The 48,230-nt window shown below is 50.8% G+C and carries 53 protein-coding genes; all 53 read left to right on the top strand.

Features of this window, described 5'->3' with window-relative positions; all coding sequences use genetic code 11:
• Positions 1 to 659: GTP-sensing pleiotropic transcriptional regulator CodY (codY, locus tag PAT3040_RS21180; protein ID WP_108994293.1), on the top strand; the 659-nt coding region annotated here is incomplete at its 5' end.
• Positions 660 to 879: 220 nt separating this feature from the next.
• Complete coding sequence (gene flgB / locus PAT3040_RS21185) at positions 880 to 1,293, top strand: flagellar basal body rod protein FlgB (protein WP_087570987.1); 414 nt, start codon at positions 880 to 882, stop codon at positions 1,291 to 1,293.
• Positions 1,294 to 1,296: 3 nt separating this feature from the next.
• Positions 1,297 to 1,749: a flagellar basal body rod protein FlgC gene (gene flgC, locus PAT3040_RS21190; protein ID WP_087570980.1), complete on the top strand. Its 453-nt coding sequence runs from the start codon at positions 1,297 to 1,299 to the stop codon at positions 1,747 to 1,749.
• A 27-nt stretch (positions 1,750 to 1,776) separates the two neighbouring features.
• The gene (gene fliE / locus PAT3040_RS21195) at positions 1,777 to 2,085 is read left to right on the top strand and encodes a flagellar hook-basal body complex protein FliE (RefSeq protein ID WP_108994294.1); all 309 of its coding nucleotides are present in this window, start codon (positions 1,777 to 1,779) and stop codon (positions 2,083 to 2,085) included.
• A gap of 41 nt (positions 2,086 to 2,126) precedes the next feature.
• Positions 2,127 to 3,701, top strand: coding sequence for a flagellar basal-body MS-ring/collar protein FliF (fliF, locus tag PAT3040_RS21200; protein ID WP_108994295.1), 1,575 nt, complete (start codon positions 2,127 to 2,129; stop codon positions 3,699 to 3,701).
• Positions 3,702 to 3,712: 11 nt separating this feature from the next.
• On the top strand, positions 3,713 to 4,729 hold the full coding sequence (gene fliG / locus PAT3040_RS21205; protein WP_087570977.1) for a flagellar motor switch protein FliG: 1,017 nt from the start codon (positions 3,713 to 3,715) through the stop codon (positions 4,727 to 4,729).
• Entirely contained in the window at positions 4,722 to 5,561 is an 840-nt protein-coding gene (locus PAT3040_RS21210) for a FliH/SctL family protein (protein ID WP_108994296.1), read from the top strand. Before fliG ends, PAT3040_RS21210 begins: the two co-directional genes overlap by 8 nt.
• A complete protein-coding gene (gene fliI, locus PAT3040_RS21215; protein ID WP_108994297.1) occupies positions 5,548 to 6,876 on the top strand; it encodes a flagellar protein export ATPase FliI in 1,329 nt (442 codons plus the stop codon). Before PAT3040_RS21210 ends, fliI begins: the two co-directional genes overlap by 14 nt.
• An 8-nt stretch (positions 6,877 to 6,884) precedes the next feature.
• Complete coding sequence (fliJ, locus tag PAT3040_RS21220; RefSeq protein ID WP_108994298.1) at positions 6,885 to 7,331, top strand: flagellar export protein FliJ; 447 nt, start codon at positions 6,885 to 6,887, stop codon at positions 7,329 to 7,331.
• 31 nt (positions 7,332 to 7,362) lie between these two features.
• A complete protein-coding gene (locus tag PAT3040_RS21225) occupies positions 7,363 to 8,274 on the top strand; it encodes a MotE family protein (RefSeq protein ID WP_258235090.1) in 912 nt (303 codons plus the stop codon).
• Between the two features lie 42 nt (positions 8,275 to 8,316).
• Entirely contained in the window at positions 8,317 to 9,693 is a 1,377-nt protein-coding gene (locus PAT3040_RS21230) for a flagellar hook-length control protein FliK (protein ID WP_181376760.1), read from the top strand.
• A 54-nt stretch (positions 9,694 to 9,747) separates the two neighbouring features.
• Entirely contained in the window at positions 9,748 to 10,245 is a 498-nt protein-coding gene (locus PAT3040_RS21235) for a flagellar hook capping FlgD N-terminal domain-containing protein (RefSeq protein WP_373863964.1), read from the top strand.
• Positions 10,242 to 10,634 (top strand): TIGR02530 family flagellar biosynthesis protein, encoded by a 393-nt coding sequence (locus tag PAT3040_RS21240; RefSeq protein WP_087570970.1) that lies wholly within the window; start codon positions 10,242 to 10,244, stop codon positions 10,632 to 10,634. The genes PAT3040_RS21235 and PAT3040_RS21240 overlap by 4 nt, the downstream gene beginning before the upstream one ends.
• Before the next feature lie 95 nt (positions 10,635 to 10,729).
• Positions 10,730 to 11,542, top strand: a complete 813-nt coding sequence (flgG, locus tag PAT3040_RS21245) for a flagellar basal body rod protein FlgG (RefSeq protein ID WP_108994302.1) — start codon at positions 10,730 to 10,732, stop codon at positions 11,540 to 11,542.
• A 74-nt stretch (positions 11,543 to 11,616) separates the two neighbouring features.
• Positions 11,617 to 11,844 carry a flagellar FlbD family protein gene (locus PAT3040_RS21250; RefSeq protein WP_087570968.1) on the top strand — a complete coding sequence of 76 codons (228 nt, stop codon included), beginning with the start codon at positions 11,617 to 11,619 and terminating at the stop codon, positions 11,842 to 11,844.
• Positions 11,841 to 12,305: a flagellar basal body-associated FliL family protein gene (locus tag PAT3040_RS21255; RefSeq protein ID WP_087570967.1), complete on the top strand. Its 465-nt coding sequence runs from the start codon at positions 11,841 to 11,843 to the stop codon at positions 12,303 to 12,305. Before PAT3040_RS21250 ends, PAT3040_RS21255 begins: the two co-directional genes overlap by 4 nt.
• A gap of 34 nt (positions 12,306 to 12,339) precedes the next feature.
• Positions 12,340 to 13,341 (top strand): flagellar motor switch protein FliM, encoded by a 1,002-nt coding sequence (gene fliM / locus PAT3040_RS21260; RefSeq protein ID WP_108994303.1) that lies wholly within the window; start codon positions 12,340 to 12,342, stop codon positions 13,339 to 13,341.
• Positions 13,331 to 14,581 carry a flagellar motor switch phosphatase FliY gene (gene fliY / locus PAT3040_RS21265; protein ID WP_108994304.1) on the top strand — a complete coding sequence of 417 codons (1,251 nt, stop codon included), beginning with the start codon at positions 13,331 to 13,333 and terminating at the stop codon, positions 14,579 to 14,581. The genes fliM and fliY overlap by 11 nt, the downstream gene beginning before the upstream one ends.
• Positions 14,582 to 14,601: 20 nt before the next feature.
• Entirely contained in the window at positions 14,602 to 14,964 is a 363-nt protein-coding gene (locus PAT3040_RS21270; protein ID WP_087570964.1) for a response regulator, read from the top strand.
• A gap of 15 nt (positions 14,965 to 14,979) precedes the next feature.
• A complete protein-coding gene (locus tag PAT3040_RS21275; protein WP_108994305.1) occupies positions 14,980 to 15,621 on the top strand; it encodes a flagellar biosynthetic protein FliO in 642 nt (213 codons plus the stop codon).
• Complete coding sequence (gene fliP / locus PAT3040_RS21280; RefSeq protein ID WP_108994306.1) at positions 15,611 to 16,372, top strand: flagellar type III secretion system pore protein FliP; 762 nt, start codon at positions 15,611 to 15,613, stop codon at positions 16,370 to 16,372. The genes PAT3040_RS21275 and fliP overlap by 11 nt, the downstream gene beginning before the upstream one ends.
• A 21-nt stretch (positions 16,373 to 16,393) precedes the next feature.
• Positions 16,394 to 16,663, top strand: a complete 270-nt coding sequence (fliQ, locus tag PAT3040_RS21285; protein WP_087570961.1) for a flagellar biosynthesis protein FliQ — start codon at positions 16,394 to 16,396, stop codon at positions 16,661 to 16,663.
• A gap of 13 nt (positions 16,664 to 16,676) precedes the next feature.
• Complete coding sequence (fliR, locus tag PAT3040_RS21290; protein WP_087570960.1) at positions 16,677 to 17,468, top strand: flagellar biosynthetic protein FliR; 792 nt, start codon at positions 16,677 to 16,679, stop codon at positions 17,466 to 17,468.
• A 17-nt stretch (positions 17,469 to 17,485) separates the two neighbouring features.
• A complete protein-coding gene (gene flhB, locus PAT3040_RS21295) occupies positions 17,486 to 18,577 on the top strand; it encodes a flagellar biosynthesis protein FlhB (protein ID WP_087570959.1) in 1,092 nt (363 codons plus the stop codon).
• A gap of 28 nt (positions 18,578 to 18,605) precedes the next feature.
• The gene (gene flhA / locus PAT3040_RS21300) at positions 18,606 to 20,636 is read left to right on the top strand and encodes a flagellar biosynthesis protein FlhA (RefSeq protein WP_108994307.1); all 2,031 of its coding nucleotides are present in this window, start codon (positions 18,606 to 18,608) and stop codon (positions 20,634 to 20,636) included.
• Positions 20,633 to 21,961 (top strand): flagellar biosynthesis GTPase FlhF, encoded by a 1,329-nt coding sequence (gene flhF / locus PAT3040_RS21305; protein ID WP_108994308.1) that lies wholly within the window; start codon positions 20,633 to 20,635, stop codon positions 21,959 to 21,961. The genes flhA and flhF overlap by 4 nt, the downstream gene beginning before the upstream one ends.
• Complete coding sequence (locus tag PAT3040_RS21310; protein ID WP_108994309.1) at positions 21,954 to 22,817, top strand: MinD/ParA family protein; 864 nt, start codon at positions 21,954 to 21,956, stop codon at positions 22,815 to 22,817. The genes flhF and PAT3040_RS21310 overlap by 8 nt, the downstream gene beginning before the upstream one ends.
• A 26-nt stretch (positions 22,818 to 22,843) precedes the next feature.
• Positions 22,844 to 24,232, top strand: coding sequence for a protein-glutamate methylesterase/protein-glutamine glutaminase (locus PAT3040_RS21315; protein ID WP_108994310.1), 1,389 nt, complete (start codon positions 22,844 to 22,846; stop codon positions 24,230 to 24,232).
• Positions 24,233 to 24,279: 47 nt separating this feature from the next.
• Positions 24,280 to 26,364 carry a chemotaxis protein CheA gene (locus tag PAT3040_RS21320; RefSeq protein ID WP_108994311.1) on the top strand — a complete coding sequence of 695 codons (2,085 nt, stop codon included), beginning with the start codon at positions 24,280 to 24,282 and terminating at the stop codon, positions 26,362 to 26,364.
• A gap of 12 nt (positions 26,365 to 26,376) precedes the next feature.
• Positions 26,377 to 26,838 carry a chemotaxis protein CheW gene (locus PAT3040_RS21325; protein ID WP_087570953.1) on the top strand — a complete coding sequence of 154 codons (462 nt, stop codon included), beginning with the start codon at positions 26,377 to 26,379 and terminating at the stop codon, positions 26,836 to 26,838.
• 3 nt (positions 26,839 to 26,841) lie between these two features.
• Positions 26,842 to 27,465 carry a chemotaxis protein CheC gene (locus tag PAT3040_RS21330; protein WP_087570952.1) on the top strand — a complete coding sequence of 208 codons (624 nt, stop codon included), beginning with the start codon at positions 26,842 to 26,844 and terminating at the stop codon, positions 27,463 to 27,465.
• Positions 27,462 to 27,956, top strand: a complete 495-nt coding sequence (locus tag PAT3040_RS21335; protein ID WP_108994312.1) for a chemotaxis protein CheD — start codon at positions 27,462 to 27,464, stop codon at positions 27,954 to 27,956. The genes PAT3040_RS21330 and PAT3040_RS21335 overlap by 4 nt, the downstream gene beginning before the upstream one ends.
• Before the next feature lie 2 nt (positions 27,957 to 27,958).
• The gene (locus tag PAT3040_RS21340; protein ID WP_108994313.1) at positions 27,959 to 28,423 is read left to right on the top strand and encodes a hypothetical protein; all 465 of its coding nucleotides are present in this window, start codon (positions 27,959 to 27,961) and stop codon (positions 28,421 to 28,423) included.
• 4 nt (positions 28,424 to 28,427) lie between these two features.
• A complete protein-coding gene (locus PAT3040_RS21345; protein ID WP_087570949.1) occupies positions 28,428 to 29,213 on the top strand; it encodes a FliA/WhiG family RNA polymerase sigma factor in 786 nt (261 codons plus the stop codon).
• A 10-nt stretch (positions 29,214 to 29,223) separates the two neighbouring features.
• Complete coding sequence (locus PAT3040_RS21350) at positions 29,224 to 30,636, top strand: flagellar assembly protein A (protein ID WP_444980822.1); 1,413 nt, start codon at positions 29,224 to 29,226, stop codon at positions 30,634 to 30,636.
• A gap of 42 nt (positions 30,637 to 30,678) precedes the next feature.
• Positions 30,679 to 31,008 carry a hypothetical protein gene (locus PAT3040_RS21355; RefSeq protein ID WP_108994315.1) on the top strand — a complete coding sequence of 110 codons (330 nt, stop codon included), beginning with the start codon at positions 30,679 to 30,681 and terminating at the stop codon, positions 31,006 to 31,008.
• A gap of 56 nt (positions 31,009 to 31,064) precedes the next feature.
• Complete coding sequence (locus PAT3040_RS21360; protein ID WP_108994316.1) at positions 31,065 to 31,667, top strand: DUF6115 domain-containing protein; 603 nt, start codon at positions 31,065 to 31,067, stop codon at positions 31,665 to 31,667.
• Positions 31,660 to 32,223, top strand: coding sequence for a hypothetical protein (locus PAT3040_RS21365; protein ID WP_108994317.1), 564 nt, complete (start codon positions 31,660 to 31,662; stop codon positions 32,221 to 32,223). The genes PAT3040_RS21360 and PAT3040_RS21365 overlap by 8 nt, the downstream gene beginning before the upstream one ends.
• A 250-nt stretch (positions 32,224 to 32,473) precedes the next feature.
• Positions 32,474 to 33,172: a 30S ribosomal protein S2 gene (rpsB, locus tag PAT3040_RS21370; RefSeq protein WP_087570937.1), complete on the top strand. Its 699-nt coding sequence runs from the start codon at positions 32,474 to 32,476 to the stop codon at positions 33,170 to 33,172.
• A 115-nt stretch (positions 33,173 to 33,287) separates the two neighbouring features.
• Complete coding sequence (gene tsf / locus PAT3040_RS21375; protein WP_087570936.1) at positions 33,288 to 33,938, top strand: translation elongation factor Ts; 651 nt, start codon at positions 33,288 to 33,290, stop codon at positions 33,936 to 33,938.
• A gap of 115 nt (positions 33,939 to 34,053) precedes the next feature.
• Complete coding sequence (gene pyrH / locus PAT3040_RS21380; protein ID WP_087570946.1) at positions 34,054 to 34,782, top strand: UMP kinase; 729 nt, start codon at positions 34,054 to 34,056, stop codon at positions 34,780 to 34,782.
• Complete coding sequence (frr, locus tag PAT3040_RS21385) at positions 34,782 to 35,336, top strand: ribosome recycling factor (RefSeq protein ID WP_087570935.1); 555 nt, start codon at positions 34,782 to 34,784, stop codon at positions 35,334 to 35,336. Before pyrH ends, frr begins: the two co-directional genes overlap by 1 nt.
• A gap of 95 nt (positions 35,337 to 35,431) precedes the next feature.
• Positions 35,432 to 36,202 carry an undecaprenyl pyrophosphate synthase gene (uppS, locus tag PAT3040_RS21390; RefSeq protein ID WP_108994318.1) on the top strand — a complete coding sequence of 257 codons (771 nt, stop codon included), beginning with the start codon at positions 35,432 to 35,434 and terminating at the stop codon, positions 36,200 to 36,202.
• 27 nt (positions 36,203 to 36,229) lie between these two features.
• The gene (locus PAT3040_RS21395) at positions 36,230 to 37,024 is read left to right on the top strand and encodes a phosphatidate cytidylyltransferase (RefSeq protein ID WP_108994319.1); all 795 of its coding nucleotides are present in this window, start codon (positions 36,230 to 36,232) and stop codon (positions 37,022 to 37,024) included.
• A 19-nt stretch (positions 37,025 to 37,043) separates the two neighbouring features.
• A complete protein-coding gene (locus PAT3040_RS21400; protein ID WP_087570932.1) occupies positions 37,044 to 38,183 on the top strand; it encodes a 1-deoxy-D-xylulose-5-phosphate reductoisomerase in 1,140 nt (379 codons plus the stop codon).
• A 90-nt stretch (positions 38,184 to 38,273) separates the two neighbouring features.
• Positions 38,274 to 39,548, top strand: coding sequence for an RIP metalloprotease RseP (gene rseP, locus PAT3040_RS21405; protein ID WP_087570931.1), 1,275 nt, complete (start codon positions 38,274 to 38,276; stop codon positions 39,546 to 39,548).
• 10 nt (positions 39,549 to 39,558) lie between these two features.
• Positions 39,559 to 41,007: a proline--tRNA ligase gene (gene proS / locus PAT3040_RS21410; RefSeq protein ID WP_108994320.1), complete on the top strand. Its 1,449-nt coding sequence runs from the start codon at positions 39,559 to 39,561 to the stop codon at positions 41,005 to 41,007.
• Positions 41,008 to 41,052: 45 nt separating this feature from the next.
• Entirely contained in the window at positions 41,053 to 45,360 is a 4,308-nt protein-coding gene (locus tag PAT3040_RS21415; protein ID WP_108994321.1) for a PolC-type DNA polymerase III, read from the top strand.
• 208 nt (positions 45,361 to 45,568) lie between these two features.
• The gene (gene rimP / locus PAT3040_RS21420; protein WP_108994322.1) at positions 45,569 to 46,030 is read left to right on the top strand and encodes a ribosome maturation factor RimP; all 462 of its coding nucleotides are present in this window, start codon (positions 45,569 to 45,571) and stop codon (positions 46,028 to 46,030) included.
• A 186-nt stretch (positions 46,031 to 46,216) separates the two neighbouring features.
• Positions 46,217 to 47,314, top strand: a complete 1,098-nt coding sequence (gene nusA / locus PAT3040_RS21425) for a transcription termination factor NusA (protein ID WP_087570927.1) — start codon at positions 46,217 to 46,219, stop codon at positions 47,312 to 47,314.
• A 45-nt stretch (positions 47,315 to 47,359) separates the two neighbouring features.
• The gene (gene rnpM, locus PAT3040_RS21430) at positions 47,360 to 47,677 is read left to right on the top strand and encodes an RNase P modulator RnpM (RefSeq protein WP_087570926.1); all 318 of its coding nucleotides are present in this window, start codon (positions 47,360 to 47,362) and stop codon (positions 47,675 to 47,677) included.
• On the top strand, positions 47,661 to 48,011 hold the full coding sequence (locus PAT3040_RS21435; protein WP_087570925.1) for a L7Ae/L30e/S12e/Gadd45 family ribosomal protein: 351 nt from the start codon (positions 47,661 to 47,663) through the stop codon (positions 48,009 to 48,011). Before rnpM ends, PAT3040_RS21435 begins: the two co-directional genes overlap by 17 nt.
• Positions 48,012 to 48,051: 40 nt before the next feature.
• On the top strand, positions 48,052 to 48,230 hold a 179-nt coding region (locus PAT3040_RS21440), incomplete at its 3' end, for a hypothetical protein (protein WP_373863965.1).

The following is a 48,230-nucleotide window of genomic DNA, read 5'->3' on the forward strand; positions in this document are numbered from 1 at the left end:
ATGTATTCGTCGTCAGCCGCAAAGGCAAAATTTTAGGCTGCGCAGCCGTTGACGTATATGATCACGATTATATCCGTTCCTTATCGGCGGACGAGCTCCGGTTCAGCTCGGAGAGCAACCTCCGTTTCCTTGACACGGCAGAGTCTCTTACAAATGTTGAACTGTATCCCGGAATAATGGAAACGTTCTCCAAATTAACTAGTCATGAAGTCATGACAGTCGTTCCAATTACGGGAGGAGGGGACCGACTAGGTACGTTGATACTGACTCGTCAGACCGGAGCCTTCGATGATGACGATCTGGTGCTTGCCGAGTATGGTTCCACGATAGTCGGAATGGAGATCCTGCGGGAACGAGCGGACGAGATCGAGCAGGAAGTCAGAAGCCGTGCGGTTGTTGCTGTAGCCGTCGGATCGCTCTCGTTCAGCGAACTGGAAGCGGTAGAGCATATTTTCGAGGAGCTGGACGGGAAGGAAGGCTTGCTTGTCGCTTCCAAAATTGCCGATCGTGTCGGCATAACCAGATCGGTTATCGTCAACGCTCTGCGCAAGCTCGAAAGCGCAGGGGTTATCGAAACCAGGTCCTTGGGAATGAAAGGAACTTACATCCGAATCCTGAACCACCAACTTTTGCAAGAATTGAAAAAGATCAAATCGTAGTCCTAGTTCCAAAAGTACACGTAAGTCCTATCTTTCATCAAAGATAGGGCTTTTTTCTCATTGTAATAATTTAGGAAATTGAAGAAGATATTCGTGGTAGCAAAAAACGACACGAACGTCTCATTTTTTTAATATTTATTTGTCGAATGAAGAAGGAATGAGAGGCATGTTGTTGAATAGGTAAGTTATGATTTTCATAGCGAAAGTGGTGAAACGAAAAGTGAAATTGTTGAATGGTGCGGCATTTGGACGCATGGAAGCGGCTTTGTACACCGCTGAAGCTAGACAACGAGTCATATCGAATAACATTGCAAATGCAGAAACGCCACACTTCAAACGCTCCGAGATGCTGTTCGAAGAGCTGCTGGAGCAATCGATGGGGGATTCGGTCAGCAGTCTTGCCGGAAAAACAACGGATGCCAGACATATCCCGATCGGAACGAATTCTTCAAATCTTCCTGCATCGCAAGTGATAATCGATAATTCGACATCCATGAACAACAACCAGAATAATGTCGACGTGGATCGCGAAATGTCGCTGCTCGCCAAAAATCAACTACGCTATAACTTCTATATCCAACAAATTAACCACGATTTGAAAATGTTAAGAACAGGAATCGACGGGAGGGCATAGAAAGTGAAACTATCTAACGGATTCGATATTAGCGCATCCGCCTTAACCGCACAACGCATGAGAATGGACGTTATCTCTTCTAACATCGCCAATGCCGAAGTAACCAGGGGAAGCTACGTAAATGGGAAGTTCGAACCTTACAAGCGAAAGCTGGTCGTGCTGGAGCCGACGCAACAATCGTTTTCGTCCCTCCTAGCGGGGCAGATGGGCGGAAAAGAAAATGTGTCCGGTGTCCGGGTATCGCGTATTCAGGAAGATCAAACACCGAACAAGCTTGTATATAATCCTTCGCACCCAGATGCGGACGAGCAAGGGTACGTACATATGCCTAACGTCGATGTTGCTAAAGAAATGGTCGATATGATTTCCGCATCGCGCGCTTATGAGGCTAACGTAACAGCTATTAATGCGACTAAAGCCATGTTCGTCAAGGCGCTGGAGATCGGAAGAGCTTAGAGCTAACAACAACAGGGAGGGAAATTCATGATTCAATCGATGCAGCTAGGGCCTATTGCACCATCCCAAGCCATCGCTGGAGCGAAACCCGTTAAAGAAGCTACGCCTGCGGAATTAACGCAGTCCTTTGGACAATATCTGCAAACTGCTCTGGATAGCGTAAGCAATCAAGAAAAACAAGTGCATGCGTTGAATGACCAGTTCCTCGCCGGCAAGGTGGATGTGACACAGGTGCTAATTGCTTCGGAGCAAGCACAACTCGGTTTGCAATTGACCTCACAGGTCCGCAACAAAGTGGTAGAAGCTTACCAGGAAATGATGCGGATGCAACTTTAATCCTGCAATATGATCAGCATAGTATTGGGTGAGGTGACAACGTGAACGAGAGAATCGCCCACTATCGCGGCAGGCTCAGTGGTTTCTGGGGCCAGATGGGCAAAAGACAAAAAATATGGTTGGGGGCGTCGATAGGAGGATTGCTGTTAACGGTCATTCTGTTAACGATAGTGTTCACCAGGACGGAATATGAGCTCGCGTTTCAAAATATGGACGCAACTGATGCCGCAGCCGTTATGAATTATTTGGACGGAAACGGCATTCCATACGAGCTCAGCAGCAATGGCAGCAGCATTTCGGTACCGAGCGCGGTTGCATCCAGAGTTAAAGTCGATGTAGGATCGCAAGGATTGGTTCAAAACGGATCTATCGGTTTCGAAGTGTTCAGCAATAGCGCATCTCAATTCGGCAAGACGCAGAACGAATTCGATGTCATTTACCAAACGGCTCTGAACGGCGAGGTGCAGAAGCTCCTTAACGGACTTCAAGGCGTGGAGAGCTCCAAGGTGCTCATAAATCGGCCAGAGGAAAGTGTATTCTTGACAGCGGCCGACGAACCGCAGGCAACTGCCGCGATCGTCATGAAATTTACGTCGGGCTACCGTCCATCGCAGAAGGAAATTGATGGTTACTACAATCTCGTGAAATCCACCGTATCCGATCTCGCGATCGAAGATATTACGATTTCGAGTCCGCAAGGCGAATTGATCTCCTCCGTAGTCGGGGGAGCAGGCACAGGCAGCGCAGATGCGGTAGATATGCAGTTTCAGATTCAAAACAAATACGAAACTAGTCTCAAAAAAGAAATTCAGCAGTTCTTAGGACCTATCGTTGGCTCCGACAACCTCGTAGTCAGCGTCGCCAGCTCCATGAACTTCGATAAACGCAGGACGGAAGAGAACCTCGTTCGACCGCTGGCTGACAACGACAACAACGGGATCAAGGTGAGCGAACATATTGACAACTCCAGTTCAACAGGATCATCGACTCCCGCTGGCGGAGTAGCCGGTACAGGCGAGACGGACATCCCAGGATATGAAGCAGGCTCACAAGGTGCGAACTCCTCGGAAACCAATTCGCAAGTTACGAATTACGATTATGACCGTATCAAAAACAACATTGAATCGGGACCTTACGTCCTGGAGGACTTATCAATTAGTATCGGCATTGAAGCTGCACAATTAGAGGACGAAAATGCAAGGACAGACATTACCAATTATTTGACTACAGTCGTTCGCGGTCAACTTGCAGGTTCGGGTCAAGATGTTAATGATGACGTATTAATGGGTAAAAAGGTTTCATTAATCGCTCGAACTTTTGCAGAGAACCCATCAGCCGCATCGAAATCCGGTTTATCGACAGGTTGGGCAATTGGACTGGGTGCAGCCGCGCTCGCGCTTATCGGCGGACTTGTCTTCCTGTTAAACCGCAGACGCAAGCAAGCGGAGATTGAAGAAGTCGAAATGGCTCCGGTGTCGACGAAAGTGGAATATCCGACGCTTGATCTGGACAGTGTCAACAACGACAGTCAAGCTCGCAAAAATCTTGAAACACTCGCCAAACGCAAGCCTGACGAATTCGTCAATCTTCTTCGCACCTGGCTTGTAGACGAATAGAGGTGCCATAAATGTCCAAAAACATGATGCAAGGCTTATCCGGACGCCAGAAAGCAGCCATCTTGCTCATTACGCTCGGACCTGAAGTATCGGCGCAAATATTCAAGCATTTGCGAGAGGACGAGATTGAGCAGCTTACGTTGGAAATCGCCAATGTGCGCAAAGTAGACAGCGGTGATCGCGAGACGATTCTAAGCGAGTTTCACCAAATATGTCTGGCGCAAGAGTATATCTCGCAGGGCGGGATCTCTTATGCCAAAGAAATTCTCGAAAAGGCGCTCGGAGAAGCAAAGGCGCAGGACGTTATCAATCGCCTGACAGCTACGTTGCAAGTGAGACCATTCGATTTCGCAAGGAAGGCGGAACCGGCACAAATTCTCAACTTTATTCAAAACGAGAATTCGCAAACGATCGCGCTCGTCTTGTCCTACCTGCAATCGGAGCAATCGTCCCAAATTTTATCGTCGCTCCCGCAGGACAAACAAGCGGATGTCGCACGAAGAATCGCGTTGATGGACAGTACTTCGCCTGAGGTTATCTCGCAAGTAGAACGCGTGCTTGAGCAGAAGTTATCTGCTACGGTTACGCAGGATTACACGAATGCCGGCGGCATTGATTCCATCGTGCAGATTCTTAACGGAGTCGACCGTGGAACGGAACGCACCATCCTCGACGCGCTGGAGATTCAGGATCCGGAGCTGGCCGAAGAAATCAAAAAACGGATGTTCGTATTCGAAGACATCGTCAATATCGACAATCGTTCCATTCAGCGTATCATTCGCGATATCGAGAACGCGGATCTGCAGCTGGCCCTCAAAGTGGCGAGCGAAGAAGTGCGCGAGGCCATCTTCCGCAACATGTCCAAGCGGATGGCCGAATCGTTCAAGGAAGAGATGGAATTTATGGGTCCTGTCCGGCTGCGTGATGTTGAAGAAGCCCAGACTCGAATCGTCGCTACGATTCGCAGGTTAGAAGAGTCGGGTGAAATTATTATCGCGCGCGGCGGAGGAGATGATATCATTGTCTAATTTGATCAAATCCTCCAGCGTTATTTCATTGGAGCAGCTCAAACGGCTTCAGTGGTCCAATCCTTATGCGGCTGCGGCTGTCGATCCCGCTCAGCAGGGAGAAACAGATTCCTGGCAGCCGGATCAAGAGACGATAGCATTGCGGGACCAAATCTTGTCCGATGCCGAATCGTTTGCAGAAGAAAGGCTTCGCGAAACATCGCAGGAATGCGAACGGATGCTGGGCGAAGCGGAGCAACAGATCGACGTTTGGTGGCTTCAGAAACGATCCGAGGACGAGGCCGCATTCGAAGCGTCCCGGGCGGAAGGCTACGAGCTAGGGTTCGGCGAGGGATCCGCGGAGGCTGTTAAGCAGTTGCAGCAGAGCTGGGAATCCCGGTTGTCGGAAGCGGCCGAAGTGTTAAAAAGCGCTTACTCCATGCGCGAACAGATTATACAGGAAGCCGAGCCGTTTCTAGTCGAGCTCAGCGTGGCCATAGCCGAGAAGATTATTGGCCAACAGTTGGCTTCGGCTCCAGGTATGGCAGTCGACTTAATTCGAAAGTCGCTCTCCCGCAGAAGAGAGCAAGGCGTCATCACGCTCTGCGTCGCACCTTCCCAGCTGGCTTTCGTTCAGGCATCAAGGGAAGAGCTGCATACCGCGATCGATTCGCAGGCCGAGCTTCATATCCTGCCGGATTCGACGGTTAAGGACAATGGCTGCGTCATACGCTCTGCTTACGGCAGCATAGATGCGAGAATCGATACCCAGTTATCCGAGATCAAGCGCGAGCTGTTCCAGCTGGCTCACCAGCGCGGCGAAGAACGGAGTGAACCAAATGACTGGGAGTAGATCGCTTGATATTCACAAATATTTAGAGCATCTAAGACCGCTTGATCCTGTCCGCGTCAACGGCAAAGTGACTCAAGTTATCGGATTGACGGTGGAGTCGGAAGGTCCGGATGCGAGTATCGGCGACTTGTGTTATATCTATCCGTCCAAATCGGCCAAGCCGCTTAAGGCCGAGGTCGTTGGCTTCAGAAATAACAAGGTCATTCTGATGCCGCTTGGCGATCTTCATGCCATAAGCCCAGGCTGCGATGTTGTCGGAACGGGCAAACCGCTCACGGTTCAAGTTGGTTCGGAGCTGCTGGGGAAAGTGCTTGACGGATTAGGCAATCCGCTCGACGGAAGTTTCCTGCCAAGCCGTATGCAGCATTATTCCACTCACAACGAGCCAAGCAATCCGTTAAATCGTCCGCGCGTGACGGAGCCGCTCAGCATTGGTGTCAGAGCAATCGATGGTTTGCTTACCGTAGGTCAAGGACAACGCGTCGGTATATTTGCTGGTTCGGGCGTAGGCAAAAGTACATTGCTTGGAATGATTGCCCGAAATACCTCGGCCGATGTCAATGTAATCGCCCTTATCGGCGAACGCGGCAGGGAAGTGCTAGAGTTCATCGAAAAGGATCTCGGACCCGAAGGTCTCGCGCGATCTGTCGTCATAGTGGCAACATCCGATCAACCCGCTCTCATCCGAATGAAAGGCGCTTTGATTGCAACGACTATCGCCGAATATTTCCGTGACCGCGGATTAAACGTCATGCTGATGATGGACTCCGTAACGCGTTACGCCATGGCGCTGCGCGAAGTTGGTCTTGCCATTGGCGAGCCGCCTGCAACAAGAGGGTATACGCCATCTGTCTTTGCAGCGCTTCCCAAGCTTCTGGAACGTGCGGGTACGGGACCAAGCGGCTCCATTACGGCGTTTTATACCGTCCTCGTGGACGGCGATGACATGAACGAACCTATCGCGGACGCGGTAAGGGGCATTCTGGACGGTCATATCGTATTGAGCCGGCATTTGGCCCACAAGGGACATTTTCCCGCGATCGACGTCCTTGCCTCTGTCAGCCGTGTCATGAAGGAAATCGTGACGGAGCAGCAACAGGATGCCGCGAATGAACTGAAAAGACTTCTTGCTATCTATAGAGATTCGGAAGACCTGATCAATATTGGGGCGTATCAAGTTGGATCTAACAAAGAAATTGATAAAGCGATCGAAGCAATCGAAACGATTCATGCATTCGCTAAGCAGAAAACGACCGAGAAGGTAACGCTCAGCGAAGCGCAATCGCAATTGATAGAGCATTTTGACAGGAGCTGAACGCTGAAGTGGCAACCTTCCATTATTCGTTCCAAAAAGTAGTCGACCTGAAGACCAGCCAGAAGACTCAGGCCGAATGGCTGTTGTCTGACGCGCTGAGCGCATTGTCCGTTCAGGAGATGTCGCTTCGCGAGTTGGTGCTGGCGAAAGAGGAATGGGAAGAGAAGTTACAACAATCCGCGCAGCAGGTCATGCCGTTATCCGAAGTACGGATCATCGGAGAATACCTTGAACACTTGCAGACGTGCATCGACAAAAAACGTTTGGACGTGCTGCAAGCCGAACGGGTTGTTGAGCACAGCCGGTCGCGACTCGCGGACAAGGTAAAGGATGAGAAGGTGTGGCTTAAGGCGAAGGATCATGCCTGGGATCGATTCCGTCATGCTCTGCAATTGAAGGAGCAGAACGAGCTGGATGAAATGGCCACCGTCCGATTCATGATGCCAACCCCATAAGAACATGCGTTTGCGCCGGCAGAGGGAGTGAGTGGAATTGGCGGAAACAGGTACAGAAAAACAAAGCTATAACGGATTTGAACGATTTATGTTTCTGATGATACCGATCTTGTTCGTCGTGGTATTGCTAGGCGTATTATATGCGATATTCGATGTGGAATTCCGCAATAAGGCTCTGCAGGTCGGCAATTCCGTGCCGATCTTGCGCGAGGTGTTGCCGGAGCCTAAGATATCAGAAAACTCGATGGACGATGATGCCATCCGCAACAAGAAGATGAGCGAGAAGATCGAGGAGCTGGAAACGGAGCTTGCCGCAGTGAAGGCGGAGCTGGCGGCCGCTAACGCGACGGCTTCGAACCAGGAGGAAGCCGTAAAAGGTCTCGAAGACGAAAATGCGCAGCTCAAGCAGCTGACCGAACAGGAGCTGCTGGAAGCTGAGCAGTATACCGCCAAGATAGAAGAACTTGCGAGTATGTTCTCGAAGATGACCCCTAGCAAAGCAGCCCCGATCGTACAAAACATGAATATTGACGAAATCGTGTTGTTGTTCGCATCCATGCGTTCGGATGATCGCGTGAAAATTATGGAGAAGATGGATCCAAGGATTGCGGCGGAAGCTACGGTTAAATTGAAGGATAACGTTGAAGTAAAGGATCTCCAAATCGCCGCTTTGCAAGCAAGAGTGAACGAGCAGGCAGGCGAAAAAGAAACAACGGTTTCCTCCACGCTTAATCAAGAACAGCTGAGCGCAACCTTCGAAACGATGGATGCAAAAAGCGCCGGTGAAATGCTTCTGAAAATGAAGGACATCAGCCCAAGCAAAGTGATTCGTATCCTCAACTCAGTAAGCGATACGGCAAGATCAGGCATTTTAAGCGAAATGTCGAAAAAGGATGAAGCGGCCACCGCTACGATCGTGACAAAGCTGTTGCCAGGCACATAGGCGGTATGGATGGACGAGGATCGGAAAGGAGGTGAAAATACAATGGAAATGATGATTAACAGCGCTGTAGCAGCTTCAGTTCAGACAACAGCCGCCGTATCGCAAGGTGCATCTAAAGGACAGGCTGGAAACACGGCCGCCGGTTTTCAACGAACGTTGGTTCATCACATCGCTGGACAATCCGGGGGAGAAGAGGTTGCAGATCAACAATCTTCACTTGTGTCGGCAATAGCCGGACTGTCAGCTCTTGCAGAAGCCGAGAGCGAATTGCCGACGCCGACGCTGGAGGAGCTGATGGCCGCTATCGACGGATTGATCGACAGCCTGGGCGAGAACGCGCAAGACGACGAGACGCTGTCCGAGCAAGACTTGATTGAGCTGACTGGCGCAATGGAAAGCTTAAACGCCTTGCTCGCGCTCTTAGGCGCTCCGATTGTACGACTGCAGCCGCAAGCTGAGCTGCAAGCGGGGTTGGCGGAAGAAACAATCAGCATTCGGGAAGCGGCGTTAAACGTGAAGAGCAGTCTTCAGGACGCTTTGCTTGGGCTGCAAACGAAATTGCAGCAAGGACCTCTTAAACAAGTGCAGGGTCAGGATCCGCTTGCCTTCGTCGGTGAGCAGCTGCGAGCTATCGCCTCCAAGCTCGAGGGTGCTAAAACAAAGCCTTTAGAGCAAGCCTTAACCAGCGAGACGCCCGAGTGGCTGGTCACTCAGCAGTCCGGTTCTAATGAAGCGCTTGTCCACCTTCAACGAATGAGCCGTCAAACCGCGCATCCTGCATACATACAAGCAATCGCGGAACAAAAAGCCTTGTTTACCGAGACTTTGGTTCAAGCGGAAGTCGGAGCAAGCTCATCGGAACCGGCACAGCCCGTTCAGCTTCCGTTCGTGGGGCCTGATAACGTTCGGGAATTTGCATCGCTGCTAACCAAGTCCGCAGCACCGACGTCGTTCGTGCTCGCCGATGACTTCGCAGAAACGATGGAAGGCCTCATCGTGCAGAAGTTCGATATCCGGGCATTAAACGGTGTTACCGAAGCAAAGCTTATGCTGTTCCCGGAGCATCTTGGACAAGTCGACGTTAAGATTTCCATGCAGAACGGTCTGTTGACCGCGCTGTTCCAAGCCGATAATGCAATGGCCAAGGATATGCTCGAGAATCAGATGGCTCAGCTGCGAGCTGCGTTGCAGGCGCAAGGTCTTAACGTGGAGAAGCTGGAAGTCACTCAAAGCAGCTCCGCAGCTCAACTCTCCAATCAGCACTTCGGCAATGGCCAAAATGGCAGCGGACAATCCGGTGACCGTCAAGGTTTCCGCGAAGACGAGCGCGTGAGGGACAATGCTTTTGAGACGGAGATGGTGGAGCAAGCCGCTATACAGGGGTTAGGCTTTGGCAGATCGATTAACGAAAAGGCATAAATACAATACTTCATTTGCGAGTTTGCAATCTAATCTATGTTTGGAAGGATGGAGGTGAGGAAATTGTCAGATGCTGTGTCCACCCGAACGGTATGGCCCAACTACGATAAATCCAACGTGCAGGCTGCGGCGAACAAGAAGTCGACCGACACACTTGGCAAAGATCAGTTCTTGTCCATTCTCGTTACGCAATTAAGAAATCAGGATCCAATGCAGCCTATGCAAGATAAAGAGTTTATTGCGCAGATGGCGCAATTTACTTCCGTCGAGCAGCTGATGAACATGGCGGGAGAGCTCTCGTTAATGCGTCAGAGCATCGGCTCCGCTTCGAGCCTGATCGGCAAACATATAGAATGGTACGAATACAACGAACAAGGCAACGTCATCTCGATGACGGGACAAGTGGATTCCATTTTGTCCAGGGATGGCCTATTGTACGCCAAGTCTGGCGATAAAGAGGTAGCGCTGGATTATGTCGTTGCGATCTCGGATACGGAGATTGAGGCCAAGGACCCTGTGGAAGAGGATGGCGCAGGGGAGGAAACGCCATGAGCGATAGGATAAAAATCGGTCATCTGTTTCCGATCAAAACGACGCCTATTCAGCTTGAGAAGGCGGATAAAACCCATACCCATCAACAGGGAAAACCCGTATCTACGGAATTCCGCGATTTGCTGGAATCCAAAGTATTAAAGTTCAGTCATCATGCCGAGACGAGAATGGAGCAAAGAGGCATTAAGCTGCAGCCCGATTCTTTGACTCAAATCATGCAGGCCGTGGACGATGCCGCATCCAAAGGCGCCAAGGATTCTTTGATCGTCTACCGCGATATCGCCATGATCGTAAACGTTCCGAGCCGAACAGTTGTAACGGCGCTTGACGGTAATCAAATGAAAAGCAACGTATTTACACAAATCGACAGCGCGATCATTTTGAACTAAGGTTGGACCTCTTTGAGGAAGCCTGGTCGTGGACCGATTGAAGCGACTGAGGGAGCAATGATCGACATTATTTGAACCAATGGAGGAATAGAGCCATGTTAAGATCGATGTATTCCGGCGTGTCCGGCATGAGAGGGTTCCAAACGAAGCTCGACGTTATCGGCAATAACATTGCAAACGTAAATACGGTAGGCTTCAAAGCGGGCCGTGTCATGTTTCAGGACATTCTTAGCCAGACGGTAGCCGGAGTTACCGCGCCGGAAGAAGGAGAGCGTGGCGGTGTTAATGCCAGACAGATCGGACTTGGCGTATCGATCGGGTCGATTGATACGATACACACGGCTGGCAGCGCCATGACGACGAATCAACCGAATGACCTTCGTATCGACGGGGATGGATTTTTTGTAGTATCGGCCGGTGCTGATGGCGAAATGTTGTTGACGCGCGCAGGCAATTTCACTCTTGACTCGGCCAGGCAGCTGGTTACGTCCGACGGCATGTTCGTTCTGGATAGCGGCGGTGCTCCTATCGTGCTTGATGAAGAAGTTACGGCTTATTCTATCAGCCAAGACGGTATGATTATCGGCGTGACGGTTGACGGCCAAGTGGAGGTGGCTCAGCTCGGGATCGCCAAGGTCGTCAATCCAAGCGGCCTCGAGAAGCTTGGAGGCAACTTGTACCGGATGACGGTAAATGCCAATCCGGACGGCGAATTCGATCTGTTGACGGCGAATGACGCAGAGACCGGCACGGGCGCCATTATTTCCGGTCAGCTGGAGATGTCCAACGTCGATCTGACGGCGGAGTTTACAGAGATGATCGTTGCGCAGCGCGGATTCCAGGCGAACTCCAGAATTATTACGACTTCTGACGAAATTTTGCAAGAAGTCGTTAACTTGAAACGTTAAACCTTAGAATAATAGCAAGCTAATTCGGGAGGCCGTTCCTAGCGGTCTCCTCCTACATAGCAAGGGGGTAGCTGATGATTACCGTAACGCGATTGAATGGAACCAAAGTTGTTATTAATGCGCTTCTCATTGAATTGATTGAAGAGGCTGCTGATACCGTGATCACGCTCACGACAGGCAAGAAGCTGGTGGTGAAGGAAAAGTCTTCCGAGCTGCTGCTTCTGAATCAGCAGTTTCTTCAAACAATCGGCCTCGTCGCGGCGGCCCAAAAGAGTGATCAAACGGAGGGTCCTACGTCATGAAAAAAATGTTGCCTTGGTTAATAACGATCTTGTTATCTATTACGCTTATCGCCATTGTATCCATCATTTTGTTCCGTTCGCTGTTTAACGATCCAGCCAGTACAGCAGCGAACAAGGAGCCGGTCGAAATCGAAAAGCTATCGGCCGATAAGCGTGTCGAGGTGACAGCCGAACTCAATGATTTTCGCCGCAATCTGAAAGATCAAGAGAAAGTTGTGATTATCAGCTTTGCGTTCCAGCTCGACGCGAAAAAGACGAAAGAGGATTTTGACAAGCTGCTCGAAATTGAAATCAAGCCTATGATCAGCCGCACTCTCGCCGATACAACCGCAGAAGAATTAAATGGGTCGCAGGGAGAAGACGCGCTTGAATCTAAGCTTCTTAACTTGATTAATCCTGCCCTGCCGAAAGGCAAGCTGATTAAAGTCGAAATTACGGATTTCATTATTACAGAACTATAACTTATAGGCGATTTCCTCGAAGGAGGTGAGAGAATTGGTTGATGTATTATCGCAGAACGAGATCGACGCCCTGCTAGCTGCGCTGTCTTCCGGCGAGATGGACGCGGAGGATTTGAAGAAGGAAGAGGTTACGCGAAAAGTCAGCGTGTACGATTTCAAACGGGCCGTGCGGTTCTCGAAGGACCATATCCGGAGCTTGACTCGCATTCACGAAAACTTCGCGCGATATTTGACAACCTATTTCTCGGCGCAGCTTCGTACCTTTGTCCAGATCAACGTCGTGGACGTGGAGCAATTGCCTTATGACGAGTTTATTCGTTCCATTCCGAAGATGACGATTCTCAATATTTTCGAAGCGGAACCGCTCGAAGGGCGAATGGTGCTGGAGGTCCATCCGAACGTTGCTTATGCGATGTTGGACCGCATGCTGGGCGGACAGGGTATCGCTCCATCCAAAATAAACAATTTAACCGAGATTGAAACAACCGTTATGGAACGAATTTTCGCGAGAACGTTCGAAAGCCTGCAAGAGGCCTGGAAGACGATTATCGATATTTCGCCCAGGCTGGAGGCGTTGGAGACCAATCCGCAATTTATGCAGATCGTATCCCCTAACGAAACGATCGCTCTTATATCGTTCAGTACGAAGATCGGCGATACAACCGGCATGATCAACTTATGTATCCCGCATGTCGTGTTAGAACCGATTATGGCAAGACTTTCTGTGCATCATTGGTTTGTTTCTCAGAAAAAAGAACGGATTCCGGAAGAAGTGGAAATTCTGGAGCAGCGCGTGAGCAAAGCGAAGCTTCCCATCATCGCCGAGCTAGGCGAATCGTCAATTACGATACAGGAGTTCTTGTCGCTGGGCGTTGGCGATGTGCTGTCCCTTAATAAATCGGTTGAGGATGGTCTTCGAATTAAGGTAGGGGACAAGCTGAAGTTTATCGGAAGTCCAGGCTCGGTCAAAGATCGGTTAGCCGTTCAGATTGACGAAATTGTAAGCGAAGGAGCGGATGAATTACATGATGAGTAAAGATTATTTATCACAAGAGGAAATCGACGCCCTACTTCGTCAGTCCTCTAATGAACCTGAAGAGATTGCGCTTCCTTCCAATGAAGTTCAATTATCGGACTTCTTGTCTTCTTTGGAGCAGGATGCGCTTGGCGAGATCGGCAACATTACTTTCGGGAGCGCGGCAACGGCGTTGTCGACGCTGCTGGGTAAGAAAGTAGAAATTACAACACCTCAAGTTACGTTGGTCAGACGCGAGGAACTGGGCGATATTTTCCCGAAACCCCATGTAGCGGTCAGCGTGCAATATGTGGACGGATTCGAAGGAATCAACTCCCTGGTCATTCGCACGAAGGATGCTCAAGTCATTGCGGATTTGATGTTAGGCGGAGAAGGACTTGTCGAAGCCGGTGAATTAAACGAAATTCATATCAGTGCCGTTCAGGAAGCGATGAATCAGATGATGGGCTCTTCGGCAACCTCCATGTCGACCATCTTTAACCGTTTTGTTAATATTTCTCCGCCTGGCATCGACATCCTTGATGTCAATCGGGGCGACGGAATGGGACATCTGCCTCCGGTGGACGTGTTTATTAAAATCTCTTTCCACTTGACGATTGGCGATCTCATCGATTCGACAATCATGCAGCTTCTGCCCGTATCCTTCGCCAAACAAATGGTGTCGACGCTTATGGGGGATGCCGAGCTGCCGGAGCCTGCAGCTTCCGAACCAGCCAAAGCAACGGCGGAAGCAGAGCAGCAAGCAGCCATTCAGCAATCAGCTGCTGCAGCATCGATGATGGCGCCACCAATTCAGCCTCCGATGCAGGCCGCACCGCCTATGCAGAATGCTGGAGGGTATGGGATTCCCGCAGCAGGCTACGACAACCAAACGGGTTATCCGGGACCTTCGGCCCATCCGCAAGGACTTAATCGCAACGTCAATGTTCAGCCCGTTCAGTTTGCGAACTTTAACAATGCGTCTTTTGTACCACAAGACAACACAAATCTAAATTTATTGCTCGACATACCGCTGAAGGTCACTGTAGAATTAGGTAGAACCCAGAAGCAAATTAAGGATATTCTAGAACTGTCCCAAGGCTCCATTATCGAGTTGGACAAGCTAGCCGGCGAACCGGTCGACATTCTCGTCAACAACAAACTAATCGCAAAAGGCGAGGTTGTTGTCATCGACGAGAACTTCGGCGTGCGTGTCACGGACATCGTCAGCCAATGGGACCGTATTCAAAAATTACAATAACATCCTAGGAGGAAATGAACATGGCAAACCGGATTCTGATCGTTGACGACGCAGCTTTCATGCGTATGATGATTCGCGATATTTTGTCGAAAAATGGCTATGAGGTAGTAGGAGAGGCGCAGGACGGCGCGCAAGCGGTGGAGAAATACAAGGAACTGAAACCGGATCTTATTACGATGGACATCACAATGCCCGAGATGGACGGGATCTCCGCACTTAAAGAGATCAAAAAGATGGACGGCAATGCCAAAGTCATCATGTGCTCCGCCATGGGTCAACAAGCGATGGTCATCGATGCGATACAAGCTGGTGCGAAGGACTTTATCGTCAAGCCATTTCAAGCGGATCGTGTTATCGAAGCGATTAAGAAGACGCTGGGATAAGGCATCAGCAACGCTATGAAATTACAACTACGAACCGCTGTGTTGGCCGCGGCAGGCCTGTCCGTTTTACCGGGGGTTGCCGCAGCCAAGCTCGGGGAGAGCGGCGCCGGCAACGAGATCCCCGAACCCTTTTCCGGTTCGGAGCCCGGAGAGTTTCTCAGTGGACTCGTTTGGGTGATCATTTCTCTTGCGATCGTGATTACTCTAATCGTGGTCGTGATCAAGTGGCTGTCGAGTCGCAGTCGATCTTGGGGCGCGAGTCGCTCCATGCGTTCAATGGGCGGCATTGCTCTTGGTCAAAACAGCTCGATGCAAGTCGTTGAGATTGCAGGCAGCATCTACATTGTTGGCGTCGGCAATTCCATTACGCTGCTCGATAAAATAGACGATCCCGAACAAGTCGAGAGAGTCATCGCCGCAATGGAGAAGCAAGCCGAAGTCACGTGGGCGCCAAAGGATATCGTTTCGTTGGTCAGACGCTGGCGCACCGGCGACAAAGAAGAGAAACAACCTAAGGACGAACGTTGGAACGATTCGGCATCCTTTCAGCAATTGCTGAACAGCAAGCTTTCTCAGCAGAGCGATCGAAAGGAACAATTGGAAAGCTTGCTAAACAAACAAAATAAGAATGAACGGTTGATGGACGATGAAAAATAAGAAATGGGTGTCTTTCTTCGCCGTTCTGCTGCTATCATTACTGCTTCAGAGTCAGACTTTCGCGGAGCCGTTGCCGGATATTTCGATTAATATCGGCAATAACGGGGGGGATGGAGAAGCGCCCGGCACCAGCGCGCTGTCGTTGCTGCTTATTATTACGGTACTAAGCATCGCGCCGGCAATCATGGTGCTCATGACCAGCTTTACTCGGATCGTAATCGTGCTTGGATTCGTTCGAACTTCAATTGGCACTCAGACGACGCCGCCGAATCAGGTATTGATCGGTCTTGCCATGTTCCTTACTTTTTTTATCATGGCGCCTACATTCGGGCAAGTAAACGAGGTTGCTCTTCAGCCATACCTGAAGGGCGAGATTACACAAACGCAAGCGTTCGAAGAAGCGGCCAAGCCGATGAAAAAATTTATGTTCGCCCATACGCGCGAAAAAGATTTATTGTTGTTCATGAATTACACGCAGACAGAAAAACCGTCTTCGTACGAAGATATTCCGCTGACTGTGTTGATTCCGGCCTATGCCATCAGCGAACTCAAGACAGCTTTCCAGATGGGCTTTATGATATTTATCCCGTTCCTGGTCATTGACATGATTGTCGCCAGTACCTTAATGGCGATGGGGATGATGATGCTGCCGCCGATCATGATCTCGTTACCGTTCAAGCTGCTTTTATTCGTGCTTGTTGATGGCTGGTATCTGATCGTCAAGTCGTTGCTGCTCAGCTTCAACACATGATGCCACAGGAGGGTAATGCTCATGAGTGCTGACTTCGTCATCGGATTAGCCGGCGAAGCGGTGTATACGGTTCTGAAAGCCAGCGCTCCAATGCTGGTCCTCGCCTTGGTTGTTGGTTTGTTAATCAGCGTCTTTCAGGCGACGACCCAGATTCAGGAGCAGACGCTCGCTTTTGTTCCCAAGATTGTCGCTGTTTTTGTCTCCATCATTGTTTTCGGACCATGGATACTGAATACGGTTGTCGACTTCACATACCGGCTGCTGAACAATCTTCATCATTACATCGGTTAGGTTGTGAATGCGGATGAATGCAATCGTTCAAGGGTTTCCTATTTTTTTGCTTATTTTTTGTCGAATAACAGCATTTTTCGTCATTGCGCCTGTCTTTTCTTCGCGAGGCGTGCCGAATGTGTTCAAGATTGGTATCGGATTTTTTATTTCCTTCATCGTATTTATGACCTATGGGATGGAGCAATCCATCGTTACGAACGCGGAATACATACTCGTCCTCATTCAAGAGATGTTGATCGGCATATTGCTGGGGTTTGTCGTTTATTTATTTTTTATGATTGTCCAAACCGCGGGCTCCATTATGGATATGCAAATCGGGTTTGCGATGGCTAACGTTGTTGATCCCCATACCGGAGCTTCATCGCCCCTATTGGGAAACTTCAAGTATATGCTCATGCTGGTCGTATTTTTAATGATGAATGGCCATCATTATTTATTGACGGGATTGATGGACAGCTACCAGTGGCTGCCTCTAACGAACGACTTGTTTGCCCGAATCATGGAGGGCGGCGTTACCGACTTTTTGACTCGTACGTTCGGCAATACTTTCCTTCTTGCACTGCAGGTGGCAGCACCGCTTGTCGTCGCCATGTTTCTGACGGACCTGGGGCTCGGCTTCCTGGTCAAAACAGCTCCGCAGTTCAATATTTTTGTCATCGGCATCCCGTTAAAAATTATCATTGGTTTGATTCTATTGATGTTGTTATTGCCCGGGATGGCGGTGTTATTCGAAAAGCTGTTCGCTATTATGTTCGATTCGCTGGAACACTTGCTCGGAATCGTACAAGGACCGCCAGTTGAGTAGGCAGGAGGCCGATTACCTTGCGAGCTTATCGTTTAAAGCTGGATTTGCAATTGTTCAGTCAGGAAAAGACGGAGAAAGCGACGCCCAAAAAGCGGAATGAATCACGCAAGAAGGGCCAGGTGGCCAAATCCTCCGATTTGCCCGGCGCATTTATTCTCTTATTCGTTTCCGCTTCGTTTTTGATGCTGGGCAGCTATTACAAGACCAAGATTATAGGACTGTTCGGCGGTATTTTTCAGGATTGGCTGTTGCTGGAGTTAACGACCGAAAATGTGACCGAATTGTTCATGAATCTGTTATGGCAATCGTTGTTGTTTTTACTTCCGATCTTCGCTATCGCGATGTTGGTCGGCATTATCGGCAACGTGGCTCAGTTCGGCTTCCTGTTGACCGGAGATCCGTTGAAGCTGAAGCTCTCCAAGCTGAATCCTATTGAAGGGTTTAAGCGAATCTTCTCCATGAGAAGTTTGGTTGAATTTTTGAAAAGCATTTTGAAAGTAACGATTATCGGTATTTTGGTATATATGGCGATTTCGCGGGAATGGAACAACCTGCTCGCCTTGTCTTCGCTGTCGATCCAATCCGTATTTAGCTTCACAGCCGGAATAACCATAAAGCTTGGGATCCAGATTGGCTCGGTATTGGTAATACTTGCTCTTCTGGATTATATGTATCAGAAATACGAGCATGAGAAAAGCATTAAGATGTCAAAGCAAGACATTAAAGATGAATATAAGAAATCGGAAGGTGATCCCCTCGTCAAAGGAAGGATTCGTGAACGTCAACGGAAGATGGCCATTCAACGCATGATGCAGGAAGTGCCCAAAGCCGATGTCGTCATCACGAACCCGACTCACTTTGCCATTGCACTCAAATACGACGCATCCAAGATGGAAGCGCCGACGATTATCGCGAAGGGGATGGATCATGTCGCTCTGAAAATTAAGGAAATCGCCAAGGAAAATGGCGTCATAACGATGGAAAATAAGCCGCTGGCAAGAGCGCTGTACGAAAGGGCAGAGATTGGAGACGTTATTCCGAACGATCTGTTCCAGGCTGTGGCAGAAGTGCTGGCGCATGTGTATAAATTGAAGGGCAGAACCAAATAAACGATAAACCGCGGGAGGAGGCGCCATCATGAAACCAAAAGATTTATTTATCATACTTGGCATTATTGGAATTGTGCTCATGATGATTATCCCGATCCCGATCTTCCTTATCGACTTGTTGTTGATCTTGAATATCTCGATTGCGCTCATGATTTTGTTAGTCGCGATGAATACGAAGGAAGCGCTGGACTTCTCGATTTTCCCGGCGATCCTGCTCGTTACTACATTATTCCGGCTGGCACTAAGCGTATCCACGACAAGAAGCATTTTAACGCATGCCGAAGCGGGCGAAGTGATCGAGACTTTCGGACGCTGGGTAGGCGGCGGGGAAGTCGCAATTGGTTTCATCGTCTTCCTGATTCTCGTCGTTGTTCAGTTCATCGTCATTACGAAGGGCTCGGAGCGGGTTGCAGAGGTTGCCGCGAGGTTTACGCTGGATGCGATGCCTGGCAAACAGATGAGTATCGACGCGGATTTGAACTCCGGCCTCATCAACGAACAGCAAGCTCGCGAGCGCCGGTCCAAAATCGAGAAGGAAGCCGACTTCTACGGCGCCATGGACGGTGCCAGTAAATTTGTCAAGGGCGATGCTATTGCAACAATCATCATATTGATCATCAACTTGATTGGCGGCTTTATCGTCGGTATGGCCATGCATGGAATGAGTTTCGGCGAATCCCTGGAAACTTTTTCGATCCTGACCATCGGCGACGGGCTGGTCGCGCAAATTCCGGCTTTGCTTATCTCCACCGCAGCCGGCCTTATTGTGACGAGAGCGGCTTCGGAAGGCACTTTGGCGGATGACTTGACAGGCCAGATGCTTCGGTATCCCAAGATGCTGTATATCGCAGCCGGAACCATCGCGGTGCTTGGCCTTACGCCAATCGGTATATTTACGACATGGCCCTATGCGATTATTTTGGCAATCGGGGCATATGTGATGCAGAAGCGCCTCACCAAAAAACAAGAGCAGGAAGAGCTGCTTGTAGAAGAGCAGCAAATCGAAGAGGTGCGAAGCCCGGAAAGCGTGATCAGCTTGCTGCAAGTGGATCCAATCGAGTTCGAATTCGGTTACGGATTAATTCCGCTCGCAGATACGCAGCAGGGCGGAGATCTTCTCGACCGGATCATTATGATCCGCAGGCAGTGCGCATTAGAGCTTGGGCTCGTCGTACCGGTCATCCGAATCCGCGATAACATTCAATTAAAACCGAATGAGTACGTCATCAAGATCAAAGGAAATACCGTAGCAAGAGGAGACTTGCTCTTGAATCATTACTTGGCGATGAGTCCGGGCTTCGAGGATGATTCGGTCATCGGCATCGAGACGATCGAACCGGCATTTGGTCTGCCGGCCATCTGGATTGACGAAGCGATGAAAGAGCGGGCAGAGCTGTCCGGCTATACGGTCGTTGATCCGCCGTCGGTTGTCGCGACACATCTTACGGAAATCATTAAACGGCATGCGCATGAGCTTATCGGTCGTCAAGAGGCGAAGATGCTTGTCGAAAATGTCAAGGAATCGTACCCTGCGCTTGTCGACGAACTCATTCCTTCCATTCTGACCATTGGTGACGTACAGAAGGTTCTCTCCAAGCTTCTTAAGGAGAAGGTGTCGATACGGGATCTGGTCACCATATTTGAGGCTCTTGCCGATCATGGCTCATATACGAAGGACCCTGACATTTTGACAGAGTATGTAAGACAGTCGCTGTCACGCCAAATTACCCAGCAATTCTCTCCTGGCGGGGATACGCTGCGAGTGATTACGGTAGGGCCGCAATTGGAGAAAAAAATCGCGGAATCCGTGCAGCAGACCGATCAAGGCAGTTACATTGCGCTCGATCCCATCTCAACCCAGCAAATTTATCAAAAGATCGGCGAACATGTCAGCAGGCAGATTCAGTCGGGACAACAACCAATCGTGTTGGCATCTCCGACGATTCGCATGTATTTGAGACAAATTATTGAACGCACCATGCAAGAAGTCCCTGTCTTGTCCTACAGCGAGCTTGAGCCTAACATTGAAGTCCAGAGCGTAGGAGTGGTGAATCTATGAGGGTGAAACGGTACTTGGTCAACGCTTTACCTGAAGCGGTTTCGCAGATTCGCACAGATCTCGGCAATGATGCTGTTATTCTCGAGACGAAGGAAGTCAAAGTCGGCGGGTTTCTCGGCATGTTTCGCAAAAAAAAGATGGAGGTCATTGCGGCTGTCGAGACTGGAGCAGTGAAACAGCAGGATCCGCCGCAGCGGCCTGTCCAGCCGGAAGTGTCTGCCATGGTGGAACAAATTTTGCAGACGGCCAAACGCTCGGGGGCAGCTACCGCTACATTGGAGCCTTTGCCCATGCAGCAAGCTCGCCCGAACGTAACATCTGCCTACCAAGATCAAAAACAGCCGGTTGCAGCCACATCTGAAACGAGACCGCTATCGGCAGTTAAACATCCAGAAAAACCGCAACACGAAATGGAGTCGCCTCAATCCCGTTTCCGGATGGACAAGGAGCAATTCATCATTAATGAGATTCGCGATCTGCGAGAGTACATGGTGAAGTTAACCAGGGAAAGCCAGTCGCAAAAACGGTTGTCCGAATCCATTCATGCGCTTAAGGATCGATTGAGTCTGCAAGAGTTAGATCCTGTCTGGAGCGAACGTCTTATTGAAACCTTAACGGAGGCCGAAAAAGAGGAGGGCACCGCATTCTCTTATGACGAGACATGGCGCAGAGCCGCGATCCAGCTTCAGGAATGGATGCAGCCTTATTGCCTTAGCGGTATTCGCGAGGATGCGACGGTGCTTCATTTTGTCGGTCCGACCGGAGTCGGCAAAACAACGACAATCGCAAAGCTTGCCGCCGAATACAAGATCAAGCATGGACGCAAAGTAGGTTTTATTACCTCCGATACTTACAGAATTGCCGCAGTCGATCAGTTGCGAACGTACGCTAACATCTTGAATGTACCTTTAGAGGTAGTATTCTCTCCAATGGATCTGCCCAAGGCGTATCAATCCCTGAGTGATCAAGAGCTGATCCTGATGGATACGGCAGGCCGGAACTTCCGCAGCGAGCTTCACGTGTCCGAGGTAAATAGCCTGCTGCAGACTTTTGAACCTAGCGAGACGATTCTTGTCGTTAGTCTTACGGGCAAGACGGCTGATATGGTTGCCATCGCAGATCGGTTCAAGAAGTTCGGCGTTTCGAAGATTCTATTTACGAAGCTGGATGAAACGTCTGCATACGGTGCGATTTTTAATCTGGTTATGAATATGGAGCTTAATCCAACCTATCTCGCAAGCGGTCAGAACGTGCCTGACGATATTAGCAGATTCGATTGCCATGCATACGTATCTCTTTTGTTAGGAGAGCCTGCACATGAATGATCAGGCAGAAGCTTTGCGGTATTTGGTCAAGCAGCAAGAGAACCATCGTGCGAATACCCGGATTATTACAGTTACTAGCGGGAAAGGCGGAGTCGGGAAGTCAAACTTCAGTCTGAATTTCGCGCTTGCGCTTAAGCGTCAAGGCAAAAAAGTGCTCATCTTCGACGCCGACATCGGAATGGCTAATATCGACGTCCTGATGGGAACATCATCTACTTACAGTCTCTATCATCTGCTCAAACAGGAGAAAACGATCTGGGATATTATCCAACTCGGCGTCGAAGGGATCCATTATATCGCAGGCGGCTCCGGATTCCGCGATCTTCTCGAGCTTTCATCGGAGCAAATTAATCGATTCGCAACCGAGGTCGAGAAGCTGCATGGCGAATATGACGTCATTTTGTTCGACACAGGTGCGGGCTTGTCGAAGGAGACGGTCAGATTTATCGCCGCGGCTCAAGAAACGATTGTTGTTACAACACCGGAGCCGACCTCGATTACTGACGCTTATGCTCTGATTAAGATGGTGAAATCGATGGGCATTGACGCACAGTTTAAGCTAATCGTCAATCGTGCTTCCGATGCCAGGGAGGGAAAAGAGACAGCTGAGAAGATCAGTTTAGTCGCCAGTCGGTTTCTTCATTCGGAGCTGCCTTCCCTGGGCACCATCCCGGATGACTCTCATGTCTCCAAAGCAGTTAAAAGGCAAATCCCGTTCCTGATTGCATATCCGAACAGCGGAGCAGCGATCGCGCTTAGCCGAATCGCGGAGGCTTATATGGATATTCCGGCAACGGCTTCCGGGAACGGCGGCGTCAAAGGATTTATAACTAAATTATTCAGACTAGCAAGGTAGTCCTTTGTTGTTGAGGAGGGATGCAAATGGCTCCTTATCGCGTACTGGTCGTGGACGATTCGGCGTTCATGCGTACGATTATAAGTGATCTCATCGTGCGGGACAAACAATTCACCATTGCGGCGACCGCATCCAACGGGATGGAGGCGATCGCCGCTGTCAGAGAGCATCAACCGGATGTCGTGACGATGGATCTGGAGATGCCCCAAATGAATGGAATCGAAGCGCTGCAATTCATTATGAAGGACAATCCAAGACCAATCATCATGTTGTCCGGCATTAGCGAGGATAACACTCGCGATACGATCAAGGCGTTGCAATTCGGCGCATTCGATTTCATTCGCAAGCCTTCGGGCATTGGTTCCGATGATATTCTTGCCGTTGGAGAACAATTGCTCGAGAAGCTTCGAACGGCGGCATACGTCAAGACTAGCAAGGAAATGTTGTTGCAAAGGCAAGAGCTCGCGTCCAAGAGCGAACCCATCATACATAATGAGCGGTTGAACCCGCGGTTAGACAAAGTCCAGGATGAGGCGCGCAAAGCCCGTCAGACGAGAGCGGCGAACCATTCGCTTCAGAAAGCCGGCTTGGATTCCTCCAAGTCCAAATCCGTCAAACCACTAGACGATATTGGCGGCGATGTCCAAGTAACCCGGCCTGCTCCAACGTCTCAAAGTTCTGCAAAGAGGACGGAAACGGCCATAGTGGAGCAAGGGGGCCAAGCAGCCGGCAAGCCGAATACAAAAGGCTCCAAGCTTTTGGATGGAACCCGGCAGCCGGCCGCCAGATCAGCGCCTCCTTTAAAGTCCGAAGTTCAACCGAGACCAGCCGGAGCCTTCCGACATCTCGTAGCGCTCGGAACGTCTACCGGAGGTCCAAGAGCGCTTCATGAAGTCATATGCTCGCTGCCTGCCGACTTTCCGGCCCCGGTGCTTGTCGTGCAGCATATGCCGCCCAAATTTACAAAGTCGCTCGCTCAAAGGCTGGATAACTTCAGTCAGCTCACAGTAGTAGAAGCGGAGCAAGGGATGGCTGTTCAGCCAGGGAAGGTCTATATCGCGCCAGGGGGTTATCATCTGGAGCTGGCGAAGCAAGACGGCGGATACGTCATTCGGCTTGGGCTACAGCCTCAACGGAACGGTCACCGGCCTTCCGTGGACATTATGTTCGAATCGCTGGCGTCGTTCCGCGAGCTGAGCATACATGCGGTCATTATGACCGGCATGGGCAGTGACGGTGCAAAGGGAATGAAGGTGCTGGCAGAGCAAGGCGCCGTTTCATTGATTGCTGAATCAGAGGAAACCTGCGTGGTGTACGGAATGCCGCGATGTGCGATTGAAGGCGGTTATGTCAAGGATGTACTTCCGCTAGGAGAAATTTCTTCTCAGCTTGTGAAGGCCGTGGCAAAAAATTAATTGATAAACGGAGAACGAACGATCATCCTACCAGGAGGTGCATGTGAATGGATATGAATGCTTATCTGTCCATGTTTATCGACGAATCTAACGATCATCTTCAATCCTTGAACGAAAATCTGCTTCAATTGGAAGGCAATCCCGAGGATCTTAGTATCGTGCAGTCGATATTCAGATCCGCCCATACGCTCAAAGGCATGTCGGCGACAATGGGCTTCGAGGACTTGGCGGCTCTTACTCACGAAATGGAGAATGTACTGGATCTTGTCCGCAATAGCAAGCTTAAGATGGACAGCTTTATCTTCGATACGTTGTTCAAAGGTTTGGACGCTCTGGAGGCCATGGTACAAGACATCGTGGGCGGAGGGACAGGCAAAGCGGATGTCACTTCTATTGTCGCCTCCTTGCAAGGCATCCTGAAGGGCGATTATAAGTCGCAGGCGGCCGCTTCGACTGCAGCGGCTCCGTCGGCATCAGCGAATGCCGGAGGGGGAGAAGCATCGGGCGGCGTGCTTCTCGACCAATTCCAATCCTCGATTCTTCTGCAATCCATGGAGGCCGGACATCAGCCTTATTACGTACAAGTTAGCGTTGACGAGAATTGCGTTCTCAAAGCAGCGAGGTCCTATATGGTCTTTAATTTGCTGGAGAGCAACGGAGAAATTGTAAAGTCCGAACCTTCGGTACAGGATCTCGAGCAAGAGAAATTCGACAGAACGTTCACTGTATTTACGATTTCCACACTAACGGCCGAACAGCTGTACGAACAGATCATGAATATCTCCGAGATTTCTTCTGTAACGGTAACGCCTCTGGATGCCGAAACTCTCGCCTCATTGACAAGCGCTCCAGCGGCAGCTGCCGTGGAAGCGCCCGTGAAGCCTGCTGCTGCTGCTGAATCGGCAACTGCTCCACTTGCAAACGACAGTGTTAAAATTTCCAGCAAGCCGTCTGCTGCACCGCAGAGTGCTCCTGCAGCCATGAACAAGACGATCAGAGTCGATATCGACCGGCTTGACACGCTGATGAATTTATTTAGCGAGCTGCTGATCGACCGCGTAAGGCTGGAGCAGCTGGCGAGTGAAATCAAGCGTACGGAATTAACGGAGACAGTGGAGCATATGTCGAGGGTCAGCTCCGACCTCCAGAACATCGTGCTTAAACTGCGCATGGTTCCGGTTGACTCTGTTTTCAATCGTTTCCCCAGACTTGTCCGCGATATGGCAAAGTCGCTTAACAAAAAGATGGAGCTTATTATTACGGGAGCCGACACCGAGCTAGATCGTACGGTTATCGACGAAATCGGGGATCCGCTGGTTCATCTTATTCGCAACTCTGGCGACCATGGCATCGAGTCCGTCGAGGAGCGTATCGCTTCGGGAAAATCAGAAACGGGGACGATTCATCTTCGGGCTTTCCACAGCGGCAACCATGTGTTTATTGAGGTAGAAGAAGACGGAAGAGGCATTAATAAACAAAAAGTGCTTCAGATCGCCATCAAAAACGGTGTTGTGACAGAAGAGCAGGCACGCAACTTGACCGAAGAAGAAATCCAGATGCTTATCTTTGCGCCGGGCTTTAGCACGGCCGACAAAATCTCGGATATTTCTGGCCGCGGGGTTGGACTCGACGTCGTAAAAACGAAAATCACTTCGCTTGGCGGCAACGTTACGGTAACCTCCGCAGAAGGCAAAGGGACAAAGTTCTCGGTTCAGCTGCCGCTGACATTGTCGATCATCTCGGCGATGCTGATTAAATTAGGCTCGGAGAAATATGCGATACCGCTGTCTTCGATTGTGGAGACGGGCATCATTAAGCGATCGGGCATTCTGAACGTGCATGGCAATCAGATGGTGGAATTCCGCGGCTCCATTATTCCGCTCGTATCGCTGAGCAGCGTGCTGGAATCACCGGATTACGACGAAAGCCAGGAGCAGGAAACAGAGATCGTCGTTATTCGCAAAGGCGATAAGATGGCCGCCGTCATGGTCGAGGAGTTTATCGGACAAAGTGAAATCGTGCTTAAAACTTTAGGCAAATATTTGACTAACGTATACGCCATCTCCGGGGCTACGATTCTCGGTGACGGATATGTCGCTCTTATCATCGATCCGAATGCATTGATCAAATAAGGAGGGTTTACAATGGGAGAAGAATTGAAGGTTATCGTATTCGCGCTTGGCAAGGAAGAGTATGGCATCGAAGTGGATAAAGTGCGCACAATCGAGAGACTGACGCCTATCACACGCGTTCCCAAAACGGCTGCTTTCATTAAAGGTGTCATTAATCTGCGCGGCGTCGTTGTTCCTGTTATCGATCTGCGAGGTAGATTCAATCTCAGCGAAACCCAGCCAACGGAAAATTCCCGTATTATTGTCGTAGCCGTAAATGAATTGGAAGTCGGTTTTATCGTGGATTCGGCAAACGACGTTATCGATATCGATTCGGACACGATTGACAATCCTCCGGAGATCGTCGGCGGTATTAAAGCCAAATATTTGCGCGGCATTGCCAAATTAGGCGAAGGTCGTCTGCTGATCATGCTTAATCTGTCAGAGGTTCTTAACAAAAACGAGATTATCCAGCTCGAACAGCTGGAGGTTTAATAGGTGGCCGAATTTAAGAACTTTGAAGCTTTTGAATTAGATGTACTCAAAGAAGTGGGGAATATCGGAGCAGGCAATGCGGCCACCGCGTTGTCCAAGCTCTTGAACAAGCCGGTAGACATGGCGGTACCGAAGGTCAGCCTGCTGCCCTTCGAGGAAATCGCCGAGCTTGTGGGAGGAGCCGAACAGGTCGTGCTCGGAGTTTTCCTGCGGGTGGAAGGCGAAGCCCCGGGAAACATGTTTTTTCTAATCGAGGAAAATTCCGCTGAGCGGATGCTGAATCAACTGCTGTCATTAAGACACGACGAAGGGGATAAAGGTTACTCCGAGATGGAGTTGTCTGCTTTATGCGAAATCGGCAACATATTGGCAGGGTCGTACCTCTCGTCATTAGCTGATTTCACTCAACTGCCCATGATGCCTTCTGTACCCGCTATTGCCCATGATATGGCCGGCGCCATCCTGAGCTACGGACTGATGCAATATGGCGAGATGGGAGATTCGGCTCTGCTAATAGAGACAACGTTTCTCGAAGATCATCAATCGTTGGAAGGACATTTTTTTCTCATTCCCGATCCCGGCTCCTTCGGCAAAATATTTCGATCATTGGGAGTCGGGCGAGAATGACAGGACAGACGCTTGTAAAGGTAGGAATGGCGGATTTAAACGTCGTGGATGGCGGAGCCTTATTGAAGACAACGGGACTTGGATCCTGTGTCGGTTTAACATTATACGATTCGAAATCCGGCATTGCCGGAATGGCGCATGTTATGCTGCCATCATCGGATATTGCCAGGGAAGCGCAAATCAATCTGGCAAAATATGCAGATACCGCAATTCCGGAGCTGCTAAATCGAATGACCGTGCTTGGCGCGAACATGAATCGGGTTCAAGCCAAGATGGCGGGCGGCGCTCAGATGTTCGCGTTTGCGGGGCAATCGGATACTCTCCGAATAGGTCCGCGTAACGTGGAATCTTGTATGAGCATGCTCAACAGACTTCGTATTCCAATCGTATCCCACGATACGGGGGGGAATTACGGACGGACAATCGAGTTCGACAGCGGCAGTGGCATACTCATGATCCGGAGCGTGCAGTTTGGAATAAAGGAGATTTAACAATGCTGGGTTCATGGAGATGGAATGTGGGTTTCGGTATTGCGGGAGTCGGTCTGACCGTCATATTCTCCTTGGGGAATAATCCCATGTCCGTTATACTCATGAGAAGTTTATATGCATTCGTGGCTTTTTTCGTCGTCGCATTTGCCGCCCGGTTCGTTTTGGGCGTAATATTGCAGCCTCCGGCGATCCCAATGGGTCCCAGCGAAGAGGAGGCTGAAGATCCGCGAGGCGCCGAGATGGACTTGCGTACGCCAGACGAGTCGGATGATTTGAACCAACTGTTAAAGGCTCAATTGCAGCAAGGAGCATCTTCTTCGCCACAGCCAGCAACGCAGCCGGTAAAAGAAGGCGCTAATGAAGGAGCAAGCAGCTTCAAACCATTGTCTCCGCCGCAACTCGTATCTACCGCCGGCAAACAACCAGAGGAATTGGCGAAAGCCGTACGTCACCTGACAGGAGAGTGAGTCAATGCCAGAGCTAAAGTCGCCTCATTTGACGAACATCCAGATGTGGCAAGCATGGAAAGAGCAAGGGGATATCGAAGCCAAAAAAAGCCTGATTGAAAATTATTTGCCGCTTGTCGATTTTGTTACGAATCGCATGGCAATCGGACTGCCTAAAAACGTCATTAAAGACGATCTGGCCAGCAACGGAGTCATGGGTCTTATTGACGCCATCGAGAAATTCGACTATAAAAGAGGATTGCAATTCGAGACGTACGCATCATGGCGTATTCGCGGCTCCATCATCGACGGGCTACGTCAAGGCGACTGGGTGCCGCGCTCCGTGCGCGAGAAGGCTAAACGCGTCGAGGACGCCTATCAAGTGCTGGAGCAGCAATATATGCGTTCTGTATCCGACGCGGAAGTAAGCCGGTATCTGCAAATTACGGAAAAGGAATTTACCGTCATGCTGCAAGATATATCGGTTGCGTCGATCTGCTCCCTTGAGGATCCCATTCGGGAAGAGGAATCGGAGACTCGCATGTCGTTGCTCGTAGACGACAAGGCCAAAAAACCGGAACAAACCGTGCATGAAGTTTATTTGAAGGAATCGTTAGTAAAAGGAATAGATCGATTGACGGAGAAGGAGCGGACCGTCGTATCCCTATTCTATTATGAGGAGCTGTCCTTAAGCGAAATAGCCGAGGTTATGTCGCTGTCACCGTCGAGAATTTCCCAATTGCACTCGAAGGCCATTCTTCGTCTTCGTGGAGTGTTGGCTAAACATAAAGATCAATTAATGCAGCAATAGGAAGGGGGGGATACAGGTGGACAATCAACAACTGGATTCGTATTTACGCTTGCAAACGTCGGCGGACAAGCTGACTGCCTTTATAGCATTCATTCGAATTACGGACGAATTTGCTTGTACGGCCGATGAGTTAGAGCTCTTCGTGCGAAGTAAGGGAGTTGTCCATGGTCTCCGAACCGACGTGCTGGATGGAATAAGCAGAAATCCTCTAGCTTATTGCAGGGAACAGACGATTATTGCGCAAGGCCAGAGTCCAAGTCCGGGCAAAGACGGCATGATACGATTCGTTTTCGATATGGACAATGACGAGCGTCGCCCAGCAGAGGGCGAAGATGGCAAGATAGACTTCAAGCAAGTCAATCAACTAAAAAACGTAAAACGCGGTCAACTGATTGCCGAGCTGGTAGAGCCAAGTGCTGGTCCACCGGGAAGAACGGTCACAGGCGAAGAGATTCCTCCGAAATACGGCAAGCGCGCTCACTTCAAAGTCGGCAAAAACGTCGTGCAGGGCGGGGATGGTTCTGCCTTGTATGCAGCAATCGATGGGTTGATTACGCTTACGGATAAGGTGAAAATCAACGTATTCCCCGTTTACGAAGTAAATGGCGACGTTGACTATCGCGTAGGAAACATCGATTTTGTAGGTACTGTCGTTATTCGCGGCAACGTGCTTAGCGGTTTCCGAGTAAAGGCATCTGGCGATATTCGTATTATTGGGGGAGTCGAAGGCGCCGAGCTTGAGTCCGACGGTTCCATTGAGATTACCGGCGGTATTATGGCTGGCAACAAGGGTTACGTAAGAGCGCAAAACAATATACGCTGCTCTTTCATTCAAGACGGCATTGTCATCGCCGGCGCTGATGTATTGGTCTCCCAAAGCATTATGCATTCTCAAGTAAAAGCGGGACACAGCGTCATATGTTCTGGTGCAAAGGGGTTAATCGTCGGCGGAATCGTGCAAGCCGGAGAAACCGTATTAGCGAGGACGATCGGCAATCCGATGTCAACGAATACCGTCGTAGAAGCGGGCGTTAATCCACAACTCAGGGACGAGCTCATGGAGCTTCGTACATCCCTCAGGCAATCGGTTGACAGTCTGGACAAAACCGAAAAGGCGCTGGTTATTCTTGATCAGATGGCGGCCGCGGGCCAATTGTCACCGGATCGGTTGGCTATGCGCATCAAGCTGAACGCGACCAAACGCCAGACGGTTGCCACCATCGACGAATGCAAAGATCGTATGCTCAAAATCGAGAAACAACTTGAGGATTCGGGACGTTCCAAGGTGGATGTGAGCGGTACGATATATGGCGGCGTAAAGATTGTAATCGGCCGTTATACCAAGTTTGTTAAAGACAGTGCGCAAAGAGTATCCTTCCGATTAATGGAAGGCGATATTGCTTTGGCACCCTATCATCCGTAAACATCCCCTTGCAGGTAAGAATGTGGCGAAGGAGGGAAATCGATGACGTTCAAACCGTTAGATTTTCAAATATCCGTTCCACGAACACAAGAGTTTAGCGGCATGCAGCAGCAAGCGGCGCAACGACCGATTACGGAGCAGAACATGCTCGCACATCAAACGGAGAAACATACTGAAGCGCAGCGATCCCAAAGCGCGGCGGTCGAACAGTCTTCGAACTCGGGAATTAAAGCCGACCAGGAGAAAAACGGAGGCGGTGACCCGAGACAACAAGGCCGCGGCAAGGGACATGGCAAGGATGAATCCGCGAAGGAGCTGCCTCCGGAATCCCCGCACCCCTACAAAGGACTGCGCTTTGACGTCAAGCTTTAAAAGGTTGTTCAAAAAGTCCGATTTCTCTTTAACAAAATGGAAGGGCGGTAGTTCAGGTGGAGCCATGGCATTACATCGCGTTGCTGGGCGCCGTTATAGCAGTATGGGCGCTCAGCCTGCCCAGGAATAAAGCGCCGAATCCGCCTGTACAGTCTGTGCAGAACATGGAGACGGCGCTGGAGCAATTTATGGAGAATATGGAGAAGGATAATGAAGAGCTAATGGAGATGATCGCCAATGCGCAGGCAGACTCCAAGCAGGAAACGGAACGCAAGGATGCACGCATAGCCGCGTTGGAACAACGTTGCGAGGCGTTGGGCGATCAACTGCAGCAAACGCTGGACAAGCTGGCGAACACAGCATCAGCGGCGGCCGCTGCTAACGTACCCGTCCATGAGGAAGCTGCTGTTGTTTCGATGCCGGCACAAGGGGAGAGCTCCCGCTTGGACTACCATGATGCGCAATCTCAGCTAAGTGAGCAATCAAGCGCGAGACCTTCCGACCAATCACAATCCATAGCATCCAGATACTCGGATCTGTTCCGCCTGTATCAGGAGGGCAAATCCATCGAAGCGATTGCCAAAAAACTTGGCATGAACAAAGGCGAGGTTCAATTGATCATCGGCCTTGCCAAGCAGGAAGAGGCGCGGCATGTTTAACAAACGTTCATTTTTGTTGGGATTAGGGCTTGGCATTATCGTCGGCGCCATGCTGCTTCAGTTGTTCTACATGGGCGAATCCAGTCAGAATCGATTGGATGAGCTTGGCAAGGAGATTGAACAAGGCGGCTTGCCACCCTCCTCGCAAGAGCCCGTTGAAAGCGGGGCATCGCAAGCTTCAACCGATTCCCGCGATCAAGCCGCAGCCGGGTCGGAGGAGCCTGTACCATCGCTTCAGCCGGAAGCGACTGCTGCGACGCCTACGGAAGCTCCGTCCGATACGCCTCTTGCCGAGGAAACCTCCGAACCTTTCGAACCATTTGTCGTACGGATCAAGCCCGGCATGAGTCTTACCGAAACAGCCGAGCTGCTGCTGCAAGCTGGCGCTATTAAGGATTCGCAATCATTTATCGATGAGATGAAATCATCAAGTACGCCGGTACGAGCCGGTTATTTTTTGTTTGACCGCGATGAACTAAACGCGGAGCAAGCAGCCGCCATTGTCTCCGGAAAACCGATTACGGCCAAACAAGCCGAAAGATATCCTGCAAGGTGAAATGTCTATCGCCATCCTATGGCGGCGCAGAGCGTTTCATTGCGGGAATTAAACGATAAATTCAACGAAATTCGGCAAATATTGAGAAAAGCTTGTTGCATGCGTCAGTACAATGTGATATATTAATTGACGGTGTTAAAAACACACGCCGCTCAATTCCGTTGACGGTGCTTTCGCCCGGCGAAAGTTTCGACGGAAGAAGCGAACGGCGGAGGGACACACAAAAACCATTACAGGAGGTGTTGAAGAAATGGCGGTTATTTCCATGAAACAGCTTCTCGAAGCTGGGGTACACTTCGGTCACCAGACTCGTCGCTGGAACCCTAAGATGGATCGTTATATCTTCACAGAAAGAAACGGAATTTACATTATCGACTTGCAAAAAACGGTTAAAAAAGTTGACGAAGCATACAACTTTGTTAAATCGATCGCGGCTGAAGGCGGCACAATGCTGTTCGTAGGCACGAAAAAGCAAGCTCAAGACTCCGTAAAGGAAGAAGCTGAGCGTTGCGGCAACTTCTACATCAACCAACGTTGGCTCGGCGGCACGCTGACGAACTTCCAAACGATTCAGAAGCGTATCGATCGTCTGAAGCAACTGGAGAAGTGGGAAGAGGATGGCACTTTCGAGGTTCTGCCTAAGAAAGAAGTTATCATCCTTCGCAAAGAAAAAGAACGTCTTGAGAAATTCCTGGGCGGCATCAAAGGCATGAAGGGTCTGCCAAGCGCGCTCTTTATCATCGATCCGCGCAAAGAGCGCATCGCGGTTGCCGAAGCTCGCAAATTGGGTATCCCAATTGTAGGCATCGTCGACACGAACTGCGATCCGGACGAAATCGACTACGTTATCCCTGGTAACGACGATGCAATCCGCGCGGTTAAGCTGCTGACAGCTAAGATGGCGGACGCTATCGTAGAAGCTAACCAAGGCGAACAAACAACGGCTTAAGCCATACTTGCGAATTTACAATTTAGCAAACAACAAAGGGTGGTCAGATGGTGCAAACCTCTCGCTACCCTTTTTTTGACAAAAATTATGAGGCAAACTTTTAGGAGGGTTTTTTATGGCAGTTAGCGCTAGCGCGGTTAAAGAGCTTCGTGAAAGAACGGGAGCAGGCATGCTCGATTGCAAAAAAGCACTTGACGAAACAGGCGGCGACGTTGAAAAAGCGATCGCATTGCTTCGCGAAAAAGGCCTTTCGGCAGCAGCGAACAAAGCTGGCCGTATCGCCACTGAAGGCGTAGTAGAGTCTTACATCCATGCAGGCGGCCGTATCGGCGTTATCGTTGAAGTCAACTGCGAGACGGACTTCGTTGCGAAGACGGACCAATTCCGCGAATTCGCCAGAGATATCGCGATGCAAATCGCTGCATCTAATCCGAAATTCGTAAGCCGCGAAGAAGTTCCTGGCGACGAGATCGAAAAGGAAAAAGAAATCCTTAAAAACCAAGCTCTCAACGAAGGCAAACCAGAAAAAATCGTTGAAAAAATGGTCGAAGGACGTATCTCCAAGTACTACGAGGAATATTGCCTGCTGGAGCAAAGCTTCATTAAAGATCCAGACAAAACGATCAGCAACTTGCTGAACGAAAAAATCAGCAAAATCGGCGAAAACATCTCGATCCGTCGCTTCGTTCGTTACGAGCTTGGCGAAGGCCTCGAGAAAAAAGTCGACAATTTCGTAGAAGAAGTTATGGCTCAAGCAAAACTGTAATCCGAACGCGAGAGGCGGGGCGGGGCGTCCGCCCCGCCTCCTTTTTTTGAAACGGGAACAATCAGAAATACAATTCAAAGAACCTCACCCGAGGTGCATGATGGAGGTTAACATGTTGGAGCATCCTGTATACAAACGCATCGTGTTGAAAGTAAGCGGAGAGTCCTTGTCCGGGCAGGAAGGCTACGGCATCGAGGCATCGGTTATTTCGTCGATTGCCAATCAAGTAAAGGAAGTCGTGGAGCTTGGCGTTGAAGTTGCCATCGTCGTTGGCGGCGGCAACATCTGGAGAGGCATCGCCGGTACGGCGAAAGGAATTGATCGTGCTACGGCCGACTACATGGGCATGCTGGCGACGGTCATGAACTCGCTTGCGCTTCAAGACGCGCTAGAGCAAATCGATGTGCCAACTCGCGTTCAAACTTCGATCGCTATGCAACAAATCGCAGAACCGTATATCCGCCGCCGTGCGATTCGTCACCTGGAGAAAGGCCGCGTCGTTATCTTCGCAGCAGGCACGGGCAACCCGTTTTTCTCTACGGATACAACGGCTGCGCTGCGCGCCGCTGAAATTGAGGCCGAGGTTATCCTGATGGCGAAAAACAAGGTGGACGGTGTCTATTCGGCCGATCCATTTAAGGACGACACTGCGGAGAAATTCGAAGAGCTGACTTACCTGGATATGCTCAACCGCAATCTTGGCGTGATGGATTCTACGGCATCCTCGTTATGTATGGATAACAATATACCGCTAATTGTCTTCTCGATTACGGAGAACGGAAATATTAAACGTGTCGTCCTTGGCGAAAAGATCGGCACGATCGTGAAAGGAAGTGCGAAATAATGCCGCAAAGCATCAAAAAAAGCGCCGATGAGCGCATGGATAAAGCAATTGGAGCGTTCCGGCGCGATCTGGCCACGCTTCGCGCGGGAAAAGCAAGTCCCGCTCTGTTCGATCGGATTCAGGTTGAATACTACGGTGCAATGACGCCGCTTAACCAACTTGCGAATATTAATACGCCTGACAGCCGCACGCTGATGATTCAACCATGGGACAAATCGTCCGTATCCGCAATCGAGAAAGCGATTCTGAAATCCGATCTCGGTCTTACTCCATCCAACGATGGTTCCGCGATTCGTATCTCGGTACCGCCGCTTACGGAAGAACGTCGTGCCGATCTTGTGAAAACAGCAAAAAAATTCGCCGAAGAAGCAAAGGTCGCCATCCGCAACATTCGCAGAGATGCGAACGACGATATTAAAAAGCTGGAGAAATCCGATATTTCCGAAGATGAATCCCGTCGCCATCAGGAAGATATCCAGAAGGCAACCGACAAATTTATCGCGGAAGTCGAGAAAGTATTGTCCGCCAAAGAAAAAGAGATTATGGAAGTCTGATTGGCGAAGAACCTGCCTCTACACGCGGCCGCAAACGCATTGCGGCTCCCGATAGAGGTTTTCTCATTTCTTATTTCTGATTGGGAGGAAGTCAGATGATCAAGCGGCTTTGGGCAAATCGAAGCAAAGCGAAAGCGTCCTTACCGCATACCGAAGGCATTCCGCCCGAGAATGTACCGGAACATGTAGCGATCATTATGGACGGGAACGGCCGTTGGGCCAAGCGCAGGGGTCTGCCTCGCATGGCAGGCCATCATTCCGGCATGAAAACCGTGAAGCGCATAACCATCGAGGCTAATCGGCTTGGCGTCAAATATTTGACGTTGTATGCGTTCTCGACTGAAAACTGGAAACGTCCAAAAGCGGAGGTGGATTTCCTGATGAAGCTGCCTCAGCAATTTTTGGAGATCGAGCTGGAAGATCTGATCGCGAACAATGTGCAGGTTAAGATGATGGGACATCGAGAGGACTTGCCGCCTCACACGCTTAGCGCGGTTGAAGAGGCAATATCGAAGACAGCCGGCAATTCGGGGCTAGTTCTAAACTTCGCCCTCAATTATGGGAGCCGCAAGGAGATGCTGGAGACGGTGCAAGCGATCGCTGCGGATGTGCGCGAGGGCAAGCTGACACCCGAACAGATCAATGATGAGTTATTCAGTCAAAGGCTGCTGTCCGGCGAACTGCCGGATCCGGATCTTCTCATTCGAACAAGCGGAGAGCTCCGATTAAGCAATTTCATGTTATGGCAACTGGCGTACTCCGAGCTGTGGTTTACGGACGTCTATTGGCCGGAATTCACGGAACAACATTTTCATGAAGCGATAGAAGAGTATGGACGCCGCGCCCGCCGATACGGCGGCGTGTAGCGCAACTAGACGGAGTGTGACCATCCTTTGAAACAACGATTGATAACGGGTATTCTCGCCGGGGCTTTATTTGTTGCGCTAACGATCGCGGGAGGCGCTTTCTATACCGGATTGCTCATTCTGCTTGCCATTATCGGATTTAGTGAATATGTACGCATGAATGGCGTTAAGCCGCTGCATCCAGCCGCACTGGTTGGTTATGCCGGCGTATTGCTGTTTGTGCTGCCCTGGGCTTCTTGGGAGATTGCGATTCCTTCGATGCCCACCATCGTATGGATGCTTATGTTTCTGCTGTTATCCGTTACCGTTTTGAGCAAAAACAACTTTACTATCGACGGTGCCGCTCTAATGCTGCTAGGAGCCATCTACGTCGGCTATGGCTTCTCCGCTATGATTGATGTCCGTACGATGGAATCAAACGGACTTTTCTGGTCATTCTTGTCATTCGGCTGTATATGGGCTTCAGATGTGGGTGCCTACTTCGTGGGCAAAGCGATCGGCAAACATAAGCTGTGGCCGGAAATCAGCCCCAACAAAACCGTGGAGGGAGCGCTTGGCGGCGTTGCGCTGGCACTAATCGTTGCGGTTGTATTCGCTTTGTCGGCCCCGGATATTATTGGCTTGCCGAAGGCGCTGCTGATCGGACTTGTGGCAGCTGTCGCCGGACAATTCGGCGACCTCATTCAGTCTGCCTACAAACGGGTCAGAGCGATCAAGGATACGGGAACTTTGCTGCCTGGGCACGGCGGCGTACTTGACCGCTGCGACAGCTGGATTATCGTATTTCCGCTGCTGCTGTTATGCGGCCTCATTCCGGTGTAGCAGTAATGGAGGAACATGGATGAAAAAAATAGCTTTGTTAGGCTCCACAGGCTCAATCGGTACGCAAACATTGGATATCGTTCGGCATCATCCCGAACGATTTACGATTACCGCTTTGACCGCAGGCTCGAATACAGAGCTGGTCGTTGCCCAAGCGAAAGAGTTCAAGCCGTCAATCGTGAGCATGGCTACCAAAGATCTTGCCGACCGGGTGTCGCCGCATCTGCCTGCGGGTACGCGTGTTGTATACGGCGATGAAGGTTTAATCGAAGCGGCCTCGGAGACGGACGCAGATACGGTAGTTACGGCCATAATGGGCAGTCGCGGCCTGCCGGCGACATTGGCGGCGATCGAAGAAGGCAAGGCAATCGGACTAGCCAATAAAGAGACGCTTGTCACAGCGGGTCATATCGTAATGGCTCGAGCCCAAGAGAAAAACGTTCCGATCATTCCAATCGACAGCGAGCATTCGGCCATCTACCAATGCTTGAACGGAGAGCCAATGAGAGGTGTTCGGGGCATTACGCTCACCGCCTCCGGCGGATCGTTCCGCGACCGGACACGCGGCGAGCTGGAAGGCGTGACGGTTGCAGAAGCGCTCAGCCATCCGAACTGGTCCATGGGAGCGAAGATCACCATCGATTCGGCCACTATGGTCAACAAGGGATTGGAAGTCATTGAAGCGCATTGGCTGTTCGATCTTGCTTATGATCAGATAAACGTACTTATCCATCCCGAGAGCATCATTCACTCCTATGTGGAATTCGTCGACCATAGTATCGTCGCGCAGCTCGGCATGCCGGATATGCGTGTACCGATCCAATATGCCTTAACGTATCCGGAGCGTCATACGACTCCGACCGAAAGGCTGGATCTGGCCGCAATCGGCAAGCTTCATTTCAGGGAGATGGACTTCGAACGATATCCATGCCTGAGAATGGCATTCGATTGCGGTCGATTAGGTCGTTCGGCTCCTGCCGTGTATAATGCAGCCAATGAAATCGCCGTGGATCGTTTCCTTCGAGGGGAGATCGCCTTCCTTGACATCGAACGGGTGCTGGAGACGGTGCTGGAGCGGCATGAGGTCAGCGAAGTCAATGATTTGGAAAGCATTGCGGAAGCAGACAATTGGGCTCGCCGCCTGGCGGCATCGGTCTGACTATCATCCCAGAAAGTGGTTCTCTTGTTTCGTACGGGAGAATAATGATAATCTATGTACAGGCCGTAACGAACAGGAGGCAAGGCTTCTATGGAAACAATTCAGGTCGTATTTATGACCGTGCTCGTTTTTTTCGTCATTGTGACAATCCATGAATGGGGCCATTACTTTTTCGCCAAGAGAGCCGGCATTCTCGTCAGGGAATTTGCAATCGGCTTCGGACCCAAGCTTTTCTCCGTCAAGCGTGGAGAAACCAGATATACGCTAAGGCTGATTCCCGCGGGCGGCTTTGTCCGCATGGCTGGTGAAGATCCCGAAATAGTAGAGGTTCAGCCAGGTCAGACGGTAGCGGTTCGGATCAAGGATGATAAGGTGACGCGCATCTTTCTCGATCGCCTGGATGAACGCAACGATACCGTTCGCGGCGAGGTTGAGCACGTCGATCTGGAGCGCAGCTTGTCCATCAGGCTAAACGTAGAGGGCGAGTCCGAAACGTATGTCGTGCACACGCAAGCGCTTGTGATCGCGAGAGGCAAAGATACTCAGATTGCTCCTATCGACCGTCATTTCGGCAGCAAACCTCTGCGCCATCGCGCGATGGCAATTTTTGCCGGTCCGATGATGAATTTTATCCTGGCTTTCGTTCTGTTCGGGGCATACGTCCAGATGGTCGGCGTTCCGGCAGAGAATCCGACCTACATGTCCATTACGAGAGTGGAAGAAAGCATGCCCGCTGCGGAAGCAGGTCTTAAGAAAGGCGATATCGTCAACTCCATAAACGGTATAGCGATCGGCACCGATCTCGACAAGCTGATTGATATTATCGCAAAGTCGCCGAACGTGGAAGTCAAGATTGATATTGTCAGGGACGGAGCGCCGCTCAGCATAAATGTGACCCCGAAACCGAATGAAGCCGGCGAAGGCAAGGTAGGAATCAGCGCCGCGCCTCCAAATCGCTCGGCATCGTTCGGGGAGACCATTACGAGATCAGCCACGCTCATGAAGGATATGACCGTTTATATTTTTGAAAGCTTCAAAATGCTGATTACGGGCCAGTTCAAGCTCGACGATCTCGGCGGTCCGGTTAGAACGGCGGAAGTAACGAGTCAAATTGCCAAACAGGGGATCGTACAGTTGACCTCATGGACGGCATTGCTCAGCTTGTACTTAGGCATCTTTAACCTGTTGCCCGTACCTGCACTGGACGGCAGCAGACTGCTGTTCCTTGGGCTGGAAGCGGTCAGAAGGCGGCCGCTCGATCCCAATAAAGAAAGTATGGTTCATTTCATCGGATTCGCGATGTTGATGTTATTGATGCTGGTTGTGACCTATAACGATATTTTACGATTAGTACGAGGGGAGTAGTCAGTCGCTCATGTCCAAGGATAAAGGATTCGTAACGGAAATTACGCCGCAAAGCGAAGATTTCTCAAAATGGTATATCGATGTCATCAAAAAAGCGGAATTAATGGATTATTCTCCTGTGCGCGGATGTATCGTATTCCGTCCGGAAGGATATGAGCTGTGGGAGAACATGCAGCGCGAACTGGACTCGAAGTTCAAGGAGACGGGACATCGCAACGCATATTTCCCGCTCTTTATTCCGGAGAGCTTCTTCCAAAAGGAGAAGGAACACGTGGAAGGCTTCAATCCCGAGCTTCCTTGGGTAACCGAGGCGGCAGGCGAAAAGCTGGAAGAACGTCTGGCGATTCGCCCAACCTCGGAGACAATGATCGGCCATATGTATGCGAAGTGGATACAGTCCTATCGCGACCTGCCTGTTTTGATCAACCAATGGGCGAACGTCGTACGCTGGGAAAAGCGCACGCTGCCTTTTCTGCGGACCAGCGAATTCCTGTGGCAAGAGGGTCATACGGCGCACGAGAACGAAGAGGAAGCCCGCCAGGAAACGATGCAAATGCTTGAGGTATACACCAATTTCGTCGAGAATTTCTTGGCGATTCCGGTTATTAAAGGCGAGAAAACGCCTTCCGAGCGGTTCGCCGGCGCGGTGGATACGTATTCCATCGAAGCGATGATGAAGGACGGGCGCGCGGTGCAGGCAGGAACGTCCCATTACCTGGGCACAAAGTTTGCCGTAGCGTTCGATATCAAATATTTGGACCGCGAGAATACGTTGCAGTTCTGCCATACGACTTCGTGGGGCGTCAGCACGCGCCTAATCGGCGCGCTGATCATGGTTCATGGCGACGATCGCGGCCTGGCGCTTCCGCCGAAGGTAGCTCCGACGCAAGTGATCATGATTCCGATTGGTCCCGCGAAGACTCGCGACCAGGTGGTCGGAAGAGTGGACGAGCTGTATGCCGAGCTTAAGAAAGCCGGAGTGCGCGTCCGCGTCGACGATCGCAGCGACGTAAGCCCTGGCTGGAAGTTCAACGAATACGAAATGCGCGGCGTACCGCTTCGTCTGGAGCTTGGACCTCGCGATATGGAGAACGGCGTTGTCGTCCTTGTTTCGCGCATTACAGGGGAAAAGCGCATTGTGCAGCAAGCCGATCTTCTTGTTGAAGTTCAGCGTATGCTGGACGAGACGCAGGTCGAAATGTTTGAGCGTGCCAAGTCGTTCCGCGAAAGCAACTCCCGCAGCGTGGACACGTTGGACGAGATGAAGGCATTCCTGGAGGAGCAGCGCGGATTCGTGGAAGCGGGCTGGTGCGGTTCCGAGGCATGCGAGAAACAAGTGAAGGAAGAGACGGGAGCGACGAGCCGCAACATTCCGTTTAACCCTGCATCGCAGAAAACAACCTGTTTGGTATGCGGCGACGCCTCCAAACACACTGTCGTATTTGCGCGCGCATATTAATATCGGCGTAGATCCAAAAGTTCGAATCGACAGGAGTGAACGATCATGACCAACGACAAGCGACAGCGCTTCGAGCTGCTTATGCAGCAAGCGGAGCTGCCGCAGGAGCTTATTCATACTTATTTCCAGGATGGCCATATCGAGCAAGTAATTGTAAGCAAGTCCAACCGTGAATGGACGTTTTGCATCCGCAAAACGTCCATAGTGCCTTTACAGGCCTATACTGGCTTCTGTGAAGCGGTTCGCCGGAAATTCCATCACATTGCCGACGTTTCGTTTTTGATCCAATACGAACCTGTCATCGATACGGAAAATATCGTTATGCAATATTGGCCGCTCTTTATGGAATGGGCTCAGCGAGAGATCGCTTCCGTTAACGGCTGGTTGCAGAAGGCGGCGCTTGCCGCTCAAGGCGATGCTATTACGCTGACGCTCATGGACTCCACAGGGCTTGAGCTTGCACGGAAAAAAAAGGTCGACGAAGCGGTCGTTTCATTCTATCGGACTTACTTTGACCGCGAATGCAAGGTGAAGCTGGCCGTAGGGGAAGCGAACCAGGAGATTTACGACCAATTTATGATGAAGATCGAGCAGGAGGAGCGGGAAGCCGTTCAGCAACTGATGGCGGAATCCTACGCGGAGAGCGAAGCCGGCGAAGACGGCGAAGAAGCCGTGCGATTGGCTGTCGGCTACGACATTCGCGATGAAGCCGTGCCTCTCATGAACATTCAGGACGAGGAAAAGAAAATAACGGTGCAAGGCGCCGTATTCGGGCTTGATATGAAGGAGCTGCGCAACGGCAGCACGCTCTTTACCTTCAACGTCACCGACTTCTCGGATTCCATTGCGATGAAGATGTTCGCCAAGACAAAAGATGATGTCAAAATTTTGTCTCAGCTCGCAAATGGAAAGTGGGTGAAGGCGCGCGGACGGATCGAATACGACCGTTTTATGCAGGAGCCGGAGCTCGTTATGATGCCGAACGATCTGCATGAGGTTCTCGCACCGCCAGACCGGAAGGATCATGCCGAGGAAAAACGCGTCGAATTCCATCTGCATACGACGATGAGCACGATGGATGCCGTGACATCGATTGGCGACTATGTGAAGACGGCGGCAAAGTGGGGGCATAAGGCGATTGCCGTGACGGATCACAGCAACGTGCAATGTTATCCCGATGCCGTAAAAGCCGCCAAGAAACATGACATCAAAGTGCTGTTCGGCGTGGAAGCGAACGTCGTCAACGACGCGGTCCCCATGGTTCTGAATTCCCGGCAGGAGCCTCTTGCCACGGCAACCTACATCGTATTCGACATCGAGACGACGGGTTTGTCCGTCGTAAACAACAAGATCATCGAGCTCGCGGGCGTTCGGATGCGGGAAGGCAAAGAAGTGGATCGGTTCTCGACCTTTATCAACCCGCATGAGAAAATTCCGTATCATATTCAGCAGCTCACGAACATTAATGACGAGATGGTGCAGGATGCGCCTGAGCTTGAACCGAAGCTGAGCGAGTTTATCGAATTTATAGGCGACGATGTTCTGGTTGCGCATAATGCCCGCTTTGATATCGGCTTTATCCAGGCGAACTGCAAATCGCTGGGATTGCCCGAAGTAAACAACCCGGTGTTGGACACGCTGGAATTAGCGAGATTTTTACACCCGACGATGAAGAATCACAGGCTTAATACGCTGTCGGACAAGTATAAGATCAGCCTGGACAATCATCACCGTGCCATCGACGACTCCGTCGCGCTTGGCGGCGTATTGTTCGGCTTGATAGGCGACGCTGCGGAGCGCAACGTCAGGGATTTGCATCAATTAAATGATTATGTCGGTCTGGACTTATCCAATCAACGTCCTTTTCACTGCAATATTTATGCTCTAAATGCCGTGGGCAAAAAAAATCTGTTCAAGCTGATTTCGATTTCCCACACGGAATATTTTAAACGCGTTGCTACCATTCCGAAGAGCAAGCTGGTGGAGCTCAGAGAAGGATTGCTTGTCATCTCCGGCTGCGAGAAAAGCGAATTTTTCGAAACGGTGCTAAACAAGTCGCATGAAGAAGCGCAGGATATCGCGGAGTTCTATGATGTGCTGGAGATTCAGCCGATCGACTTCTACATGCATCTCGTGGAAAAAGGACTCGTGGGCAGCCGGGCCGAGATCGAAGGCGCGATGCGGCGCATCTGTCAGATCGGCGACGCGCTGGGCAAACCTGTCATTGCGACGGGCAATGTACATTATTTGAACCCGCGGGACAAGATGTATCGGGACATCACGATTGGCGGCATTACCGGATTCAGTCCGCTTAAGGGCATGCGCAAGCCGGACGCCCACTTCCGCACAACCGAAGAGATGCTGGAGGAATTCGCGTTCCTCGGCGAAGCGCGCGCCCGCGAAGTCGTCGTGACGAACACCTCGGCGCTCGCAGATCGCTTTGAGGCCTACGACATGTTTCCGAAGGAACTATTTACTCCCAACATCGAGGGAGCAGACGAGGAAATTCGGAACACCTGCTATGATACGGCGAAGTCCATGTATGGGGAAGATCTGCCGCAGGTCGTTATCGACCGGCTGGAGAAGGAGCTTGTCCCGATTATCAAATACAAGTTTTCCGCCAACTATCTCATATCCGAGAAGCTGGTGAAGAAGTCGAACCGGGACGGGTACTTGGTCGGCTCCCGGGGCTCCGTAGGCTCATCGGTCGTTGCGACGTTCCTCGGCATCTCCGAGGTTAACCCGCTTCCCGCCCATTATCTGTGCCTGAACAAGGAATGCAAAACAAGCGAATGGTTCCTCGACGGCAGCGTGCCGAGCGGCTTCGACCTGCCTTCCAAAGCTTGCCCGAATTGCGGGCAGCCGATGAAGGGCGAGGGACAGGACATACCGTTTGAAACGTTCCTCGGTTTCAAGGGCGACAAAGTTCCCGATATCGACTTGAACTTCTCGGGCGAATATCAGCCCATAGCCCACAACTTTACAAAAGAGATGTTCGGCGAGAAATGCGTATACCGTGCGGGTACGATCGGCACGGTCGCGGAGAAGACGGCATACGGCTTCGCCAAAAAATACGAAGAAGAGCATCACAAGAAGTGGCGCGGGGCTGAGCTTGCAAGACTTGCGAGCGGCTGTACGGGCGTTAAACGAAGCACGGGCCAGCATCCGGGCGGCATCGTGGTCGTGCCGGATTATATCGAGGTCGAGGACGTCACTCCGGTCCAGTATCCGGCCGACGACGTAAACGCCGAGTGGAAGACGACCCACTTCGACTATCATGCCTTTGACGAGAACTTGCTCAAACTCGATATTCTGGGCCACGACGATCCGACGATGATGCGCATGCTCCAGGACTTGACCGGCGTCGATCCGACGACAATCCCCATGAACGATCCAAAAGTCATGAGCATGTTCAACTCGACGGCTGCGCTCGGCGTATCGCCGGAACAGATTCGCTCCTCTGTCGCCACCTATGGCGTGCCGGAGATGGGGACCAAGTTCGTCCGCCAGATGCTTCAGGAAACGCAGCCGTCGTCGTTTGCCGACTTGCTGCAAATTTCCGGATTGTCGCATGGCACTGGCGTCTGGCTCGGCAACGCGCAGGAGCTTATCAAGAACGGGACCTGCAATATCAAAACGGTAATCGGCTGTCGTGACGATATCATGTTGTATCTTATCTATAAGGCAGGGATGGACGCGGGTCTCGCCTTTAAAATTACGGAGAGCGTCCGAAAGGGCAGAGGTTTGACGCCGGAATGGATAGACGAGATGAAACGTTGCAAAGTGCCGGCGTGGTACATTGATTCCTGCTTGCGCATCGAATACATGTTCCCGAAGGCGCATGCGGCGGCATACGTTATATCCGCCGTGCGCACCGCCTTCTTCAAGCTGTATTATCCTATCCATTATTACGCGACCTACTTTACTGTTCGTGCGGACGATTTCGATTTGGAGCTGTTGTGCCAAGGTTACGAGGCTATCCTGCGCAAGCTGATCGAGATCGAAGCCAAAGGATTCAACGCAACGCCAAAGGAGAAAAACATGGTATCGCAGCTGGAGATGTCGCTGGAGATGACGGCTCGCGGCTTCTCGTTTAAGCCGATCGATCTGTATCGCTCCGATGCCATCAAATTCCAGGTGGATGGCGACTCGCTGATTCCGCCGTTTGCCGCAATTGCGGGAATTGGCGACAATGCAGCACGCAATATTGCTGCCGCAAGGAATGAAGGGGAGTTTCTGTCGATCGAGGACTTCCAGATGAAGTCCAAAGCGACGAAAACCATTATTGAAGTGCTAAACGGCATGGGCTGCTTCCGCGGACTGCCGGAATCCAATCAATTGTCGTTATTCTGACGCTAGGCCGTTGTGCAGCGCTAGAAATCATTCCTTGTCACTTATTTGGGATTATGTTATAATTTTTGTGGCAATGATGAGGATAGATCTTTGATGCAGAAGAGTGGGGAAACCCACTCTTTACGTTTTGTAATCGGACATTCTCGTTGCCCCGATCAGCGGAATTTACTTTTCCGCGCACGCAACCATTACAGGAGGTTTACTCAATTTGAGCACATCCACTATCAAATCCTCGATTGAGGCTATGGTGACGCCTTACCTCAACGAACAAGGTTTTGAGCTGGTCGATATCGAATACATCAAGGAAGGCAGCAACTGGTTCCTCAGAATCTTCGTCGACAAGGACGGAGGCATCGACATCGATGAATGCGGACGGATCAGCGAATTCGTCAGCGAGCAGTTGGATAAAAACGATCCCATCTCAGGCGCTTATTTCCTGGAGGTATCGTCCCCCGGGGCGGAGCGTCCGCTCAAGAAGCCCGAGGACGTGGTTAAGGCGATAGGCAAACATGTGTTCATCACTACATATGAGCCTGTTGACGGCTCCAAGGAATTTGAGGGTTTGCTCGTATCGTTCGATGGCGTGCAAGCCGTCATTCGCGTAGGCAAAAAACAGCATACGTTGCCGTACGCCAAAGTCGCCAGCGCCAGATTGGCTATTGTATTTTAAGCGTTTAAGTACGTGTTCAAAAAGTTCGGTTATCGGTACCGAGTAGATTGGATGAAGGTTCGGCTGAATTCAATATTCGACGTCGAGTAAACTTTCAGGATTACTTCGTAATGGGAAGCGGACTTTTTGAACTACCTCTTTAAAACTATTATCGTTTTTATTTTCGAAAGGAGGATCAACGTTCCAATGAGCATGGATTTTATTGAGGCGTTGCAAGAGATCGAGAGAGACAAAGGGATCGCCAAGGATGTGCTGCTCGAAGCCATTGAAGCCGCGCTCATATCCAGCTACAAACGTAATTTCAACACTGCTCAGAACGTGAGAGTGGACATTAACCGCCATTCCGGCGTGATTAAGGTATATGCTCGCAAAACGGTCGTCGATGAGGTGTTGGATCCGCGACTGGAGATTACGGTGGAAGCATCTCGCGAAATTAATCCGCATTATCAACTGGATGATGTCGCCGAGATCGAGGTTACGCCGCGAGACTTCGGCCGTATTGCGGCTCAGACAGCCAAGCAGGTCGTTACCCAACGGATACGCGAAGCCGAGCGCGGCCTTATCTACAATGCCTTTATCGACAAGGAAGAAGATATCGTGAACGGCATCGTGCAGCGTCAGGACGTTCGCAATCTGTTCGTCGATCTGGGCAAGGTAGAAGCGGTAATGCCGCTGACGGAGCTTATGCCAACGGATAAGTTCAAGCATGGCGACCGGGTGAAGTCTTTTATTACGAAGGTCGAAAATACGACCAAAGGTCCCCAAATCATTTTGTCCCGTACGCATCCGGGTCTGCTTAAGCGTTTGTTCGAGCTGGAGGTGCCGGAAATTTACGACGGCGTCGTAGAAATTCGTTCCGTCGCGCGCGAAGCGGGCTTCCGCTCGAAGATTGCGGTTCATTCGCGCAATGACGAGGTGGATCCTGTCGGCTCTTGCGTCGGACAGAAGGGGATGCGCGTGCAGACGATCGTGGGCGAGCTTAAAGGCGAGAAGATCGATATCGTTCGTTGGTCAGAGAATGTCGAGGAGTATGTCGCGAACGCGCTTAGCCCTTCCAAGGTGCTGGAGGTTATCGTATTCGAGCAGGAAAAGATGGCCCGCGTTATCGTGCCCGATTATCAGCTGTCGCTGGCAATCGGCATCAAAGGTCAAAACGCCCGTCTCGCAGCCAAGCTGACTGGCTGGAAGATCGACATTAAGAGCGAGACGCAGGCCGAGCAGGAATACGGCCGTCCGAAGTCCGCGATGGGCACCATGCATCAGGATTCCGTCTCGATCGATTAGCAAAGGCGGGCTAGTGCCGTAGATGTAGATAAAGGAGGGTGTGCGGTGAGACCGAGAAAAGTGCCGCTTCGCAAATGCGTCGCCTGTCAAGAAATGATGCCCAAGAAGGAGCTTATCCGGATTGTTCGGACACCGTCCGGCGAAGTCGCGATCGACCTGACCGGCAAGAAGGCGGGACGCGGAGCGTATCTGTGCGGCAAGGTAAGCTGCTTTAAGCTGGCGAAGAAGACCAAAGCGTTGGACAGGGCGCTTAAGCAGTCCGTCGGCGATGATATTTATGATGCGCTCGAAAAGGAATTTGTTGCGGTAGAGGAACAGTTTATAGCCGCAAAGGAGCTGGAGTCCGATGACGAGGAAGCCTGACAAAGCGTTGTCGGCGCTTGGCATGGCCATGCGTGCGGGCAAGCTTATAACAGGTGATGAAATCGTGCTCAAGGCTGTCAGATCGGGCAAGGCCTGTCTGGTCATTCTTGCCGGTGACGCATCTCCGAATACGAAAAAAAAATTTAAAGACAAGTGCGGCACCTACGGAATACAACTCGCCGAGGCATACGACAGGGAACAGCTTGGCATGGCGATAGGAAAAGCGGAACGCGTCGTTCTTGCCGTGACCGATGTGAACTTCGGAAAAATGATCGAAAATCATCTGAGCCAAAATACGGAGGTGGATCCTATTGAGCAACAAACAGGACAATAAAGATAAGCTTCGCGTATATGAATATGCGAAGTCGCTAAATATGAGCAGCAAGGAAATTATTACGATTCTTAAAAGGCTGAACTTGCCGGTCAACAACCATATGAGCGTAATGGAGAACGAAATGGTTCATAAAGTGGAAGGTTTCTTCCGCGACATTAAAGCGAATGCGGCGGCGAAGCGCGCTCAGGAAAGCGGCGGAGCAGCCGGATCTGCGCAGGC

Source organism: Paenibacillus agaridevorans (assembly GCF_003112455.1).
GTDB lineage: Bacteria > Bacillota > Bacilli > Paenibacillales > Paenibacillaceae > Pristimantibacillus > Pristimantibacillus agaridevorans.

Coding starts and splice junctions, on each gene's coding strand:
- fliP (WP_108994306.1), top strand. CDS start 15,611: ATGAAAAATAAGAAATGGGTGTCTTTCTTCGCCGTTCTGCTGCTATCA.
- PAT3040_RS21275 (WP_108994305.1), top strand. CDS start 14,980: ATGAAATTACAACTACGAACCGCTGTGTTGGCCGCGGCAGGCCTGTCC.
- PAT3040_RS21340 (WP_108994313.1), top strand. CDS start 27,959: ATGCTGGGTTCATGGAGATGGAATGTGGGTTTCGGTATTGCGGGAGTC.
- PAT3040_RS21415 (WP_108994321.1), top strand. CDS start 41,053: ATGACCAACGACAAGCGACAGCGCTTCGAGCTGCTTATGCAGCAAGCG.
- flhF (WP_108994308.1), top strand. CDS start 20,633: ATGAGGGTGAAACGGTACTTGGTCAACGCTTTACCTGAAGCGGTTTCG.
- PAT3040_RS21240 (WP_087570970.1), top strand. CDS start 10,242: ATGAGCGATAGGATAAAAATCGGTCATCTGTTTCCGATCAAAACGACG.
- PAT3040_RS21270 (WP_087570964.1), top strand. CDS start 14,602: ATGGCAAACCGGATTCTGATCGTTGACGACGCAGCTTTCATGCGTATG.
- uppS (WP_108994318.1), top strand. CDS start 35,432: ATGATCAAGCGGCTTTGGGCAAATCGAAGCAAAGCGAAAGCGTCCTTA.
- PAT3040_RS21250 (WP_087570968.1), top strand. CDS start 11,617: ATGATTACCGTAACGCGATTGAATGGAACCAAAGTTGTTATTAATGCG.
- rpsB (WP_087570937.1), top strand. CDS start 32,474: ATGGCGGTTATTTCCATGAAACAGCTTCTCGAAGCTGGGGTACACTTC.
- tsf (WP_087570936.1), top strand. CDS start 33,288: ATGGCAGTTAGCGCTAGCGCGGTTAAAGAGCTTCGTGAAAGAACGGGA.
- fliR (WP_087570960.1), top strand. CDS start 16,677: ATGAATGCAATCGTTCAAGGGTTTCCTATTTTTTTGCTTATTTTTTGT.
- PAT3040_RS21435 (WP_087570925.1), top strand. CDS start 47,661: ATGACGAGGAAGCCTGACAAAGCGTTGTCGGCGCTTGGCATGGCCATG.
- PAT3040_RS21365 (WP_108994317.1), top strand. CDS start 31,660: ATGTTTAACAAACGTTCATTTTTGTTGGGATTAGGGCTTGGCATTATC.
- PAT3040_RS21325 (WP_087570953.1), top strand. CDS start 26,377: ATGGGAGAAGAATTGAAGGTTATCGTATTCGCGCTTGGCAAGGAAGAG.
- flgG (WP_108994302.1), top strand. CDS start 10,730: ATGTTAAGATCGATGTATTCCGGCGTGTCCGGCATGAGAGGGTTCCAA.
- nusA (WP_087570927.1), top strand. CDS start 46,217: ATGAGCATGGATTTTATTGAGGCGTTGCAAGAGATCGAGAGAGACAAA.
- PAT3040_RS21400 (WP_087570932.1), top strand. CDS start 37,044: ATGAAAAAAATAGCTTTGTTAGGCTCCACAGGCTCAATCGGTACGCAA.
- flhA (WP_108994307.1), top strand. CDS start 18,606: ATGAAACCAAAAGATTTATTTATCATACTTGGCATTATTGGAATTGTG.
- PAT3040_RS21230 (WP_181376760.1), top strand. CDS start 8,317: ATGGAAATGATGATTAACAGCGCTGTAGCAGCTTCAGTTCAGACAACA.
- PAT3040_RS21320 (WP_108994311.1), top strand. CDS start 24,280: ATGGATATGAATGCTTATCTGTCCATGTTTATCGACGAATCTAACGAT.
- PAT3040_RS21315 (WP_108994310.1), top strand. CDS start 22,844: ATGGCTCCTTATCGCGTACTGGTCGTGGACGATTCGGCGTTCATGCGT.
- fliG (WP_087570977.1), top strand. CDS start 3,713: ATGTCCAAAAACATGATGCAAGGCTTATCCGGACGCCAGAAAGCAGCC.
- fliY (WP_108994304.1), top strand. CDS start 13,331: ATGATGAGTAAAGATTATTTATCACAAGAGGAAATCGACGCCCTACTT.
- PAT3040_RS21335 (WP_108994312.1), top strand. CDS start 27,462: ATGACAGGACAGACGCTTGTAAAGGTAGGAATGGCGGATTTAAACGTC.
- fliE (WP_108994294.1), top strand. CDS start 1,777: ATGATTCAATCGATGCAGCTAGGGCCTATTGCACCATCCCAAGCCATC.
- PAT3040_RS21255 (WP_087570967.1), top strand. CDS start 11,841: ATGAAAAAAATGTTGCCTTGGTTAATAACGATCTTGTTATCTATTACG.
- proS (WP_108994320.1), top strand. CDS start 39,559: ATGTCCAAGGATAAAGGATTCGTAACGGAAATTACGCCGCAAAGCGAA.
- frr (WP_087570935.1), top strand. CDS start 34,782: ATGCCGCAAAGCATCAAAAAAAGCGCCGATGAGCGCATGGATAAAGCA.
- fliQ (WP_087570961.1), top strand. CDS start 16,394: ATGAGTGCTGACTTCGTCATCGGATTAGCCGGCGAAGCGGTGTATACG.
- PAT3040_RS21345 (WP_087570949.1), top strand. CDS start 28,428: ATGCCAGAGCTAAAGTCGCCTCATTTGACGAACATCCAGATGTGGCAA.
- fliI (WP_108994297.1), top strand. CDS start 5,548: ATGACTGGGAGTAGATCGCTTGATATTCACAAATATTTAGAGCATCTA.
- rseP (WP_087570931.1), top strand. CDS start 38,274: ATGGAAACAATTCAGGTCGTATTTATGACCGTGCTCGTTTTTTTCGTC.
- PAT3040_RS21310 (WP_108994309.1), top strand. CDS start 21,954: ATGAATGATCAGGCAGAAGCTTTGCGGTATTTGGTCAAGCAGCAAGAG.
- PAT3040_RS21355 (WP_108994315.1), top strand. CDS start 30,679: ATGACGTTCAAACCGTTAGATTTTCAAATATCCGTTCCACGAACACAA.